Source organism: Streptomyces griseus subsp. griseus, assembly GCF_000720255.1.
Lineage (GTDB): Bacteria > Actinomycetota > Actinomycetes > Streptomycetales > Streptomycetaceae > Streptomyces > Streptomyces griseus_I.
In genome coordinates, this window is sequence record NZ_JOJE01000010.1 from 1 (window position 1) to 55,238 (window position 55,238).

Consider the following 55,238-nt stretch of genomic DNA (forward strand, 5'->3'; position numbering starts at 1 on the left):
GTGGGGGGGTCGGGGCCGCGACGGGGGGTGTCCGTCCTCGGAACGGCGCGGAATCGGTCACTTGAGGACGCACTGGTGTTGACGCGCCAACCGCTGCGGGCGGACACCCCCCGCCCCGTCCCCTCCTCGCCGTCCGCGTGTGCGGGCCGTCCCACCTACCGGCTCCCGCCCCAGCGGCGCGGGTGAGCGAGAACCACCCCACGGCAGGCTGCGCGTACGACCCCGCCGACACCGACGAGGTCGTACGCGCGCGTGCCGTACTCAGCGACCCACAGTCTCCAGAACACGCCCCGAGTCGGCCTCGGCCACAACCTGCGTACCGCGCCGCCGCGAGGGAATCAGCAACGCCGCGACCCCCGCCAGCGCCACCACCCCCGCCCCCGTCACCAGTGCCGGCCGCAGCCCGTCCACGAAGGCCTGGCCGCTCTCGTATCCGCCCTGCGCCGAGAAGATCGACGACATGATCGCGATGCCGAGCGCACCGCCGATCTCTCGCAGCGCGTTGTTCGCTCCGGAGGCGATCCCCTGTTCCTGCGGCCGCACGCTGGACATCACCAGGTTCGACGCGGGCGCGAAGAACAGTGCCATCCCGATGCCGCTCATGATCAGCCCGGGCAACTGCACGGCGTACGACGCGTCGACCGTCACCACGTAGGCCATCCAGCCGAGCCCCGCCGCCTGGAAGAACAGACCCGCCGCGACGACCGGACGGCCGCCGATGCGGTCGGAGAGGATCCCGGCGATCGGCGCGACGAGCATCGGCATACCCGTCCACGGGAGCATCCGGAGCCCCGCCTCGGTGGGCGAGTACCCGAGCACACCCTGCAGGTACTGGCTGAGCAGGAAGATCGACCCGAACATCCCGAGGAACATCAGCAGGCTCGCGGCGTTGATGCCGGAGAAGGCGCGGGAACGGAAGAGCCGCATCGGCAGCATCGGGTTCTTCGCCCGGACGCCGTGGTGGATGAAGCCGGCCAGCAGCGCGGTGCCCGCGAACAGGCCGATCAGTACGAACGGGCTGGTCCAGCCGTCGGCCGGTCCGCGCACCAGGCCGTAGACGATTCCGAAGAGGCCGCCGCTGGCGAGCAGGGTGCCGGGTATGTCGAGTGGCGCGCCCGTGCCGTGCGACTCGGCGAGGCGCAGCCGGGCCAGGGGCAGCAGGGCGAGGCCCAGGGGGACGTTCAGCCAGAAGATCCACTGCCAGGAGATGTGCTCGGTGAGGCTGCCGCCGATGAGCGGTCCGGAGGCGACGGCGAGTCCGTTGACGGCGCCCCAGATGCCGTACGCCATACCGCGCTTGGCGGCGGGCACGGCCGCCGTGAGCAGGGTCAGCGTCAGCGGCATCAGGATGGCCGCGCCGACGCCCTGGATCGCGCGGGCGGCGATCAGGGAGTCGATGCCGGGGGCGAGGGCCGCGGCGGCGGAAGCGCCGGTGAAGACGGTGAGGCCGACGAGGAAGAGCCGGCGGCGGCCGAAGCGGTCACCGAGCGCCGCGCCGAACATGAGCAGGACGGCGAAGGTGAGCGTGTAGGCGCTCACGGTCCATTCCAGGTCGTCCAGCGCTCCGCCGAGGTCCTCGCGGATGGAGGGCAGGGCGGTGGTGACGACGAGGTTGTCCAGGGCCGCCATGAATCCGGCGACGCTGGTGATCACGAGGGCCCAGACGGCTCCCCCGCGGTGTGCTGTCTGCTCTGACATGGTTCCCCCAGAACTCCGTTGGTTAGTTATTGATGACTAACTTTTGCGGTCATGAAAGGGCGGGGTGAAGCCCGCCTCCGTGCACCTAGTGCTCCAGTCGGCCCTTGCTCCGTGCCGCCGGGTACAGCCCCTCCCACACCCGGTGCTCCGGCGGAAATCCCATCGCCACCAGGCAGTTGATCAGCATTCCGTACGCCAGGAAGGTCGTCGTCTCGCCGATGTCGGCACCCAGCGGCAGGTGGACGGTGTCCCACAGCCGCATCCAGCCGGCCCGCACCGCCTCCCCGAAGGCGTGGTCGCCCTCCTGTTCGGCGGCCCCTACGGCGACGTACATCTGCATCTGCATCTGCAGCAGCTCCGGCCGCTCGGCGATGACCTTGGTGTACGCGTTCGCCATGGCATGCAGGGCCTCTTCGCCCTCCAGCCCCTCCGAGGCCTCCCGGAAGGTACGGATGGTCTCCTCGACGCAGCGGTCGGCCGCCGCCAGGAAGATCGCCTTCTTGCCGGGGAAGAGCCGGAAGAGGTACGGCTGCGAGACGCCGACCCGCTTGGCGATCGCCTCGGTCGACGTGCCGTGATAGCCACCGCGGGCGAACTCGGCCATCGCCGCACGAATGACGCTCTCGCGCCTCTCCTCTGCACTCATCCTGGACATGTGCATCAAGTTAGTGCTCAATCACTAACTAAGTCAAGCGGTGTAAGGGGCGTCGGCAATTGCCGACGCCCCTTACACACTGTCTGTGTACTTTCTTGCGCGCTCAGGCCAGCCGTACGACGGCCCGCGACATGCCGAGCACCTTCTGGCCGTCGCTCGTCGCCGTCAGGTCGACCCGCACGGTGTTGTCGTCGAGCTTGGCCGCCACCTTGCCGGTGACCTCGATCACGGCGCCCTTGTCATCGTCGGGGACGACGACCGGGCGGGTGAACCGGCAGCCGTACTCGACGACCGCGCCGGGATCGCCGGTCCAGTCGGTGACCACGCGGATCGCCTCGGCCATCGTGAACATGCCGTGCGCGATGACGTCCGGGAGTCCGACCTCCTTGGCGAACCTCTCGTTCCAGTGGATGGGGTTGAAGTCCCCGGACGCGCCCGCGTACTGGACGAGGGTGGCACGGGTCACAGGGAAGGTCTGGACCGGGAGTTCCGTGCCGACCTCGACGTCGTCGTAAGCGATCTTCGCCGTCATCGCGTCCTCACGCCTCCTCGGCCGCGCGGGCCACCAGCTTGGTCCAAGCGGTCACGACGTGCTCTCCGGCCTCGTCGTGGACCTCACCGCGGACGTCCAGGATGTCGTTGCCCGCGAGGGACTTGATCGCCTCGATGGTCGAGGTGACCGTGAGCCGGTCGCCGGCACGCACCGGGCGGACGTAGGCGAACTTCTGGTCGCCGTGCACCACGCGGCTGTAGTCCAGGCCGAGCTGCGGGTCCGTGATGACCTGCCCCGCGGCCTTGAAGGTGATCGCGAAGACGAAGGTCGGCGGGGCGATCACATCCGGGTGACCGAGCGCCTTGGCGGCCTCCGGGTCCGTGTACGCGGGGTTGTTGTCCCCGACGGCGTCGGCGAACTCGCGGATCTTCTCCCGGCCGACCTCATAGGGATCGGTGGGCGGGTAGGTCCGCCCCACGAAGGACTGGTCGAGCGCCATGGGCTCGGCACCTCCTGGTTGCTCTACTGACCGGTACGGGTCGCTCAACGACGCGAGGCCGCCCCCGATCACTCGGGGACGGCCTCGTGTACGAGCCTGTTTTATCGCGTTTCGCGGTGCGCGGTGTGCGCATTGCAACGCGGGCAGTGCTTCTTCATCTCAAGACGGTCCGGGTTGTTACGCCGGTTCTTCTTGGTGATGTAGTTCCGCTCCTTGCACTCCACGCAGGCCAGCGTGATCTTCGGGCGGACGTCGGTGGCAGCCACGTGAGTGCTCCTTGACGAACGGATTGATTGTATTAACGCAAGAAAGAGTAGCCGATCGAAGGACCGACCCCGCAATCGGCTACTGTGTGTAGCGGTGACCGGACTTGAACCGGTGACACAGCGATTATGAGCCGCTTGCTCTACCGACTGAGCTACACCGCTGCGGATCAATCGGATCCCGCCTCGCGACGGGAACCTCTCTCACCAGAGCCCCAATACGGAATCGAACCGTAGACCTTCTCCTTACCATGGAGACGCTCTGCCGACTGAGCTATTGGGGCGAGCGATGAAGACATTACACGCTCGGCAGCCGTTCACCCAAATCCGTTTCGCGCCGCCTGTCCGGCCCCGTTGAGCGGCTCTCCCAGCGGCCTCGCGGGCCCCTCGGACCCGGCCCACCACACCGGTACGACTATTGCGCTCCTCCCCGCCGGGGGCGAGGTGCCGCCCTAGGCTCGACTCACTCTGCGTGATCTTGAGTGCCTGACCTCGTGTCCCGTGGGCGCCCTCGAGCCCACCCCATGCCGAGCACCTGGAGCCCGATGCCCGACAGCCGGCCGCAGCCGTCCCCGTCGTCGCGCCCGCCGGGCGGCCCCTCCGAGCCCGCCCTCCTGCTGTGCGGAGCACGGCTCACCGACGGCCGGGCCGTGGACGTTCGGCTGGGCGGCGGACGCATCGAGGCGGTCGGCACGGCGGGCAGCCTGGCGGTCGGCCCGACGCTCGGCGCGGGCGCCCGGGTGGACCTCAGCGGCTACCTGCTTCTGCCCGCCCCGGCCGAGGCGCATGCCCACGCCGACACCGCGCTGTCCGCCGACGGCGACGGACCCGTCTCCTACGCCCCCGAGGACGTCCAGCGCCGGGCGGTGGAAGCCGCGCTGCTGCAACTCGGCCACGGGGCGACCGCGCTTCGCGCCCATGTGCGCGTGGGCGCTGTGCAGGGGCTGGGCGCGCTGGCAGCCGTGCTGCGGACCGGGCGTTCGCTGCGCGGACTGGCCGAGGTGGCGACGGTGGCCGTGCCGCGAGTGCTGACCGGGGTGGCCGGAGCCGACGGACTCGCGGTGCTGCGGGACGCGGTGAAGATGGGCGCCTCCGTGGTGGGCGGCTGTCCCGACCTGGACCCCGATCCGACGGGGTACGTCGAGGCCGTCCTGGAGATCGCCTCCGAGTTCGGCTGCCCCGTCGACCTGCACACCGACGCCGAGGACCCGGCCCGCCTCGCCCGTCTCGCGGCGATGGCCGGCGGACTGCGCCCCGGCGTCGCCCTCGGCCCGTGCGGCGGACTCGCCCGCCTGCCCGCCGAGATGGCCTCGCGCACCGCCGACCGGCTCGCGGCGGCCGGCGTGACGGTGGTGTGCCTCCCGCAGGGCGGCTGCGGGGGCGCCGAGGGGCGCGACATGGCCCCGGTCGGTCTGCTGCGCGCCGCCGGGGTGCGGGTCGCGGCGGGCAGCGGCGCCCTTCGGGACGTGTCCAACCCGGTGGGCCGCGGGGACCCGCTGGAGGCCGCCTACCTGCTGTCCTCCCGCCACGGCCTGCGCCCCGAGGACGCCTATGACGCCGTCAGCGCGTCCGCGCGGGCCGCGCTGGGCCTGCCCGAGGTGCGCGTCGAGGCGGGCTTCCCCGCCGAACTCCTCGCGGTCCGCGGGGACCGGCTCGCGGGCGCGCTGTCCCTGGCGTACAGCCGGATCGTGATCCACCGTGGCCGCGTGGTGGCACGGACGAGCGCGGTGCGGGAGTACTGCAACTCGGCGGCGGCAGCGGAGTCCGCGCCGGGATCGGGACCGGAGTTGCCGCGACAGGGGCCGCGACGGGGGCGGGGTGAGCCGTCGTAGGAGCCCCGGGGGAGCCGTCGTAGGAGCCCCGGGGGAGCTGTCGTAGGAGCCCTGGGGGAGCCGTCGTAGGAGCCCCGGGGTTTTGAAGCCCCGGGGGGAGCTGTCGTAGGGCGCTGTCGGGTGGAGGTGCGGGCCCGGGGCGGGAGCGAAGCCATGCGGCGGATGCGGCCGTCCGGGCGTACGGTCGAAGGCATGCGCATTGTCATCGCTGGTGGACATGGTCAGATCGCGCTGCGGCTGGAGCGGCTGCTCGCCGGGCGTGGGGACGAGGTGGCGGGGATCATCCGCAAGCCCGAACAGGGCGAAGACCTGCGGGAGGTCGGCGCCGAACCGGTCGTGCTGGACCTGGAATCGGCGTCGGTCGAGGAGGTCGCGGAGCGGTTGCGGGGCGCGGACGCGGCGGTGTTCGCGGCGGGCGCGGGCCCGGGCAGCGGGACGGCCCGGAAGGAAACCGTGGACAAAGGCGCGGCGGTGCTGTTCGCGGACGCGGCGGTCCGGGCGGGCGTACGGCGCTTCGTCGTCGTGTCCTCCATGGGCGCGGACCCGGACCACCAGGGCGACGAGGTGTTCGACGTGTACCAGCGCGCCAAGGGCGAGGCCGACGCGTACGTGCAGGGCCAGGACGCCCTGGACTGGACGATCCTGCGTCCCGGCGCGCTCACCGACGACCCCGGCACCGGTCTCGTCCGCCTGGAGGCCCGCACGGGCCGCGGTCCGGTCCCACGCGAGGACGTGGCCGCCGTGCTCGCGGAGCTCGTGGACACCCCGGCGACGACCGGTCTGGTCCTGGAGCTGATCAGCGGCTCGACACCGGTGTCGGTGGCAGTGAAGTCGGTGGCGGGGAACTGACCATGACGGTGCCTGCGGCGCGGGAGGCCATGCTGCGTCGCATGTACGAGGCGTTCTCGACCGACGAGCGCGACACCTTCGTGGCGGGATGCCTGGCGCCGGACGTGGACTGGCCCGACGTGCTGGACGGCACCCGGCTGCACGGCCGGGAGGCCGTACGGGCGTACTGGGCACGGCAGTTCGCGGCCGCCCATCCCCTCGTCCGGCTGGAGGGACTACGGCTCGACCAGGACGGCGAGGCGGTGGTGGTGACCGTACGGCAGGGGCTTCGGATCGATGACGAGGACCACTGGGCCGGGACGGTGGAACACGTCTACCGCTTCGGCGGGGACGGGCTGGTGAGTCGAATGGACGTACGGACGGTGCCGTAGGGGCCGCCCGCGCGCCGGGGGCTAGAACAGCGGCAGCTGGCCGGGGAAGTCCGGTAGGACGTGGCCGTCCAACGACGGTTGGACGGCGCCCAGTTGCGCCTGTTGGCGGGAACCCGGGCAGGAGGTCAGTTCGCCGTGCTCCCGTGCGCCGGGTGGGTCGTGGCGGGCGAAGCGCCCCGCGACGACGGCGATCTCCCGACGGCACACGGGGCAGTTCCTGCGGCGGGACGACATACGTCCGTCAACTCCTTCGGTTCATCCGGTCCGCCGGGGCGCGCGGCGGCTGCCCCGGCCTCGCCAGCTTCGCCGGCCTCGCCGGCCTCGCCGGCCGACAACGTTTTCGAGCCAGGACCGGCTTTCGGGCCGGCCGGGGTCGCGCGACAACGACACAACGACTGTTCCACACCGGACTTCGGGGGAGGGACGATATGGGCCCACACCAGGGCGGTGACCGCCGGGCCGCGGCCGTCCCTCTTCCAGCGGTACGGCAGGCCGCGTCGGGTTCTGCCGCGCGCGGGGCCCACGACTCGCCGAGCGAACCGCGCTCGACCCGCGAAAACTCGCCGTACGTACCCCCACCCGACGCGCGAAAACTCGCTCGGTTCCTTAGGATCCGACCACGTGGCACACACTTTCGAGGAACTCGTGGAGAAGCAGCGCACGGCGAACGAGGCGCACGTCAGGGTCGTGCAGCTGCGGGACACGTTCGGGGCCCCCACCGCGGAGCCGTGGACCAAGGAACAGACCGACACCTACGAGACCGCGTGGCGGGCGTGGCGCGACCTGGCACGGGACGTGCAGGCCGCGGTGACCGAGTACGCCAAGGAAGAGGGGAAGCTGCGCCACGACGTCGAGGCGGACGTGAAGAAGGCGGCGCGGGCGGACACGGACGAGCCGTAATCGCCTACCGCCGCGGGTGGAGGTCCGACTACGATCAAGGGCAACATCGCGTGCCGGTCACCGACTGGGTGAGGCATGGAGGTGTCGGGACATGCCCATGGAGGCATCCCTTGTCAGTCGAGTTGAACCACACGATCGTCCACGCCCGTGACAACCGCGAGTCCGCGGAGTTCTTCACGGCCCTGCTGGACCTCGAGACAACCGCCGAGTGGGGACCGTTCATCGCGGTCACCCTCAGCAACGGCGTCACCCTGGACTTCGCCACGATCCCCGCGGACAAGATCACCCCGCAGCACTACGCCTTCCTCGTCTCCGAGGAACAGTTCGACGCCGCGTACACCCGGATCAGGCAGCAGGGCATCGAGCACTACGCCGACCCGCAACGGAAACACCCGGGCACCATCAACCACAACGACGGAGGCCGCGGCGTCTACTTCATGGACCCCGCTGGCCACGCGATGGAACTCATCACCGTCCCGTACGGCGGCTGGCCTTCGTAACCACGGGCCTGCTGCCCCCGTACACAAAGAGACCCCCTCTATTCCGCGTCTCCGCAGAGTAGAGGGGGTCTTCCCCAAAGTGGCGGCGCCAGGATTCGAACCTGGGAAGGCTGAGCCGGCAGATTTACAGTCTGCTCCCTTTGGCCGCTCGGGCACACCGCCGGGGTAGCTGCCCTTCGAACCGCTTTTCGGCGGTGCTCCGTGGCAACGACGTAAACAATACCCGATACGGAGGGGTGCTTCGCCACCCGATTGATCACCGCTCGGCGAGGGCGGGGTGGCTAGGCTTGTCCGGATGCGGACCGGGACTCATGCCGGGCTCGGCGGCGGATCCCCCGTACGCCGATGGGCACCCGAACCGCATCCGATACGCACCCCGATACAAGGAGCCACAGGACATGGCCGACTCCAGTTTCGACATCGTCTCGAAGGTCGAGCGGCAGGAGGTCGACAACGCCCTCAACCAGGCCGCCAAGGAGATCTCGCAGCGCTACGACTTCAAGGGCGTGGGCGCCTCGATCTCTTGGTCCGGGGAGAAGATCCTCATGGAGGCGAACTCGGAGGACCGGGTGACGGCCGTCCTCGACGTCTTCCAGTCCAAGCTGATCAAGCGTGGCATCTCCCTGAAGGCTCTGGACGCGGGCGAGCCGCAGCTCTCGGGCAAGGAGTACAAGATCTTCGCGTCGATCCAGGAGGGCATCTCCCAGGAGAACGCGAAGAAGGTGGCGAAGATCATCCGTGATGAGGGCCCGAAGGGCGTGAAGGCCCAGGTGCAGGGCGAGGAGCTGCGCGTCAGCTCCAAGAGCCGCGACGACCTCCAGGCCATCATCGCCCTCCTGAAGGGCAAGGACTTCGACTTCGCGTTGCAGTTCGTGAACTACAGGTGATCCATCTGTTCCATCGGCTGATACGTCGCTGATACGACGAAGGGGTGGGCGCCGGTGGGTGCCCACCCCTTCTGCTGCCGCCCCCTCGCCGGCTCACCCGTCTCAGTTACGAGAGTTCCCGAACAGCAGGCGGTAGACGACGAGCAGGACGAACGAGCCGCCGATCGCCGCGGCCCATGTGGCCCCGTCGTAGAAGTCCTTGGAGATGGGGTGGTCCAGCCAGCGGGCCGAGATCCAGCCGCCGATGAACGCGCCCGCGATGCCGATGAGGGTCGTGCCGATGAAGCCGCCCGGGTCACGTCCGGGGAGAAGGAACTTGGCGATGGCTCCTGCCAACAGTCCCAGGATGATCCAGCTGATGATGCTCATGCCCTGAACCTGCCCTTCCGCGCTGTGCCCGCACTGTTCCGGCACTGTGTTTTAGATCCCGACGGGCAGTTCTTTGCCGGGCTGTGCCTTGTGAGGTTCCTCACGGCCCCTCGTCGTGCGTGTGCTTGTGCCGTTTGTTCGCGGCGTGTTGATGAAGAGGACGTCACCGCTCCGCCTGTCGGTTGCATCGATCAGTAGGGTGCGCCTCATGACTCAGTCGGGATCCGCGTCCGCCGAGCTGCGGCGCACTCTGGGCGTCCCGGACGCCGTGGTCATCGGGCTCGGCTCGATGGTCGGCGCCGGCATCTTCGCCGCCCTGGGTCCCGCTGCGCACGCGGCCGGGTCCGGGCTGCTGCTCGGGCTGGCCGTGGCGGCGGTGGTCGCCTACTGCAACGCCATGTCGTCGGCGCGGCTGGCCGCGTTGTACCCCGCCTCCGGCGGCACGTACGTGTACGGGCGCGAGCGGCTCGGGCCGTTCTGGGGGTATCTGGCCGGCTGGTCGTTCGTGGTCGGTAAGACGGCCTCCTGTGCGGCGATGGCGCTGACCGTGGGAGCGTACGTCTGGCCGGGGCAGGCGCACGCGGTGGCGGTCGCGGCCGTGGTGGCGCTGACCGCGGTGAACTACGGCGGCATCCAGAAGTCGGCCTGGCTGACGCGGGTGATCGTGGCGGTGGTGCTGGCCGTCCTCGCCGGTGTGGTGGTCGTGTGCCTCGGGTCGGGGGCGTCCGACGCGGGGCGCCTGGACGTCGGGGCCCCGGAGGGCGCGGGCGGAGTGCTGCAGGCCGCTGGTCTGCTGTTCTTCGCGTTCGCCGGGTACGCCCGCATCGCGACCCTCGGCGAGGAGGTCCGGGACCCGGCTCGCACGATTCCCCGCGCCATCCCGCTGGCCCTGGGCATCGCGCTGGTCGTGTACGCGGCGGTGGCCGTCGCCGTCCTGTCCGTGCTGGGGGCTCAGGGGCTCGGGCACGCGGCCGCGCCACTGGCCGACGCGGTGCGGGCGGCCGGGGTGCCCGGGATGGTGCCGGTGGTGCGGGTCGGTGCCGCCGTGGCGGCGCTGGGCTCGCTGCTCGCGCTGATCCTGGGCGTGTCGCGGACGACGCTGGCGATGGCCCGGGACCGGCATCTGCCGGGCGCGCTGGCGGCCGTGCACCCACGCTTCCAGGTGCCGCACCGGGCGGAGCTGGCGGTGGGCGCGGTCGTCGCGGTCCTCGCTGCCACGGTGGACGTGCGGGGCGCGATCGGTTTCTCCTCCTTCGGTGTGCTGGCCTACTACGCGGTCGCCAACGCCTCGGCCTGGACGCTCGATTCGGCTCCGGCGGCCCGGGTGGTGCCGGCCGTGGGGCTTCTCGGCTGCGTGGTGGTGGCGTTCGCGCTGCCGGGGGTCTCGGTGGTGGTGGGCGTCACTGTGCTGGTGGTGGGGGTGGTCGCGTACGGCATACGGCGACGGGTGGCCGCGCGTTGACGGAGTGGCCGTGGGCGCGTCAGCGGAGCGGCCGTTCCGTCAGGTGCCCGCGAACGGCTGGTCCGTGGGCACGATTTCGCGGCCAAGGGGGAGCAGTGAGACCGGGATCAACTTGAAGTTGGCGATGCCGAACGGGATACCGATGATCGTGAGGCACAGCGCGATGCCGGTGGCGATGTGGGTGAGCGCAAGCCACCAGCCGGCGAGGACGAGCCACAGCACGTTGCCGACGCAGGAGGGGGCACCGGCGTCCCGCCGCTCGACGGTGGTGTAGCCGAACGGCCAGAGGGCGTAGACGCCGATGCGGAACGCGGCCACGCCGAACGGGATGCCGATGATCGTGATGCAGAGCAGCAGGCCCGCGGCGAGGTAGCCGAGGAACAGCCAGAAGCCGCTCAGGACGAGCCAAATGACATTGAGGATGGTCTTCATTGGTAACGACCTGCCATCTTCTCGAGCCGCGCGATGCGGTCCGCCATCGGCGGGTGGGTGGAGAACATCTTGGAGACGCCCTGTCCTGGTCGGAACGGGTTCGCGATCATCATGTGGCTCGCGGTCTCGATGCGCGGCTCGGGGGGCAGCGGGAGCTGCTTGGTGCCGGCTTCCAGCTTGCGCAGGGCGCCGGCCAGGGCGAGGGGGTCGCCGGTGAGCTGCGCACCGGAGGCGTCCGCCTCGTACTCCCTGGAGCGGCTGATGGCGAGTTGGATGAGGCTGGCGGCGAGCGGGCCCAGGATCATGATCAGCAGAAAGCCGAGGATGCCGGGGCCGTCGTCGTCGTCCGAGCGGCCCACCGGGATGAGCCACGCGAAGTTGACCAGGAACATGATCACCGAGGCGAGAGCGCCGGCGACCGACGAGATCAAGATGTCCCGGTTGTAGACATGGCTGAGCTCGTGGCCGATGACGCCGCGCAGTTCGCGCTCGTCCAGGATGCGCATGATTCCCTCGGTGCAGCACACGGCGGCGTTGCGCGGGTTGCGGCCGGTAGCGAAGGCGTTGGGGGCCTCCGTCGGAGAGATGTACAGGCGGGGCATGGGCTGACGGGCTTGGGTGGAGAGGTCGCGGACCATCCGGTACAGGGCCGGGGCCTCGAACTCGCTCACCGGGCGGGCTCGCATGGCGCGCAGCGCCAGCTTGTCGCTGTTCCAGTACGCGTACGCGTTGGTCCCGAGGGCGACGACGAGCGCCACGATCAGTCCCGTACGGCCGAAGAAACTGCCGATGAGGATGATGAGTGCGGACAGCCCCCCGAGGAGCACTGCTGTCCTGAGCCCGTTGTGCCGGCGGTGCACGGTACGCCCTCCAAGTCGTGCGGCAGGGGAACCCTTTGCCTGCGGATCTTCTCTGGTGTCTCCGATGCCACTGGTGCCGTGGTGCCACGTCCAGTGGACCCTCCCGTACTGGTCAACGCCAGGCGGGGGCCGCGGGTTCCCTGGTGCGTACGGCGGCGCGCGTGGGCCGTCCGGGTGACGGCGCTGGTGCGGGGCACGCGCGCGTGAGGAACAAGTGCCCCACGCGCGCGTACGGGATGCGTCGGAAGCCTCAGAAGAGTCCGGCGTCGGTGAAGCGCAGGACCAGCTGGGGTGCTCCGGACAGGGCGACGCCGAGGACGGCGGTGAGGGCGATCGCCGCGGTGAGGGGGGCGGGGAGGCGGTGCTTCTCGGGCTCGCCCTCAGGGGCGCGGAACAGCAGGGCGGTCCACTGGAGGTAGTAGAACAGCGCGATCACCACGTTGACGGCCATGACGACGGCCAGCCAGCCCAGGCCCGCGTCGACGGCCGCCGAGAAGACGGTGACCTTCGCGAAGAGGCCGATGATGCCGGGCGGCAGTCCGGCCAGGCAGAGCAGGAAGAAGGCCAGCACGAGGGCGGCGACGGGGTTCGTGGCGTACAGGCCCCGGTAGTCGGTGATGCGGTTCAGGGTTTTCGTACGGCCCACCAGGGCCGCCACCGCGAAGGCGCCGAGGTTCACGGCCGCGTACATGAGGGCGTAGGCGACCGTGGAGCCGATCGAGTGCTCGGGGTCGTCGGACCAGGCGGCCGCGGCGATCGGTACGAGGAGGTAGCCGGCCTGGCCGACCGAGGACCAGGCGAGCAGCCGTACCGCGCTGTACGCGCGCGTGGCCTGCTGGCGCAGGGCGCCGACGTTGCCGACGGTCATGGTGAGGGCGGCCAGCGCGGCGAGCGCGGGGCCCCAGGCGTCGGCGTACGACGGGAAGGCGACGACCGTGACGAGGATGAGGCCGGAGAAGCCGACCGCCTTGCCGACGACCGAGAGGTAGGCGGCGATGGGGAGGGGGGCTCCCACGTAGGTGTCGGGCACCCAGAAGTGGAAGGGGACCGCGGCGGTCTTGAAGGCGAAGCCGACGAGGGTGAGGACGACGCCGGTCTGGGCGAGGGTCTGGAGCTGTCCGTCGACGTGCTGGACGCGGTCGGCGACCTGGGTGAGGTAGAGGGTGCCGGTCGTCGCGTACACGAAGCTGATGCCGAGGAGGCTGACGGCGGTGGCCGTGACGGACGACAGGAAGAACTTCAGGGCCGCTTCGGAGGACCTCTTGTCGCCCTGCCGGATGCCGACGAGGGCGAAGGCGGGCAGGGAGGCGACCTCCAGGGCGACGACGAGGGTGGCGAGGTCGCGGGAGGCGGGCAGCAGGGCGGCTCCGGCGGCGGAGGACAGCAGCAGGAACCAGAACTCCCCTTCGGGGAGTTCCTTGCGCGAGTCCTTCAGGGTGGTGACGGACAGGAGGGCTGCGAGGAGGGCGCCGCCGAGGACCAGGAATTGGATGACGAGGGTGAAGCGGTCGGCCGTGTAGCTGCACACGTCGGCGTCGTCGGTCAGGCAGAAGGTGGAGCGGTCGCCGTCGACGAGGGGCAGCAGCAGGAGCGCGGAGGCCGCGAGGCCGGCCACGGACACCCAGCCGAGCAGGGCCTTCCTGGCGTCGTCGACGAAGAGGTCGGCGACGAGGACGACGAGTCCGACGACCGCGGCGAGGGTGGGCGGCGCGATCGCGAGCCAGTCGACGGACTGGACGAGGGAGCTCATCGGGTGCCTCCTGCCAGGAGTTGCTGCACGGCCGGATCGGTCAGGCCGAGGAGTGCCTTGGGCCACAGGCCGGCGACCACGGTGAGGACGACGAGCGGCGTCCAGGCCGCGAACTCGTACGAGCGGACGTCCGTGAGCTTCGGGGCGTCCTGCGGGAGCGTGCCCATGCACACGCGGCGGACCACGACGAGCAGGTAGGCGGCCGTCAGGAGGGTGCCGAAGGCGGCGATCGCCGTGAAGGTGAGGAAGGCGGGCCTGCTGAGGCCGACGGCGGGGTCGAACGCGCCGAACAGGGCCAGCATCTCGCCCCAGAACCCGGCGAGTCCCGGCAGCCCGAGGGAGGCGACCGCGGCGAAGGCGAGCAGGCCGCCGAGGCGGGGGGCCTTGCCGTAGAGGGCGGCGCCGGTTGCCTGGGCCAGGGTGTCGAGGTCGGAGGTGCCGGTGCGGTCCTTCAGGGCGCCGACCAGGAAGAAGAGCAGGCCGGTGATGAGGCCGTGGGCGATGTTGGCGAACAGGGCGCCGTTCACGCCGGTCGGGGTCATGGTCGCGATGCCGAGCAGGACGAACCCCATGTGGCCGACGGAGGAGTAGGCGATGAGGCGCTTGAGGTCGCCCTTCGCGCCCTGCTTGGCGAGGGCCAGGCAGGCCAGGGATCCGTAGATGATGCCGACGACGGCGAAGGCGGCGAGGTAGGGCGCGAAGGTGCGGAAGCCGTCGGGGGCGATGGGGAGGAGGATCCGCACGAAACCGTAGGTCCCCATCTTCAGCAGGACGCCCGCGAGGAGGACCGAGCCGACGGTCGGCGCGGCGGTGTGGGCGTCCGGCAGCCAGCTGTGCAGCGGCCACAGCGGGGTCTTGACCGCGAGCCCGATCCCGATCGCCAGAACGGCGGTGACCTGCACGGATGTGGTCAGTGACCGGCCGTTGTCAGTGGCGAGTGCCACCATGTCGAACGTGCCCGTCTTGATTCCGATCAGGAGCAGGCCGAGCAGCATGACGACGGAGCCGAGCAGGGTGTAGAGGATGAACTTCCACGCGGCCTGGGTCCGTTGCTCACCGCCCCAGCGGGCGATGAGGAAGTACATCGGGATGAGGACCGTCTCGAAGGCGAGGAAGAACAGCAGCAGGTCGAGGACGGCGAAGGTGGCGAGGGTGCCGGACTCCAGGACGAGCACCAGGGCGACGAAGGCCTTCGGGGACGGGCCCGTGGGCGGCTTGAAGTAGGAGTAGAGCGCGCAGAGGAAGGTCAGCAGCGCGGTCAGGACCAGAAGGGGGAGGGAGATGCCGTCGATGCCGAGGTGGATCCGCACGTCGAGTGCGGGGATCCAGCTGATGTCGGTCGTGGCCTGCATCTTCGAGGGATGGTCGTGGTCGAAGCCGAGCGCGAGGACGATCGCGGCGATGAGGATCACGCCGGTCACGGTCACGCCGTGCCGCAGCACGGCCTGCTCGGGTGACTTCCCCTTCAGACCGGGCGGGGCGGGCAGGAGAGCGGCGACGGCGCCGAGGAGCGGGCCGGCGACGATCAACGCCAGGAGGAACTGCATCACGGACTCGTTGATATCGATCACGCGTGCTCACGCTCCCGTGGCGACGAGAAGGGCGGCGACCGCCAGGACGACGGTGCCGGCGAGCAGCGCGCTCACATAGGTCTGGACGTTGCCGGTCTGGGCGCGCCGTACGGCCGCGCCGAGCAGGCGGGGCAGGGCTCCCGCGCCGCGTACGTAGGTGTCGACGACCTCGCGGTCGAGGAACCGGACGAGACTCGCTCCGGCCTGGACCGGGCGGACGAACAGCGCCCGGTACACGGCGTCGAGGTGGAAACCGACGGCCGCGTGGCGGTGCAGCGGGCCGAGCAGGAGCCGTCCGGGGTCCGCCGGGTCGGGGGCGGAGGCCACGTCCCCGTAGGCGGGCGCGTGGGTCGCGATGGCCTCGGCCTCGACCTGGGCGGCGTCGCCCTCGGGGTGGGCGGCGACCGCTCCCAGGGGCACGCGGGCCGCGACGGCACTGGTGTGCCGCCAGGCGCCGTAGGTGATGACGCCGCCGGCCAGGGCGATGCCCGTGCCGAGCACGGACGTGGTGAGGGCCGGGGTCAGGTCACGGCCGTCGAACCAGTCGGGGAGCACCCGGTAGGCGAACGCGCCGAGGGCGAGGGACGGTGCGGCGAGCACCCACAGCACCACCGTCATCGTCAGCGGCTGCCTGCCGTGGTCGGGGGCCTCGGCGCCCCGGCCGCGGAAGGCGAGCAGCCACAGGCGGGTGGCGTAGGCGGCGGTGAGCAGGGCCGTGACCAGGCCGGCGACGAGGACGATCCAGCCGACGGCGGCGGGGGCGTGCTCGGTGTGGCCGGTGGCGACGTGCTCCGCGGCGCCGAGGACGGACTCCTTGGAGAAGAAGCCGCTGAAGGGCGGGATCGCGGCGAGCGCGAGGAGCGCCACGGTCATCGTCCAGTACGCGTCGGGCACGCGGTCGCGCAGATGGCTCATGCGGGACATGGCAGCCAGCGAGTTGGTGCCGGCGGCGTGGATGATCACGCCGGCCGCGAGGAACAGCAGGGCCTTGAAGGCGCCGTGCGAGAGGAGGTGGAAGACGGCGGCACCGCGGTCGCCGACGGCGAGGGCGCCGGTCATGTAGCCGAGTTGGCCGATCGTCGAGTAGGCGAGGACGCGCTTGATGTCGTCCTGGGCGAGCGCGGCGAGACCGGAGCCGGCCATGGTCACGGCGGCCATCACGGCGAGGACGACCAGCGCGGCCTGGGAGGCCTGGAAGACGGGGAGGAGCCGGGCGACGAAGTAGACACCGGCGGCGACCATCGTCGCGGCGTGGATCAGCGCGGAGACGGGCGTGGGGCCCGCCATCGCGTCGGGGAGCCAGGTGTGCAGCGGGAACTGCGCCGACTTGCCGGCCACGCCCGCGAGGAGCAGCAGGGCGACGACCGTGGGGTGGTCGAGTCCGCCGTGCGCGACCGCGCCGAGGACCTTCGTGATGCGGAAGGAACCGGCGTCGGTGGCGAGGGCGAACAGGCCGATGAGGAAGGGGACGTCACCGAGCTTGGTGACGAGGAAGGCCTTGATGGAGGCGGCGCGGGCCTCCGGGGTCTCCCAGTAGTGGCCGACCAGGAAGTAGGAGCAGATGCCCATGACTTCCCAGCCGACCAGCAGCACGATCAGGTCGCCGGAGTAGACGACCAGGAACATCGCGGAGGTGAACAGGGAGACGAGAGCGGCGTACGAGGGGTATCGCGGGTCCTCACGCAGGTAGCCCGTCGAGTAGATCTGCACGCAGGAGGCGACGACCCCGACCAGGACGGCGACGAGGGCGGCGAAGCCGTCGACGTACAGGGCGAGTTCGATGGGGACGGAGCCGGTGGGCGTGAGCTCGGTGGCGGCGGTCACCGCCTGGTCTCCGCCCTGGCGCACGGCGACGACCGCGGCCAGGACGAGGGAGGCGAGCGTCGGCAGGACCGCGAGCGGGCGTACGAAGCCGGGGGCCGTGCGGCCCAGGAGCAGTCCGGCGACCGCTCCCAGGAAGGGGAGGACGGGGACGAGGACGGCGAGGGTGGTCGTGGTCACGCGGTGGCCTCAGCCTTCTCGGTGCCCGGCTCGGTCTCGGGGGTGTCGGTGCCGTGGCCCTCGGCGGTGTCGCGGAGCTTGTCGATGTCGGCGGTGCCGCGGTTGCGGTGGACGGCGAGGACGATCGCGAGGCCGATGCCGATCTCGGCGGCGGCGATGGCGATGGTGAACAGGGTCAGGGCCTGCCCGGAGTGCAGGGTCTCCTCGGCGGCGCGGCTGAGCCAGACGTCGAAGGCGACGAGGTTGAGGTTGACGGCGTTGAGCATCAACTCGACCGACATCAGGACCAGGATCGCGTTGCGACGGGCGAGGACGCCGTACAGGCCCGTGCAGAAGAGGAGGGCGGAGAGGACGGCGGGATAGGCGAGGTGCATCAGCGGGTGCCTTCCTGCTCGGCCGGGTTCGCGCGGACCTGCGGATCCGAACTTTCTGTGACCGGTCGGGAACTCTTCGTGACGCCCCGGGCGTTCACGGGGGGAGAGCTCGACTCCTCCTTCGCCTTGCGGGACAGGACGATCGCGCCGACCAGGGCGGCGAGGAGGAGGACGGAGAGGGCCTCGAAGGGGAGCACCCAGTTCTGGAAGAGGCTCGCGCCGGTGGCCTCGGTGGAGCCGGCGGCCGGGCCGTCGAGGTCGATCCAGGTGGTGCGGAAGGCGTCGACGACGACCCAGACCAGGGCGGCCGCAGCGGCGACGGCCACGATGAGGGCGGCCCAGCGGTTGCCGGAGTCGGCGTCCGGGGAGCGGCCGATGGGTGCCCTGGTGAGCATCAGACCGAACAGGAGGAGGACGACGACGGAACCGACGTAGATGAGGACCTGCACCCAGGCGATGAACTCGGCGGTGAGCAGGAGGTATTCGACGGCGAGGCCGCCGAGGGTCACCACCAGCCACAGGGCGGCGTGCACCAGCTGCCTGGTGGTGACGGTGACGAGCGCGGCGCCGAAGGTGACGAGGCCGACGAGGAGGAAGGCGATCTCGACGCCGGTCGGGGAGAGGAAACCGTGGGGTGCCTGGGCCAGAGTCACATGCGGTGCCTGAGCGAGAGTCACGTGCGGTGCCTGGGCCAGAGTCACGTGCGGTGCCTGAGCGAATGTCACGACTCGCCTCCGGACGGGTCGGCCGGCTCCGCCTGTGCGGCCGCGAGCTTCTCGGCCGTCTTGCGGGCGGCGGCGATCTCCTTCGGCTCCTCCGCGGCGGGGTCGAGGGCGGGCGGGGCCGGCACGGTCCACATCCACTCGCGGAGCTTGTCGCGTTCGTGGGTGAGGTCGCGGATGTCGGTCTCGGCGTACTCGAACTCCGGGGACCAGAACAGGGCGTCGAAAGGACAGACCTCGATGCAGATACCGCAGTACATGCACAGGGAGAAGTCGATGGCGAAACGGTCGAGGACGTTGCGGCTGCGTTCGCGGCCACCCGGGGTCGCCGCGGGGACCGTCTCCTTGTGGGAGTCGATGTAGATGCACCAGTCGGGGCACTCACGGGCGCACAGCATGCAGACCGTGCAGTTCTCCTCGAACAGGCCGATCACGCCCCGGGTGCGGGGCGGGAGGTCGGGCTGGGCGTCCGGGTACTGCTCGGTGACGGTCTTCCTCGTCATCGTGCGGAGGGTGACGGCCAGGCCCTTGGCGAGGCCGGAGCCGGGGATGGGGGCCACTAGGAGATCACCACCTTGACGATGCCGGTGAGGGCGATCTGGGCGAGGGAGAGGGGGACGAGGAGGGTCCAGGACAGCTTCTGGAGCTGGTCCTCGCGCAGGCGGGGGTAGGTGACGCGGAGCCAGATCACGATGAACGCGAGGACGGCCGTCTTCAGCAGGGTCCAGACCCAGCCGAGGCCGTCGGCGCCCCAGGGGCCGTGCCAGCCGCCCAGGAAGAGGACGGTGGTCAGGCCGCACAGGACGACGATTCCGGCGTACTCGGCGAGGAGGAAAAGGGCGAAGCGCAGGCCGGTGTACTCGGTGTACGCGCCGAAGATGATCTCCGAGTCGGCGACCGGCATGTCGAACGGGGGGCGCTGGAGTTCGGCGAGGCCGGCGACGAAGAAGACGATCGCGCCGACGATCTGCCAGGGCAGCCACCACCACTCGAAGGCGTCGAGGATACCGGGGAGGGAGACGGTGCCGGCCGCCATCGCCACCGAGGCGGCGGTCAGCAGCATGGGCAGTTCGTAGGCGAGGAGCTGGGCGGCGGTGCGGAGGCCGCCGAGGAGGGAGAACTTGTTCGCGGAGGCCCAGCCGGCCATGAGGGACCCGAGGACGCCGACGCCCATCACGGCGAGCACGAAGAACACGCCCGCGTCGACGACCTGGCCGACGGCGCCCTCGCCGGGGCCGATCGGGACGGCGAGGAGGACGAGGAGGTACGGGAGCAGGGCCACGGCCGGGGCGAGCTGGAAGATACGGCGGTCCGCACCGGCGGGGACCACGTCCTCCTTCTGCGCGAACTTCACGCCGTCCGCGATCAGCTGGGCCCAGCCGTGGAAACCGCCGGCGTACATCGGACCGAGGCGGCCCTGCATGTGGGCCATCACCTTGTGCTCGGTCTGGCCGATGATCAGGGGGAAGGTGAGGAACACCCCGAAGACGATCAGGAGTCGCAGGGCGACGTCGAGAGCGTCGTTCACTGCCGGCCTCCTGGGGGGTTCTCGGGTGGGGTACGGGGGCTGTCGGGGGCGGGCGCCGCACCGGCGTCGGCGTCAGCGTCTTGGTTCGCCTCAGGCGCCGGGTGGGGTTCCGGGGCGGGGGCCCGGTCAGGTTTCGGGTCAGGCTCCCGGGCGTGCTCGGCAGCGGGCTTCGGCTCGGGTTCCTGGACGGGCTTCCGCTCGGGTTCCTGCGCGGACTTCGGCTCGGCTGTACGGGCGGGCTTCGGCTCGGGTTCTGGCTCGGCTTCCGGAGCGGGCTTCGGCTCGGGTTCCGGAGCGGACTTCGGCTCAGCTTCCGCAGCGGGCTTCGGCTCGGCTGCCTGGCCGGGCTCCGGCTCGGGTTCCGGAGCGGGCTTCGGCTCGGGTTCCGGAGCGGACTTCGGCTCGGCTTCCTGCGCGAGCTCCGGGGCGGACTCGGGTTCCGGTTCCGCCGTGGGTTTCGGTTCGTCGAAGGCCGGACGGGCGTGGTGCCACGGGGCGTCGGAGCTGCGGGGGGCAGTGGAGGGTTTGGGCTCGTCGGTCGCGGCGGGTTCAGCGGCCGACGTCCGCTGGGAGGCCGAGCCCTCGCTGACGCTGCGCGAGCGACGGTGGCCCGCCGGGGCGGGGGACGTTTCGGCGCCCCCCGCAGGCTGCGCGGCCTCCGCGCCCTCGGCGGCCTCCGCATCTCGAGTGCGCTGGCTTGCCGAGCCCTGCGAAGCGGTGCGTGCCCGTCGAGCCCTGGTCGGCGGAATTTCAGCCGCTGAGGTCGCAGCCTCAGTCGCCGAGGTCGCAACCTCAGCCGCCTGGGTCCCGCCCTCAGCCGCCGAGGTCACAGCCTCAGCCGCCGCAGTCGCGCCCCCAGCCGCCGGAGTCGCAGCCTCGGCCGCCGGAGTCCCGCCCCCAGCCGCCGGAGTCGCAGCCTCGGCCGCCGGAGTCCCGCCCTCAGCCGCCGGAGTCGCAGCCTCAGCCGCCGGAGTCGCGGCCTCGGCAGCCTGGCTGGCCGACCCTTCCGCCGCGGTGCGGGCCCGCCGTACCGGCCGCTCCCCCGCCGCACGCACGGGCCGCTCCCCGGTGGCCCGAGCAGGGCGCTCCCCCGCCGCGCGTCCCGCTCCGCGGGCCGGACGGGCCGGGGCGGGGGGAAGTTGGCCCTTCAGTGGGCCCCACTCGTTGGGGTCGGGGACGCCGGGGGGAAGCATCTGGCGGCGCTTGGGGCCGCCGTGGTCGGACTCGCCCGGTTCCTTCGCGCCGGGCCAGGCCTTGGCGACGCGGGCGGCGAGGACGAAGTCCTTGCGGAGGGGGTGGCCTTCGAAGGTTTCGGGGAGGAGGAGGTGGTCGAGGGCGGGGTGGCCCCGGAAGTCGACGCCGAACATTTCATGGGTCTCGCGCTCGTGCCAGGCCGCGCCCGCGTAGACGTGGACCGCGGACGCGAGGACCGGTGCGTCGTGCGGGACGGTGGTGCGCAGGAGCAGGCGGCGTACCGGGGACAGCGCAGCCACGTGCGCGGCGACGCGGAAGCCCGTGCCCGGCTCGTCGACCGCGCTCAGCCAGTCGAAGTAGGTGCAGCCCAGGCGATCGCGGGCGGTCTCCAGTGCCGCGGTCCAGGCGGAGGGGGGTACGTCCACCGTGAGGACGTCGTAGGACTCCTCGGCCGTGGCCTGCGTACCGAACAGCTCCTCGGCGGAGGCGGGCAGCCAGCCGACAGCGGTCATCGTGCGTCTCCCGAGGCGGGCCCGGATTCAGCACCGGAGGGGGCGGCCCCGCCGGCCGGTGGTTGGACCAAGCCGCTCTGGAGGGCCGCCGGGGTCGGGCGGGGCGGGGTGCCGTAGCGGTCGCCGAGGGACTCGCGGGCGATCTTCTCCTGGAGCTTCAGGATGCCCTGGAGGAGGGCTTCCGGGCGGGGCGGGCAGCCGGGGACGTAGACGTCGACCGGGATGATCTGGTCGACGCCCTTGGTCACGGAGTACGAGTCCCAGTACGGGCCGCCGCAGTTGCTGCACGCGCCGAAGGAGATGACGTACTTCGGCTCGGGCATCTGCTCGTAGAGGCGCTTCACGGCTGGGGCCATCTTGTCCGTCACCGTGCCGGAGACGACCATGAGGTCGGCCTGGCGGGGGCCCGGCGCGAAGGGGATCACGCCGAGGCGGATGAAGTCGTGGCGGGCCATCGACGCGGCGATGAACTCGATCGCGCAGCAGGCGAGGCCGAAGTTGAAGACCCACAGGGAGTAGCGGCGGCCCCAGTTGAGGACCACCTTCATCGGCTCGGGGGCCAGCCGGGCGAGCGCGCCCAGCCGCTTCGGCTCGGGAAGCAGCACGGGCTCAGGGGCGGACGGGGTCACGTCCATGCCAGGACCCCCTTCTTGTATGCGTAGAGCAGGCCGACGGCGAGGAAGCCCAGGAAGATGAACATCTCCACGAGGGTGGCCGCGCCGTAGCCGGGCGCGGCGAACACCGTGGCCCACGGGAAGAGGAAGATCGAGTCGACGGCGAAGATCACGTACAGGAAGGCGTAGACGTAGTAGCGGACCTGGGTGTGGGCCCAGCCCTCGCCGACGGGGTCGACACCGCACTCGTACGTCAGGAGTTTCTCCGGGGTGGGCACGACAGGGCGCAGCAGGCGGCCGGCGCCGAACGCGACGGCCACGAACAGCACGCCGACGAGCGTGAGCAGTCCGACGACCGAGTACGACTGGAAGTAGTCCGCCGCGACGACGACCGTCGGGTCGCTCACCGTTACGCGCAGCGTCTCCGACAACGTCTGCCCCTCGCTCCCTGGCCTCGACAGTGTTCGACGATCTGTACGCACGCGAGTCTAGGGCCTGCTAAAGAGAGCGTAAGCAGCCCGTCACGCCTTGAACGACGGGGGCGGGAACGTGATGGAGCCGCGGTGGTGCCTTGGTGGGGTTTTCCCCCGTCGGGCAAGGGCGGCCGACCTCATGGCGCGGGAGCCCGCGGCGCGGCACGCTACCGCATATGACCGCTTCCAACTCCGCCTCCCGCTGGGGCAGAACGCACGGCATAGCGACACAGGGCGCCGGGCCGCTGGACGACGCGCCGCGGGGCGACGTCCCTCTGCCCCCGCCCCGGTTCGCCCTCGACCCGCAGACGTGGAAGGAGATCACGCATCTCCTGGTGAACCTGCCGATGTCGTTGATCGGCTTCGTTTATGTGATGACGGCGATGTTCACCGGCGCCGGGCTGAGTGTCACCGCGGTCGGCCTGCCGCTGCTCGCGGTGGGGCTGGCGGGCGCCCGGCTGCTGGGCCGGTTCGAGCGGGCCCGGGCGCGGGCGCTGCTCGGGGTGCGGATCGACGAGCCGAGTCCACTGCCCTGGCGCCGGGGCGGGAGTTACCTCCAGCGGATGTGGCTGGCGCTGAAGGACCCGGTGGGCTGGCGATCGGGGCTGTATGAGCTGATCCGGCTGCCGTGGGGTGTCCTCACCTTCACCGTGACGCTGGTCTCGCTGTTCGTGCTGTGGCCGGTGCTGCCGTTCGTGGCGCGGGGGCTCACGAACGTGGACCGGGCGTTGGTGCGGGGGCTGCTGTCGCCGTCCGACGAGTTGGAGCGCCGTATCGCCGAACTGGAGTCCGACCGGGGAGTCGTGGTCGACACGGCTGCCGCCGATCTGCGGCGCATCGAGCGCGATCTGCACGACGGGGCGCAGGCGCGGCTGGTCAACCTGGCGATGGGGCTGGGTCTGGCAAAGGAGAAGTTGCTGGAGGACCCGGACACGGCGGCTTCGATGGTCGAGGAGGCGCACGGCGAGGTGAAGCTGGCGCTGCAGGAGCTGCGCGACCTGGCTCGGGGCATCCATCCCGCCGTCCTCACCGACCGTGGTCTGGACGCGGCGCTGTCGTCGGTCGCCACGCGCTGCACCGTGCCGGTGAAGGTGACGGCCGACCTGGTGTCGAGACCGGCGGCGGCCATCGAGGGCATCGCCTACTTCACGGTGTCGGAGCTGTTGCAGAACATCAGCAAGCACAGCGGGGCGAAGTCCGCGGCGGTGGACGTGTGGCGGACGGACGACCGGTTGATGATCCAGGTCCGGGACGACGGCCGTGGAGGCGCGCGTCCGGACGGCGGTACGGGGATGCGGGGGCTGGCGGAGCGCCTGGGCGCCGTCGACGGGCTGTTCGTCGTGGACTCCCCGCCGGGCGGTCCCACGACCGTGACGGCGGAGCTGCCCTGGCGGGAGCGGTCCTGACGCGAGGCGCCAAGGTTCCGGATGCGGCGGCCGCCGGCACGGCTGCCCGGGGGTGGGGAAAACCCCCCTTCCGAGAGGCCGACGGACTCCATGGTCCACAGGGCCGTCGCCCGGGAGGGTGGAGGTACGACAGCCGACGCGGCACGCCGAGCAGGTATGGCAAGCAGACACGACGAGCAGAACGGGACGGGACCGATGGCCACGCAGTACGGGGAGTACGGACAGGAGTACGGCCTCCAGGAAACCGGTCGGCGGCACCGGCTGCCCGCCGCGCTGCGGGCACCGGTCGAGCCGCGCCACTGGGGCGAGCTCGCCTATGTGCTGCTGAGCCTGCCGATCAGCATCGCGCTCTTCATCTACTCCGTCACGATGGTGTCGCTGGGGGCGGGCCTGCTGGTGACGTTCCTCGGTGTTCCGGTGCTGGCGGGGGCGCTGGCGGGCTGCCGGGGCATCGGCGTGCTGGAGCGGGCGCGGGCACGCGGGCTGCTCGGCCTGGAGGTCGACGACCCGGAGCCGCTGCGGGTACGGAAGAACGGCTTCATGGGGTGGATCGGCGCCGTGCTGAAGAGCGGCACGTCGTGGCGGCACCTGCTGTACTCGGTCCTCCACATGCCGTGGTCGGTGTTCTCCTTCACCGTCTCGGTGGTCTTCTTCTCGTGCGGGTGGACGCTGCTGACGTACCCGCTGTGGTTCTGGGTCTTCCCGATGTACGGCGGTCAGGGCGGTATCCAGCTCTACGGTGACGAGACGCACCGGATCTACCTCGACAACCCGTTCGAGATCACCGTGACCGCGCTGGTGGGGCTCTTGTTCACGATGGTCACGCCGTGGATCGTGCGGGCGCTGACGATGGTGGACCGGCTGCTGGTGCACGGGCTGCTCGGCCCGTCGACGCTGGCCTCGCGGGTGGTGGAGCTGGAGTCCGACCGAGGGGTTGTGGTGGACACGGCGGCGGCGGACCTGCGGCGCATCGAGCGGGATCTGCACGACGGGGCGCAGGCGCGGCTGGTGGCGCTGGCGATGGATCTGGGACTGGCGAAGGAGAAGCTGTCGGAGGATCCCCGGACGGCGGCGCGGATGGTGGACGAGGCGCACGGTGAGGTGAAGACGGCGCTGCAGGAGCTGCGGGACCTGGCCCGGGGCATCCATCCGGCGGTGCTGACGGACCGGGGGCTGGACGCGGCGCTGTCGGCGGTGGCGTCGCGGTGCGCGGTGCCGGTGCGGGTGGAGGTGGATCTGACGGAGCGGCCGGCGCCGGCGATCGAGGGGATCGCGTACTTCACGGTGTCGGAGTTGTTGCAGAACATCAGCAAGCACTCGGGGGCGACGCGGGCGGCGGTCGATGTGTGGCGGGTGGAGAACCGGTTGATGTTGCAGGTGGTGGACAACGGGGTGGGGGGTGCGGATGCCTCCGGCGGGTCGGGGCTGGCCGGGCTTGCGGGGCGGTTGGACGCGGTGGACGGGATTCTGGTGGTGGACTCGCCGGTGGGTGGGCCTACCCGGGTGACGGCGGAGCTGCCCTGGCGGGGGTGAGTCCACAGCGGGCGGCCGGGGCGGGCGGTGAGGGGGCGCCCCCGCCGCCCTCACCCGTCCCGTCCCAGGAGCTGCGCCCTCTCGGCCCCCGATCGGGTCGCCGATGATCGACAACACGCCACCGGTAGTCCAAAACCCGACGTCTGCCCCGCGTCCAGGGAGCACCGCGCCCCCGATGCTGGAATGCTGGGCCCGTTCCGCCGAGTGGGCGAGTCGGGCTGCGGGGGGCCGAAGGACGTGGAGGACAGGGTGCGGGTGGTCATCGCCGAGGACTCGGTGCTGCTGAGGGAGGGCCTGACCCGGTTGCTGACCGACCGCGGGCACGAGGTCGTCGCCGGGGTGGGGGACGCGGAGGCGCTGGTCAAGACGATCGCGGAGCTGGACGCCGAGGGCGCGCTGCCCGACGTGGTGGTGGCCGACGTACGGATGCCGCCGACGCACACCGACGAGGGGGTGCGGGCCGCGGTACAACTGCGCAGGACGCATCCCGGGCTCGGGGTGCTGGTGCTGTCGCAGTACGTGGAGGAGCGCTACGCCACCGAACTGCTGGCCGGTTCCAGCCGTGGGGTCGGCTATCTGCTGAAGGACCGCGTGGCCGAGGTCCGCGAGTTCGTGGACGCGGTGGTGCGGGTCGCCGAGGGCGGTACGGCGCTGGACCCCGAGGTGGTCGCGCAGTTGCTGGGGCGCAGCCGCAAGCAGGACGTGCTGGCGGGGCTGACGCCCAGGGAGCGTGAGGTGCTGGGGCTGATGGCGGAGGGGCGCACGAACTCGGCGATCGCCCGGCAGCTGGTGGTGAGCGACGGGGCGGTGGAGAAGCACGTCAGCAACATCTTCCTGAAGCTCGGGCTGTCCCCGAGCAACGGTGACCATCGACGGGTCCTCGCGGTCCTGACGTACCTGAACTCCTGACGGAACCCGGAAACCGGGCGGCGGACGCGGCGCGTCTACGCGGGCGAACATCATGCGCATGTCCGAGGTAAGGCGACCCTCACAGACGTAGGGTTGATCCTGGGAGGGCCTTCGGGAAGGCCGTTCCCCGACAGCCGCCTCGAGGGAGGTCCAGTTCAGTGACCAGTCAGGTCAGCAGCGCAGCGGAGCAGGCCGACGGAACCGTCGTGGGAGAGCAGCGCAAAGCGAACGGGGTGAAGGATGTACGCCGCCTCGATCGTGTGATCATCAGGTTCGCGGGTGATTCGGGTGACGGTATGCAGCTCACCGGGGACCGTTTCACCTCGGAGACGGCGTCCTTCGGCAACGATCTGTCGACGCTGCCGAACTTCCCCGCCGAGATCAGGGCGCCCGCCGGGACGCTGCCCGGGGTCTCCTCGTTCCAGTTGCACTTCGCCGACCACGACATCCTCACCCCCGGGGACGCGCCGAACGTGCTCGTGGCGATGAACCCGGCCGCGCTGAAGGCGAACATCGGCGACCTGCCGCGCGGTGCGGAGATCATCGTCAACACGGATGAGTTCACCAAACGGGCGATGACGAAGGTCGGCTACGCGGCCAGTCCGCTGGAGGACGGCTCGCTCGACGGCTACCAGCTCCACCCGGTCCCGCTGACCACCCTGACGGTGGAGGCGCTGAAGGAGTTCGACCTCTCCCGCAAGGAGGCCGAGCGCAGCAAGAACATGTTCGCACTGGGCCTGCTGTCGTGGATGTACCACCGGCCGACCGAGGGCACGGAGAAGTTCCTCAGAACGAAGTTCGCCAAGAAGCCCGACATCGCCGAGGCGAACATCGCCGCGTTCCGGGCGGGCTGGAACTTCGGCGAGACCACGGAGGACTTCGCGGTCAGCTACGAGGTGGCACCGGCGGCGAAGGCCTTCCCGGTGGGCACCTACCGCAACATCTCCGGGAACCTGGCGCTGTCCTACGGCCTCGTGGCGGCCTCCCGGCAGGCGGATCTGCCGCTGTTCCTCGGCTCGTACCCGATCACGCCGGCCTCGGACATCCTGCACGAGCTGAGCAAGCACAAGAACTTCGGTGTGCGCACGTTCCAGGCGGAGGACGAGATCGCCGGGATCGGCGCGGCGCTGGGGGCCGCGTTCGGCGGGTCCCTGGCGGTGACGACCACGTCCGGGCCCGGTGTGGCGCTGAAGTCGGAGACGATCGGGCTCGCGGTGTCGCTGGAGCTGCCGCTGCTGATCGTGGACATCCAGCGCGGCGGTCCCTCGACGGGTCTGCCGACCAAGACCGAGCAGGCGGACCTGTTGCAGGCGATGTTCGGGCGCAACGGCGAGGCACCGGTGCCGATCGTCGCCCCCCGTACGCCCGCGGACTGTTTCGACGCCGCTCTGGAGGCGGCCCGGATCGCGCTGACGTACCGCACGCCGGTGTTCCTGCTGTCGGACGGCTACCTCGCCAACGGCTCCGAGCCCTGGCGCATCCCGGAGATCGACGAGCTGCCGGATCTACGGGTGCGGTTCGCGCAGGGGCCCAACCACACCCTCGCCGACGGCACCGAGGTGTTCTGGCCGTACAAGCGCGACCCGCAGACCCTCGCCCGGCCGTGGGCGATCCCGGGCACGCCCGGCCTGGAGCACCGCATCGGCGGCATCGAGAAGCAGGACGGCACGGGCAACATCTCCTACGACCCCGCCAACCACGACTTCATGGTCCGCACCCGGCAGGCCAAGATCGACGGCATCGACGTCCCCGGCATCGAGGTCGACGACCCGCACGAGGCGAACGTCCTGGTCCTCGGCTGGGGCTCGACGTACGGGCCGATCACGGCGGCGGTACGGCGGCTGCGGACGGCCGGGCTGTCCATCGCGCAGGCGCACCTGCGCCACCTCAACCCCTTCCCGAAGAACCTCGGTACGGTTCTGCGGCAGTACGACAAGGTGGTGATCCCCGAGATGAACCTCGGCCAGCTCGCCACTCTGGTCCGGGCGAGGTACCTGGTGGACGCCCACTCGTACAACCAGGTCAACGGCATGCCGTTCAAGGCCGAGCAACTCGCCACGGCTCTCAAGGAGGCCATCGATGGCTGAGACGACCACGGAAGGCACGGACACGATCGAGGCGCTCTCGCTCGTCCCCAAGGCCGAGGCCAGGCAGTCCATGAAGGACTTCAAGTCCGATCAGGAAGTGCGCTGGTGCCCCGGCTGCGGTGACTACGCGATCCTGGCGGCCGTGCAGGGCTTCATGCCCGAGCTGGGGCTGGCCAAGGAGAACATCGTCTTCGTCTCGGGCATCGGCTGCTCCTCGCGCTTCCCGTACTACATGAACACGTACGGCATGCACTCCATCCACGGCCGTGCCCCGGCCATCGCGACGGGGCTCGCCGCCAGCAGGCGTGACCTGAGCGTGTGGGTGGTCACCGGTGACGGGGACGCCCTGTCGATCGGCGGCAACCACCTGATCCACGCCCTGCGCCGCAACGTCAACCTGAAGATCCTGCTCTTCAACAACCGGATCTACGGCCTGACGAAGGGCCAGTACTCGCCGACCTCCGAGGTCGGCAAGATCACCAAGTCGACGCCGATGGGGTCGCTGGACGCCCCCTTCAACCCCGTCTCCCTCGCGCTCGGCGCCGAGGCGTCCTTCGTCGCCAGGACGGTGGACTCCGACCGCAAGCACCTCACCGAGGTGCTGCGCCAGGCATCCGCCCACTCCGGCACGGCGCTGGTGGAGATCTACCAGAACTGCAACATCTTCAACGACGGCGCTTTCGAGGCGCTGAAGGACAAGCAGTCGGCCGAGGAGGCGGTGATCCGGCTGGAGCACGGGCAGCCGATCCGCTTCGGGGCGGACGGTTCGCGGGGGGTCGTCCGGGACCGGGCCACCGGTGATCTGAAAGTGGTCACCGTGACCCCGGAGAACGAGTCGGAGATCCTGGTCCACGACGCCCGCTCGGCGTCCCCCACGACCGCCTTCGCGCTCTCCCGGCTGGCCGACCCGGACACGCTGCACCACACGCCGATCGGTGTGTTCCGGGCGGTGGAGCGGCCGGTGTACGACACGCAGATGACCGAGCAGCTGGACACGGCGATCGAGCAGAAGGGCAAGGGGGACCTGGCGTCGCTGCTGGCCGGCGGGGACACCTGGACCGTGGTCGGCTGAGAGCGACCTCTGTTCACGAGGCCCGGGACCGCTGCTCCCGGGCCTCGTCGTATGCCTGGCGTGCCTTCTCGACCTCGCCCATGCGCTGGTCGGTCCATGCCGCCAGCGCGCGTACCCGCTGGGCGGCCTCGCGGCCCAGGTCGGTGAGGGAGTAGTCGACGCGCGGCGGGATCACGGGCTTGGCGTCACGGTGGACCAGACCGTCACGCTCCAGGGTCTGGAGGGTTTGGGTGAGCATCTTCTCGCTCACCCGCCCGATGGCCCGGCGCAGCTCGCTGAACCGGTACGGGCGCTCCAGGAGCTGGATCAGGACCAGGACGCCCCAGCGGCTGGTGATGTGCTCCAGAACGAGGCGGTGGGGGCACATGCCCTCGCCCTCGACGGCAAACTCACTTACGGCCATGCCAGTACCTTACTTCAAAGTGGGTACTTTCGCAGAGTTAGCGCATCTCCTACGGTTAGTGGAAGCCAGGCACCCCATAAGGAGAGCGCACATCATGAGCATCGTCGTCACCGGAGCCACCGGAAACCTCGGCCGCCACGTCGTGGAGCAGCTGCTGGAGAAGGTTCCCGCCGAGCAGATCACCGCCGTCGTACGGGACGAGACGAAGGGCGCCGCCTACGCGGCCCGGGGCGTGAAGCTCGCGGTCGCCGACTACAACACGCCCGAGTCGTTCGACGGCCTCTTCGCGGCCGGCGACAAGGTGCTGCTGATCTCCGGCAACGAGTTCGACAAGGGCCGCCCGCAGCAGCACAAGGTGGTCATAGACGCGGCCAAGGCGGCCGGCGTGGCCCTGCTCGCGTACACCAGCGCGCCCGGCACTCTGACGGCCGCGCTCGCCGACGACCACCGCGCCACCGAGGAGACCCTCCTCGCCTCCGGTGTCCCGTTCGCCCTGCTGCGCAACGGCTGGTACCACGAGAACTACACCGAGCAGCTCGCCCCGGTCCTGGAGCACAACGCCGTCGTCGCCGCCGCGGGCGAGGGTCGCGTCTCCTCCGCCTCCCGCGCCGACTACGCGGCCGCCGCGGTCGCGGTGCTGACCGGCGAGGGCCACGAGAACAAGACGTACGAGCTGGGCGGCGACGAGGCGTGGAGCTTCGCCGAGTACGCGGCCGAGCTGAGCCGGCAGACCGGCAAGGAGATCGCGTACAACTCCGTCCCGGCCGAGGCGCTCATCGGCATCCTGACCGGCGCCGGCCTGCCCGAGCCGTTCGCCGCCATCCTGGCCGGTGTGGACGCGTCCATCGCCAAGGGCGAGCTCGTCGTCTCCACCGGCGACCTGTCCCGTCTGGCCGGCCGCCCGACCACCCCGATCTCCGAGGCCATCGCGGCCGCGCTCAAGGGCTGACTCCCCCTCTGCCGAGCCCTCGGGTGCCCGACCTCCGCCTGTCATGACCGTATGCCGATACGGGCATGACAGGCGGAGGCGCTCGGCGTTACCGTCGTGGCCTGCGGCAGGTCGTACGAGGGAGGGCCGATGAGCGGGACGTCGAAGGGTGAGCGGCGCGTGGGGCTGCTGAACGGCATCGCGGCCTACGGGATGTGGGGCCTCGTCCCCCTCTTCTGGCCGCTGCTCAAGCCCGCCGGCGCGGTGGAGATCCTCGCCCACCGGATGGTGTGGTCCCTCGTCTTCGTCGCCGTCGCGCTCGTCGTCGTACGGCGCTGGGCCTGGGCCGGTGAGCTGCTGCGGCAGCCGCGCAGGCTGGGGCTGGTCGCCATCGCCGCGGCCGTCATCACCGTCAACTGGGGCGTCTACATCTGGTCCGTGAACAGCGGACACGTCGTCGAGGCCTCACTGGGGTACTTCATCAACCCCCTGGTCACCATCGCGATGGGTGTGCTCCTGCTCAAGGAGCGGCTGCGTCCCGTGCAGTGGGCGGCGGTGGGGGTCGGCCTCGCCGCGGTGCTCGTCCTCACCATCGGCTACGGCCGGCCGCCGTGGATCTCGCTCTGCCTCGCCTTCTCCTTCGCCACCTACGGCCTGGTGAAGAAGAAGGTCAATCTCGGCGGCGTCGAGTCGCTCACCGCCGAGACCGCCATCCAGTTCCTGCCCGCGCTCGGCTACCTGCTGTGGACAGGCGGCCAGGGAGACCTCACCTTCGCGAGCGAGGGGGCGGGCCACGCCGCGCTGCTCGCCTCGACCGGCATCGTCACCGCGCTGCCGCTCGTCTGCTTCGGGGCCGCGGCGATCCGCGTGCCGCTGTCCACGCTGGGGCTGCTGCAGTACCTCGCGCCCGTCTTCCAGTTCCTGCTCGGCGTGCTGTACTTCCACGAGGCCATGCCCGCCGAACGGTGGGCCGGGTTCGCCCTGGTCTGGCTGGCACTGACCCTCCTCACGGCCGACGCGTGGCGCGCGGCACGGCAAGGGCGGGTCGTGGCCCTGGCCGCGGCCGGGACGGGGGGCGCGGTGGACGCGGTGGGCGCGGCCGACGGGGCCGGCGGGGAGGCCGGGGCCGACGGAACTGCGATGCCCACCCCGCCCCGCGTGCAGGCCTGAGTACCGGTCCCGTACAAGCCGCCGTACAAGTCCCTCTACGACACGGCGAGTTCAAGCCCTTCCGGTCGTTGCGTCGGCGGGCGGGCGGCCAGTAGGAATGACCGCATGGTCCGAACACCCGCACCCCTGCACTGGAAGCTCGTCATCGACAGCGGCGACCCGCACGCCCAGGCCGACTTCTGGGCCGCCGCACTCGGCTACGAGGTCGAGGACAACAGCGCCCTCATCGAGAGGCTCATCGACGTCGGTGCCGTACCGGCCGACCTCACGATCGAGTGGCACGGCCGCCGTGCCTTCCGCGACCTGATGGCCGTACGACACCCCGACGACCCGGTGGACGAGGGCAGCGGCACCGGTCTGGGGCGGCGGCTGCTCTTCCAGCGCGTTCCGGAGGCGAAGACGGTCAAGAACCGGCTCCATCTCGACGTGCACGCGGGGGCGGAGCGGCGCGTGGAGGAAGTGGAGCGGCTGCGCGGGCTCGGGGCGACGGTGCTGCGGGAGGTGAAGGAGCCCGGAGGCCAGTGGGTGGTGATGGCGGATCCGGAGGGGAACGAGTTCTGCGTGCAATGAGCGACCAGGGAATCCGGATATGGTCCGCTATGCGAACCCCCTGACCGAATACCGCTCTTGACGGAGAGTTGGCCACAGCTTCACCATCACGGCACCCCATTCAGTGTGGACCACCTGTGCCATCCCATGGGTGTCCCTCGGTCATTCGGAGCCCCCACATGAAGCTCTCCGTTTCCGGGCGGGCGGCGGCGACCGCCGTCGTCGCTGCCGCCTCGCTCCTGGCCGGCGGATCCATAGCCGGCGCCGCACCCGTCCACCAGCCGGCCGCGGCCGCCGCCGCGCCCGACATCCCCGTGGCCAACGTCAAGGCACATCTCACCCAGCTCCAGTCCATAGCCACCGCCAACGGCGGCAACCGCGCGCACGGCCGGGCCGGCTACAAGGCCTCGCTCGACTACGTGAAGGCCAAGCTGGACGCCGCCGGATACACCACGACCATCCAGCAGTTCACCTCGTCCGGGCGCACCGGCTACAACCTGGTCGCCGACTGGCCGGGCGGCGACAGCAACAAGGTTGTCATGGCCGGGTCACACCTGGACAGCGTGTCCGCCGGAGCCGGCATCAACGACAACGGCTCCGGTTCCGCCGCGATCCTCGAGACCGCGCTGGCGGTCGCCCGGGCCGACTACCACCCCACCAAGCACCTGCGTTTCGCCTGGTGGGGCGCGGAGGAACTGGGGATGGTCGGCTCGCGCTACTACGTCAACAACCTCTCCTCCACCAACCGCGCGAAGATCAGCGGCTACCTGAACTTCGACATGATCGGCTCGCCGAACCCCGGCTACTTCGTCTACGACGACGATCCCACGATCGAGAAGACCTTCAAGGACTACTACGCGGGCCTCGGTATCCCGACCGAGATCGAGACCGAGGGCGACGGCCGCTCCGACCATGCGCCCTTCAAGAACGCGGGGGTCCCCGTCGGCGGGCTGTTCAGCGGCGCCGACTACCGCAAGACGGCCGCGCAGGCGGCCAAGTGGGGCGGTACGTCGGGGCAGGCCTTCGACCGCTGCTACCACTCGTCCTGCGACACCACGGCCAACATCAACGACACGGCACTGGACCGCAACAGTGACGCCGTGGCGTACGCGGTGTGGAACCTTTCGGCGTAGGCCGGTGGGGCGCGTGAGTTCGGGTTCCTACTGGACGCCCGCGTTGCGTGCGCGCTCGGCCAGGCGGCCCATGCGGGTGCGGGCCGACTCCAGTTGGCCGAGGTCGTCGGCGGCGGGTCCCCCCTCCGCGACGAGCTCGGTCCACAGGCCGATCAGGTCGTAACCCAGCGACAGGCCCTGCACGGGGTTGCGTACGGCGCGCCAGGCGGAGGCCGCGCTCTGGACGTTGCCGTACGCGGCCTCAGCGTCCCTCGTGCGGCGGTGGACGCGGGCCAGGTCGAGGGAGAGGTGGAAGGAGCGGAGCGGGTCGCCCGCCAGGTAGGCGATGTACGCGGTGAGTTCGCGCAGCCTGAGCACTTCGGGGTGCTCCGGCCCCAGGGTCACCGACGCCTCGGCGACGGTCTGCTCCGCGAGCCCTGCCGCCGTGTCCGTCCGGCCCGACTTCACCGCCTCGTTGATCCGGGCCACCGGCTCGGCGAGGAGAGCGGGGGCGGAGCCGTCGCCGGGCGCGGTGCGGTGATCGTCCCCGAGCACGGCTTCGGCCACCGCGTCGAACCCACGCGCGGGAGTCGGCTTGGGCTCGGCCTCCGGCTCGATGCCGGCGGCGACGCCGAGCAGGGGCAGGGGGGCGGGTTCCGGGGTCACCTCGGGGAGGGACCTGGGCTCAGGCTGGGGGATGAATCCGGCGGAGGGCGCGGGCTCGGGATCAGGCTCGGAGGTCGTCCCGGCGAAGGGCGCGGGCTCGGGCTCGGGGGGTGCCTCGGCGTAGGGCGTTCGCGTGGGCTCGGGGGGCGTCTCGGCGTAGGGCCCCGGCGACGAGGTCGGGGTCGTCTGTGCGGAGGGCGCGCGGTTGGCGTCGGGCCGGAGGGCCATGGTGGGCGGCGGACCGAAGGTGCCGGTGGGGACGGAGACGGTGCCGGGGGCGGCGGGCGTACGGGAAGCCGACGCGGCCTCTGCCGCAGGGGGCGTGCCGGGCGCATCGGTGGGAGCGGAAGCGGCCGTAGGAGAAGTGGCCGTATCGGAAACGGCCGTACCGCCCTCTGCCGCCGACTCCGGCACCGCTCGCAGCGGGAAGGTCGCCGGCTCGGACCGGGCGGCGCTCCCCGCATCCGCCTCCGTCTCCGTCTCCGTCTCGGCAACGGAGCGCAGGGGGAACGTCGGCGTCGCGTCCCTCACCGGCTCCGGCGTTTCCCGCAGCAGATGCGTCGGCTGATCCCGACGGGGGGTCTCCGTAACGCGTGGCTCATCCACCGGGGACGCCGTGGATGCCGTGCATGCCGCGGGTGCAGTGGATGCCGCCGGTGCCGTAGGTGTCGGTTCGGCGGTGAAGTGGGTGGAGCCGTCCGGGTCCATGCGGAGGGGGACGACGTAGCCGATGCGTTCGTCGTGGACGTGGGCGAGGACGGGGTGGCCGGTGGCGAGGGCGATGCGGTGGAGGTGCCCCAGGACGGCGTGCTGAATCTCCTGGCCGTGGGCCGGGACGACCGGGACGCCGCCGATCGACGCACCGCCCGCTCCGGGACCTTCGCCGGGGACGTGGACATCGAGCGGTGCCAGCACGGGCGCCGCCGTCGGCACCGCCCGCTTCTCTTCCCGCTTCTTCTCGCGACTGAGTCGAGACATCGCTTCCTCACTCACCTGTACTTCTCGGCGCCACGGCCCCCGCCGTCCACGTACTGTCGAGTCTCTCCGCTCGCTCCCCGTACTCGCGTCACCACGGCGTCACAGCCTCGTTCCAGGAACCTACCCTGCATCACGGAACCGTCCCTGAGCCACAAGGGTCTGGCTGGTCGAGGGGAACGGCCGGGGTGACGAAGGAGGAACGCGGAAATGGCGACGACGGCGGCGGGCAGGCGGCAGGGTCCCGAGATCTGGCTGCGCGGCCCCGTGCCGCCACCGGAGCAGGACCCGCCCACCTCCTCCCCCGCCGATCGGCACTTCTCGTGGGTCGCCACGCACGGCGGAGCCGGTGCCTCCACCCTCGCCACCGTCTACGGCGGCCACGACAGCGGACGTGACTGGCCCGGCCCCGCCGACCCGCCGTCCGTGCTGCTCGTCGCCCGTACGCACGCCGCCGGACTCGAGTCAGTGCTGCGCACCCTGGAGAGCTTCCGACAGGGTGAGGCACCGCAAGGGCTCGGCCTCGACGCGGTCGTGCTCGTCGCGGACGCGCCGGGCCGCCTGCCGCGCCAGCTCGTACGGCACGTCAAGCTGATCGAGTCGCTCGTCGAGGTGTACCGCGTGCCCTGGGTGCCCGCATGGCGCCTCGGCGACCTGGGCGGGGAGCCGCCCCGGGACACGGCCGCGCTGGCCCGCCTCACGGGAGCGCGGGCACGCTGAGCGTGGACGGCGGGCAGGCGTCGGCCGAGGAGATCGCCGAGGCCGTAGGGTCCCGGCGGCTGACGGCCGTGGACGTGGTGGCCTCGGCGCTGGAGCGGATCGGGCGGGTCGATCCCGAGCTGTGTGCCTTCACCGAGGTGTGGGAGGAGGAGGCGCTGCGGCGGGCCCTCGAAGTGGACGCCCGGGTCGCCGCGGGTGAGCGGCCGCCGCTGGCCGGGGTGCCGGTGGGCGTCAAGGGGCGGCACGGGCTGCGTACGGCGGGCCCGCTGCTGGCGGCCGGATGCGTGCCCGTGGGCGCGACCTCCGTGCCGGGGCCCGGAACTCCCTGGCAGACCTGGGGACTCGGGCGCCACGGCCGTACCGTCAACCCCTGGCGCGCCGACCGTACGCCGGGCGGTTCCTCGGCAGGGTCGGCGGCCGCGGTGGCCGCGGGCCTGGTACCGCTGGCCACCGGCAGCGACGGGGCGGGGTCCGTGCGGATACCGGCGGCCTGGTGCGGTGTCGTCGGCTTGAAGACCACGAACGGCCACCTCCCGACCTCCGACCGCACGGGACTCGCGGCCCCCGGCGTGCTCGCCCGACGGGCGTCGGACGCGGAGGCGTACTGGCGGGTGATGTGTGGGGAGGACGTGCGGCGGTTGACGCCGGGTGGCGCCGGTCCGCCAGGAAGGTGGGGCGAAGCCATACGGCGCGCCGTGTCCGGGGAGACCGTAAGGCGCCCTGCGCCCGGTGAGGCCACCCAGTGGTCGTCCGCCGTCCCCACCGCGGTCTGGTCCGCCGACCTCGGCTTCGCCGACACCGACCCGGAGCCGGCCGCCCTCGCGCACGCGGCGGCTCTGCGCCTCGCCGACTCCGGCGTCATACGGCTCGTGCGGCCGTACACGTCCCTCCGCCTGGAGGATCCCGCGCCCGCCTGGCTCGCCCTGCGCTCCTCCGCAGCAGCCACCCTCCGCTCCCCCGGCGCACCTGATCTCGACGCGGCCCATCGCCTCCGCGCGGTGAACGACCGGCGGCTCAGCGCCCTCTTCGGTGAGGCGGAGTTGCTGCTGACGCCGACGACGCCGAACGCGCCGCACGGTCACGACGGGCCGGGGCACCGGTACTCCACCGCGCTCACCTGGGCGTTCAACCTGAGCGGGCATCCGGCGGTGAGCGTCCCGGCGGGACTGGGCGCCGACGGTTGCCCGGTGGGGCTGCAGTTGGTGGCACCGCACGGGCGGGAGACGCTGTTGCTCGCCGTGGCGGGGGCGGTCTCCTGACGACGTCCCCTGGACCGCTTCCCCTGGACCGCTTCCCCTGGGCTGCTCCCCCTGGACTGCTCCCCCTGGACAGATGAATGCATGTGCAATTAATGTAGGCGCGTGTAATTGTCGTACGCTCACCACTGGGGGATCCATGACCACCCGCCGCTTCCTGTTCGTGCTGGGCAGCAGCCGCGACGACGGCAACACCCGGCTGCTGGCACGCCGGGCGGCCGAGCAACTCCCCCCGGACGTCGAACAGCAGTGGATCGACCTGACCGAGCACCCGCTGCCCGACTTCGTGGACCTGCGGCGCGACAGCGACCATGTCCGCCCCAGCGAGGGCGCCCCGGCGCTGCTGCTCGACGCCACGCTCGCCGCGACGGACATCGTGATCGCGTCGCCGCTGTACTGGTACTCGGTGTCCGCACAGACCAAGCGCTACCTCGACCACTGGTCGGGCTGGCTGCGCACCCCGGGCCTCGACTTCAAGGCGAATCTGGCCGGCCGCACCCTCTGGGGCGTGGCCGCGCTCGCCGACCACGAGTTCTCCGTCGCGGAGCCGCTGATCGGCACCCTGCACAACTCGGCCGCGTACATGGGCATGCGCTTCGGCGGGGTCCTGCTCGGCAACGGCAGCAGGCGGGGTGACGTACTGAACGACGAGGCGGCACTGGTGCACGCGAAGACGTTCTTCGCGGGTGACGCGGCGCTCGCACGCTTCCCCCACGAGACCGCGTCGGAGGCCGCGTGAGCGCTACGCCGTGACGTCCTTCGTCGTGAAGCGCGCCCAGGCCGCCGAGCCGAACACGGCCGCGTACAGGGCCTGGAGTCCGAGGTTCTTCACCAGCTCGTCGTAGTAGACCGGGTCGCGCATCAGGTCGGCGAAGGACAGCCAGTAGTGGGAGAAGAAGTACGGCTGGATCGCGTGGAGCTGGGGGATCTGGTCGAGGATCTGGACGGTGATCAGCAGACCGACCGTCGTCGCCATCGCCGCGATGCCGCTGTTGGTGAGCGTCGACACGAACAGGCCGAGGGCCGCGATCCCGGTCAGGGAAGCGGCGACGACCAGGGCGATCAGCAGGGCGCGCCCCAGGCCGTCGGCGAAGCCGATCCGGGTGCCGGAGATCGTCGTCAGGTCGCCCAGCGGGAAGAGCAGCGCGCCGACCGCCAGGGCCGAGGTCGCGACCACGAGGGTGGCCAGCAGGCAGAACGCCATCGTGGTCGCGTACTTGGTGAGCAGCAGACGGGTGCGGCCGGCGGGGGCGACCAGGAGGTAGCGCAGGGTGCCCGCGTTGGCCTCGCCGGCGATCGCGTCGCCCGCGACCACGCCGACCGCCATGGGCAGGAAGAACGGGAGTGTCGCGGCCAGTGCGGTGAAGACGAGGAACAGCCCGTTGTTGGTGATCTGCGCGATGAACGCCGGACCGCCGCCACCGCCGCCCGAGCCGTGGCCGCCGCCCGGTGAGCCGTCGCTGGTCTCGATCTTCACCGCGATCCCGACCAGGATCGGCACGGCCGCCAGCACCCCCAGCAGCGCGAGGGTGCGCCAGCGCCTCAGGGTGGTCATCAGCTCGTTGCGCAGCAGGCCGAAGGTCCACAAGGGGCTCGGCTTACGGAGGGCCTGTTCCCCGGTCGCGTACGACTGCGGCACGACGTCAGCCCGCGACATCGAATCCCTCCCCCGTGAGTGCCACGAACGCGTCCTCCAGAGAGGCCCGTTCGACGGTGAAACCGCGGACGCGGACGCCCGCTGCCACCAGCGCGGCGTTCACCTCGGCGAGGTCTCGCTCGGGCGGCTCGCCGGTCACCTGGTCCTCGGCGATCACTACGTCCCCGACCCCCTGTTCCTTCAGCACCCGGGCCGCCTCCCCCGGGTCCGGCGTGGTCACCACCAGCCGGCCGCGCGTGCCCGCCGCCAGCTCCGCCACCGGACCCTGGGTGATGAGCCGGCCCTGGGCCATCACGGCCACGTGGGTGCACACCTGCTCGATCTCGTCGAGGAGGTGGGAGGAGAGGAAGACGGTCGTGCCGTCGGAGGCCAGCTCCCTGACCAGGGAGCGGATCTCCCGCATGCCCTGCGGATCCAGGCCGTTGGTCGGCTCGTCGAGGACCAGCAGGCGGCGGGGCTGGAGGAGCGCGGCGGCGAGGCCCAACCGCTGCTTCATGCCGAGGGAGTACGCCTTCGCCTTCTTGCCCGCGGCCGCCGTCAGCCCCACCCGGTCCAGCGCCGCGGCGACGCGGGTACGCCGGGTGCGCGGATCGGCGACCGGGTCGGCGGCGTCGTAGCGCAGCAGGTTGTCGCGGCCGGAGAGGAAGCCGTACAGGGCGGGCCCCTCGATGAGCGCGCCGACGTGCGGGAGCACGGCGCGCGCGGCCCGCGGCATGGGGTGCCCCAGGACGCGGGCCGCGCCGGAGGTCGGTTCGATGAGCCCCATCAGCATGCGGATGGTGGTCGTCTTGCCCGAGCCGTTCGGGCCGAGGAAGCCGAAGACGCTGCCCGTCGGGACGGTCAGGTCAAGGCCGTCGACGGCGAGCTGTCCGCCCCGGTAGCGCTTGGTGAGCGCGCGGGTTGCGATGACGCCGTCCCGCGCGTCCACCGGCTCCGGGTCCGGGGTCGGCTCCGGGCCCGGGGCTGGCTCCGGGTCCGGAGCCCGTTCCGGCTCCGTGGCGGACGACTCGTCCATGCGCTCCCTCGATTCGTCCTACGCCCCTGCCGCGGGCGCACGGTGCCTACTTGGCGGTGTTCGCCGCCTTCACCAGCGCGTCCTTGGTGACGGCGCCGACGTAGACCTTGCCGTCGTCGGTGATCAACGCGTTGACCAGGCGGGTGGAGAACACCGTGCCCTTGCCGAACTTGCCGCTGACCTGGTCGCCGAGGGAGCCGAGGAACCCACCGAGGTCACCGCCGGCCCCGGCGCCCGAGGGCACGCCCTCGCCGCCGGTGTCGAAGGTGGCGATGGAGTTCCAGCCCTCGCCGATGGTCTTCAGGCCGTCGAGCTCCTTGCCGAGGTCCCCCTCGGACTTCGGGCTCCGCTGCCCGTGCTCGGGCTCGGGCTTGAGCTCGGGCTTGAGCTCGGGCTCGGGCTTGGGCTCGGCGCCAGACTTTTTGTCCTCGGTGACCTTCGCGCCCTTCGGCGGAGTGAAGTCGAACGTCGAGGCGGCCGGCTTGGCGAAGCTGACCTGCGTGAAGCCGGCGTCGACCACGGCCGCGCCGCCCCTCGCCGGGGTCAGCGTGAACTTCAGCGGCAGCCCGGTCTTCGCATCCACGGCCACGCTGATCGCGCCGACCGTGGTACCGGACTGCTTCGGCTTGATGAGCAGCTTGTAGGCGTCCCGGCCGGCGACCTGGACGGTGCCGTCGACTGTGACGGAGGTGGTGGCGTCGACCGACTTCAGAGCCTCTTCGGTGAGGTCCTTGGGGGTGGCGGGGAGGTCTCGCTCGTCCTTCTCCCGCGTCTTGTCCGCGCCCTCGGGGGACGTGCCGTGGTAGACCTCGTTGGACTTGCTGTCGTACCCCCAGACGTCCTTGCCGTTGTGGATCAGGCTGTACTCGGCGGCGTTCTCCAGCAGCGACAGCTTCTGCCGGTCCGGGCCGTCGGCGGCGACGCGCACGGTGTGCGTACCGGAGGCCAGTTCGGTGAGCTTGGTGGAGGGGTCGGCCGACGAGCCGTCGTCTCCACCCTTCCCGGCGGCGCCGGACAGGAGGCCGCTCTGCAGCCCGCCGAGGTCGGGCAGGCCCAGGTCCGTGCTGATCTTCACGGTGCCGGACAGTTGCTGTACGTCCGACTGCGCGATCTTCTCGATGAGTTGCTGCGCGCTGATCTTGGGCAGGTCGGGGTCGCCGGAGTCGGCGAGTGCCGGGACGAGCCCGATGGTCGCCGCGGCCACCCCCATGACCGTGACCGGAACGACGTACCGCGCCGCCTTGCGCCGTCCGGAGCGCAGGTCGTCGGCCTCCCCGGCGGTCGTGCTGTCATCGGATGCGTACGGTGCCATGTGTGCCTTACCTCCGTCGTCGGCGGCGGCTGCCCATCTCGCGTGTCCGTGTCCCACCCCGAGCAGCCATTCTCACCCGAATCGGTGAGGAGTGGTGTTTTCCGTGGTCTCCATCTGACCAAATCCGTCAGGGGGATTCGTCAACCCGCGGACTCAACTCCGCGTACGCCTGCGGTATGACACGAGGAGGCGGCGCCTCCCCCGACCCGTAGGGGTCGTGCGCGGTGACACCACCGAAGTCAGCCCAGCGGCGTGACGCACATCACGCATCCTCGGATACCGCGGAAGAACCGGGCACTCCGGAAAGGCCGAGCACTTCGAAAGAAGTGGGCGATCCGGAAGAACCGGATATTCCGAAAGAACCGGACACCCCGGAGGGACTGGATACTCCGATAGGACCGGGAAAGAAGCCGACGGCGGACGGGCCCGAGGGGTGTCCCCCTAGCCGGCCCGGTGGACCACCGCGTCACACAGCTCCATGAGCGCGACCTTCGCGTCGCACTCCTTCAGCGGCGCCAGCGCGGCCCGCGCCTCCTTGGCGTACCGGACCGTGTCCTGGCGCGCCTGCTCCAGCGCGGGGTGTGCCCGCAGGGCCGCCAGCGCCTCGGCGTGCCGGGCGTCGTCGGTCAGGTCGGAGTCCAGCAGCTCGCACAGGGCGATGTCCTCCGGCAGCCCGAGCCGGGCCGCCCGCTCGCGCAGCCGCAACACCGGAAGAGTGGGGATGCCCTCGCGCAGGTCCGTACCCGGCGTCTTGCCGGACTCGTGCGAGTCGGAGGCGATGTCGAGCACGTCGTCCGCGAGCTGGAAGGCGACCCCGAGCCGCTCGCCGTACTGCGTCAGGACGTCGACCACCGTCTCGTCGGCGCCGGACATCATCGCCCCGAACCGGCAGGAGACAGCGACCAGCGAGCCGGTCTTGCCACCGAGCACGTCCAGGTAGTGCTCGACCGGGTCCCGCCCGTCCGTGGGGCCCGCCGTCTCCAGGATCTGGCCCGTGACCAGCCGCTCGAACGCCTCCGCCTGGACCCGGACCGCCTCCGGTCCCAGGTCGGCCAGTATGTGCGAGGCCCGCGCGAACAGGAAGTCGCCGGTGAGGACCGCGACGGAGTTGCCCCAGCGCGTGTTCGCGCTGTCCACCCCGCGCCGCACCTCGGCCTCGTCCATCACGTCGTCGTGGTACAGCGTGGCGAGGTGGGTGAGCTCCACCACCACCGCGGACGGCACGATCCCCGGCGCGTACGGGTCACCGAACTGCGCCGCGAGCATCACGAGAAGTGGCCGAAAACGCTTCCCACCGGCTCGCACGAGATGCTGGGCGGCCTCCGTGATGAAGGGGACCTCGCTCTTGGTGGCTTCGAGCAAACCCTCCTCGACGGCCGCCATTCCGGCCTGGACATCGGCTTCCAGAGCCTGGTCCCGCACGCTCAGCCCGAACGGCCCGACGACGGTCACGAGGGGTCTCCTGTCTGCTGGTGTCTACCGGCGCTTACGTGGTTGTCGATAGGTCGCTGCCATCACTCAAGTCAGCGTATCCGGTCACCTTTCGATCACTGATGCCCCCCGCCCCTCCTACCGGCGACGTCGCCCGAGCGGGAGGCGTTCACGATTTACGTACCGTCCGGCCGGTACGTAAACGAGCGGTGTGCCTTTGATCATCCGATACGACCAGTCACCCCTCACCTTGCCCGCGAGCAGCCATTCATGCCCCGCCATTTCTCGGCCACCCGACCGTGAACCCAATGTGCCCGATTTGCCGCGATTGCTTTCTCAATTCCCCTTAGTGGCAAATGGGCTGGAGATATGCGGACAGTGAGTTGGGTCACGTGCGGGCTTATTCGGACACGCCACTCTCTGCCGTCTCACCCCTTTGCCCATCACCGAGTTGAGCCTTGGCAACAGCAAAGGATCAAGCGCCCCATACATCTCAGACCAAGGTCAATCGGGCGAGATATGAATCCGCCCCTTGTTCCCGACATGTGCTCTCGCATACGTTCCCGGCCTGTCGGGCGGACGCCGAATCCTGCCGCCGCCCGCGACCCATCGACGAACTCACTCGCGCACGGCAGGAGCGGGGGACCCAGGCAAGTCGCCGGGCCGGGCATCGCACCGGGCCGGCTCGGGGTGAAGCCGCGTCGCTCCACGGCGGCCGGCCGGGCACCTCCCAGCCCGAACCCGACAGCTCACCTCGCAGGCGCCGGAGAGGAACTCGCCATGCCCGCTGCCGGCCTGCCCCGCCGCCCCCGCACTTCCCGACTCGTCCGCACCCTCGTCGTCGCCGGTACCGGCGCCGCCGTGCTCGCCCTGCCGCTCCTCGGCGCGGGCAGCGCCTCCGCCGCCACCCCGTCCCTGACGACCGCCGCGGTCCTGGGCTACCCCAACAACCTCGACGGCTGGATCCGGGCGTCGCTCGCCATCATGGCCGAGCGGAACATCCCCGGCTCCTACGACGGGATCTACCGCAACATCATGCGTGAGTCCTCGGGCAATCCCAACGCCATCAACCTGTGGGACTCCAACGCGGCCGCCGGCACCCCGTCCAAGGGCCTGCTCCAGGTCATCGACCCCACGTTCCAGGCCTACCACGTGCCCGGCACGTCCTTCGACCCCTACGACCCGATCGCGAACATCACGGCCGCCTGCAACTACGCCGCGGCGCGTTACGGTTCGATCGACAACGTCTTCGGGGCGTACTAGGGCCTGCCGTTCGGGTCAGGCCGCAGGGAATCTCCGGTGCCACGGTGCCTCGTCGGTGCCGGTGAGCGGGGCCTCGGGCGTGCAGCTGCAAGGCCCCGCGTCTGCGGCGTGATCCAAACGACAGGCCTGGGGCACGCGGGTTCCGCGCGGAGGCCGCCCATCAGCCCTGGGGAAACAGTCGTTCGAGGACGATGGCGATGCCGTCGTCCTCGTTCGATTTGGTGATCTCGTCGGCGACGGCCTTGATTTCGGGATGCGCGTTGGCCATCGCGACGCCACGGGCCGCCCAGTCGAACATCGGGATGTCGTTGGGCATGTCCCCGAAGGCGATCGTGTCCGCCGGGCTCAGGCCCAGGTGCTCGGCGGCCAGGGCCAGACCGGTCGCCTTGGTGATGCCGCACGGCTGGAGTTCCACGGTGCCCGGCCCCGACATGGTGACCGTCGCCAGCGAGCCGACCACTCCCCGCGCCGTGGCCGCCAACTCGTCGTCGGACAGGTCGGGATGGCGCAGCAGTACCTTGCTGATCGGCTCGCACCACAGATCGGCGCGCCGGTCGACCCGCACGGCGGGCAGGGTCGGGTGGGGCATCAGATACCCGGGCTCGATGAGCGTCAGGCCGTCGACGCCGTCCTGGTCGACCGCGGCGTACACCTGCCCCACCTCGGCCTCGACCTTCTCGAGCGCGGTCTCGGCCAGCTCCCGGTCCAGAGTGATCGACCACAGCAGACGGTCCGCGCCGGCGTCGTAGACCTGCGCGCCCTGCCCGCACACCGCGAGCCCCGTGCTGCCGAGGTCGTCGAGGAGCGGGCGCACCCGGGGTGCCGGCCGTCCCGTCACGACGAGGTGCTGGGCACCCGCCCGTGCCACCCGCGCCAGCGCGGCGAAGGACCGGTCGGAGACGGTGTCGTCGCCGCGCAGCAGCGTTCCGTCCAGGTCGGTGGCGATGAGTGAGTACGTGGTGCGCTCGTTTGATGCGGTGGGTGCGGCCATGATCAGAGAATACGGACAGGACACCTCCCTCGACTCAGCGCGAACCGGACCGCGGGGGCGCCCGCCGCCGTCCCGCCGCGCCTTTCAACTCCACCGTGGCGATCGGCTTTTCACTCCCAGGTGGTGCCCACGGGCTCCTTGAGGGTGGTGTCATCGCTTCCGCCGGCTTCAGCCCGGCCCGCTCGGCGTCGTCGAAGAAGGGGGCCTCGCGCCAGGCGGCGACGGACGAGATGCGGTCCTCGCTCGCGCCGGCCTTGCGCAGGTTGTGCGTGTGGCCGTGGACGCACAACCTGCACCCGTTGATCTGGCTGACGCGCAGCCCCACGATCTCGGCGACGTCCTGGGGCAGACCGCCCTCCCCGACGGTCTCCAACATGTTGCCGATGCCCTTCACGGCACCGGGGAGGACGAAGGCCGGGTTCCTGGCCCGCAGGGTGCTCGGACCGGCCTGGGCCGGGAGGTGACGGCAGGGCTGTGAACTGACGGCGCGTGGGACAGCGTTCGCTTCATGCCGGAATTGCCCCATCCAACAACCCCAATTCGGACATTGCCAACCTTTTAGGCCCTGCCCAAGACCGGGAACTCGGCCGTAACGTGTGGCGCGACCACATGGAATCCCGCCGGAGCACCTCGGGATCACCCGTGGGATCCATCGCACGCATGGCCCGGATGAGAGTGAGGCAGCCACCCCATGCCCCCCTTCGACGTCCCCGAGGGCGACCCCTTCGGCCCGCACAACCTTCCCTACGGCGTCTTCTCCCCCGCCGGTTCCGACGCGGCCGGCCGCAGGGTCGGCGTCCGTCTCGGCGACCACGTCCTCGACGCGGGCGCGGCCGCCCGCGCGCTCGGCTCGCCGTACGCCGCCCTCCTCGCGCAGTCCTCGCTGAACCCGCTCCTCGCCGCGGGCCGCACCGCCTGGTCCGACGTGCGGCGGGCGCTCACCGCCTGGGTGACGGTGCCCTCGCACCGGGACGCCATCGAACCGCTCTTCCACCCCCTGTCCTCGGTGACCCTGCACCTGCCCTTCGAGGTCGCGGACTACGTCGACTTCTACGCCTCCGAGAACCACGCCCGGAACGTGGGCCGGATCTTCCGCCCGGACGCGGAGGACTCCCTGACCCCGAACTGGAAGCACCTGCCCATCGGTTACCACGGCCGCTCGGGCACGGTGGTGGTCTCCGGCACGGACGTCGTCCGGCCATCGGGCCAGCGCAAGGCTCCCTCGGACCCGGCGCCGGTCTTCGGCCCGTCGGTCCGCCTGGACATCGAGGCGGAGGTCGGCTTCGTCGTCGGGGTGCCCTCGGGGCGGGGGAAGCCGGTGGGGCTGTCCGCCTTCCGCGAGCACGTCTTCGGGCTGTCCCTCCTCAACGACTGGTCCGCCCGGGACGTGCAGGCCTGGGAGTACGTCCCTCTCGGTCCGTTCCTCGGCAAGTCCTTCGCCACGTCGGTGTCCGCGTGGATCACCCCGCTCGACGCCCTGGAGGAAGCACGGGTGGCGCCCCCGAAGCGCACCCACCCGCTGCTGCCCTATCTGGACGACAGCGAGGAAGAGCCCGGCGGCTACGACCTGCGGATCTCCGTCGCCGTCAACGGCCATGTCGTCTCCGAGCCGCCCTTCTCCACCATGTACTGGACGGCCGCCCAGCAACTCGCCCACATGACCGTCAACGGCGCCTCCCTGCGCACCGGCGACCTCTTCGGCTCGGGCACGGTGAGCGGTCCCACCGAACGCGAGCGCGGCTCCCTGCTGGAACTGACGTGGAACGGACGCGACCCCCTGGAACTCCCCGACGGCAAGCGCACCTTCCTGGAGGACGGCGACGTGGTCACCCTGTCGGCCTGGGCCCCCGGCCCGGGCGGTGTCCGGGTGGGTCTGGGTGAGGTCACCGGGCGGATTCTGCCCGGGTGACTCCGGCCGATCCTCGGACCGCCCATCGGGCTGACTCCACCGGCTCACGCCGTCATACTGGCGACGGGAGCCCCTGGATGAGGCCGCCCACCGTGCGGTGAGGCGCGCTTGCCGCACAACCGAGCCAGACCCCCGCGCGGGGAGCCGCGCTCGCCGCACACAGCTGGACCCGCGTGCGGTGGGCCGCCCTCGCCGCACAACCGAGCCACACCCCCGTGCGATGAGCCGCCCTCGCCGCACACAGCCCCAGCCCCGTACTCCGCACTGCCCCCACTCCTTCCGCCTCCCGACCAGGACCGGAGCCCGTGGCATGACCGTCTGCCTGCTCCTGCTGAGCGCCGTCGCTCTGGCGGCCGCCGTGCCGGTCCCGCGTGCGCTGACCCGGGCGGTGTGGCCGGAGCGGGAACCGGTGGTGGGGCTGTGGGCGTGGCAGTGCCTGGTCGCCACCGTGCTGCTGTGCTGCCTGACCGCCCTGCTCCTGGGCGCGGCCGCCGTCTTCCACACCGTCCGCACCCATGTGTTCGCGCCCGCGCCGACGGCGGTGGCCGAGGCGTACGACCTCTCGGCCGCGCCCCTCTGGGCGGCCGCACTCACCCTGCTGCTGGCCTGTGGCGCCGCCTGGACCACCGCCATGCTCGGCCGTGAACTGGTCGAGGCGCGCCGCCGCCGCGGCAGGACCCGCGCCCACCTGCGTGAACGCGCCCCCGACCTGCCCGCCGGCCTGGGCTCGGCCCGCGGTCCGCTGCTGGTGCTGGAGGACGAGTACCCCGACGCCTGGTGGATGCCCGGCCATCCGCCCCAGCTGATCGTCACCACCGGCGCCCTGCACCGCCTCACCGCCCACCAGCTCGATGCCGTCCTCACCCATGAGCGCGGCCACGCCCGCGCCCACCACGACTGGCTCCTGCACCTCTCCACTGCCCTGGCCACCGGCTTCCCCCGTATCCCTCTCTTCTCCCACTTCTGCGACCAGACGCACCGCCTGGTCGAACTCGCCGCCGACGACACGGCCTCCCGCCGCTGCGGTCATCTGACGACGGCCCTGGCCCTGATCGAGCTGAACCAGCACCGCGGCGTCCTGTCCTGCGCCTCCAGCCACCGCCTCCTGGGCGAACGCGTGGACCGTCTCCTCGAACCGCCGCCCCGCCTGGGCCGCAGGCACCGCGCCCTGACGTCGACGGTGGCCGCGCTGGTGCCGTTGCTGCCGCTGCTCATCACGTTCGCGCCCGGGCTGACCGCACTGACGTAACCGGGCAACCGCGGCACGGCGAGCAGGTGGGGCCCTGGCAGGCAAAAGTGGCAGATCTTGCTCGCCCTGCGAAGAAACAGCAGGTCAGCTCGTTATCTGACGCTTCGAAGACTGGCGCAACACTTCCGCAACACCACTATCCCTACCGGGTAGATATGGTTCCGCCATGTCCACCGACCGCATCCGAGACCACGCCGGCCAGGGCGCGACCACCGTCGCCGCCCACCGTGCGCGGCGTCGGCTGCGCGCCGATCAGGCCCGGCAGCTCGCCGACCTCCTCCGCCACCAGATCCTCACCGGCGGCTTCACGGCCGGCACCCTGCCGCACGAGACCACCCTCGCCACCGACTACGGCGCCTCCCGCAACACCGTGCGCCAGGCCCTCGATCTCCTCCGTGCGGAGGGGCTCGTGGAACGCCAGCCCGGTGTCGGCACGGTGGTCGTGGCCCAGAAGTACCCCCATGGACTCGACCGCCTGATGGGCCTCGCGGAAACCCTGCGCGAGCACGGCACCGTCACCAACGAGGTCCGCACCATGGCCCCCGTCCCCGCGCCCGCACCCGTGGCCGACCGCCTCCGGGTCCCGGCCGGTACCGACGTCCTCTACATCGAACGTCTGCGCCGCCTCAACGGCCTCCCCCTCTCACTCGACCTGACGTACATCCCCCTCGACATCGGCACCGCGCTCCTCGACTGCGACCTGGAGAACACCGATGTCTTCCGCCTCCTGGAATCGATCACCGGCCTGCCCCTCGGCCACGCCGAGATCACCCTGGAGGCGGTGAACGCGGACGCCAACTCCGCCGCCGTACTCGAGGCCCCGCGCGGTGCGGCGGTCCTGATGCTGGAACGCCTCACCCACCTCGCCGACGGCCGCCCCGTCGACCTGGAGTTCATCCGCTTCCGCGGCGACCGCATCACCATGAGCGGCCTGCTGCACCGCTCCCTCTGACATCCCCCATCCCCGCTCCGACCCGCCCCTTCACCCCTTCATCGTTCGGCACGGCCTCATCGGTTCGCTGTCGCGCGGGGAATCTCAGGAAATCTCTGGAGACAGCCATGCCCTTGGTGCCCCAGCGGGCCGACGTGCCCGTGACCATCGACGAGTCGAAGTGCATCGAGGGCTGCACGCTCTGCGTGGAGATGTGTCCCCTGGACTCCCTCGCCATCGACGAGAGCAACGGCAAGGCGTACATGCACGTCGACGAGTGCTGGTACTGCGGCCCGTGCGCGGCCCGCTGTCCCACCGGAGCCGTCACGGTCAACATGCCCTATCTGCTCCGGTGAGAGGTCCGAACCCCATGAAGAACAAAGCACTCCTCGCCGCCTCGCTCCTGCTCCTGCCCCTCACCGCCTGCGGCGGCAACGCGGCGGCCGGAGACGACGGCTCCACGGTCACGGTGACCGTCGGCTACCAGTCCAAGACCATCAACACGGTCACCGCCGGGACGCTGCTCCGCTCCCTCGGCTACTTCGAAAAGCAGCTCAACGCCCTCCACGACGGCCACACGTACAAGGTCGCCTGGCAGGACTACGCCACCGGCGCCCCGATCACCGCCCAGATGACCGCCGGGAAGATCGACATCGGTTCGATGGGCGACTTCCCGCTGCTCATCAACGCGGCCCGGGGCAAGCAGCTCGGCAGCCCCACCCACCTGGTCTCGGTCACCGGTTACAACCTGCGCGGCGGCCTCAACACCATCGTCACCGCCCCCGGCTCCAAGCTCACCTCCCTGAAGGACCTCAAGGGCAAGAAGGTCTCGACGAGCATCGGCTCCGCCGCCGACGGCACCCTCGTGCGTGCCCTCCAGCGCGCCGGCATCGACCCCGAGAAGGGCATCGAGAAGCTCAACCAGCAGCCCGCGGTGGGCGCCTCGGCCCTCACGGCGGGCAGCGCGGACGCGCTCTCCCAGTTCGTCGCCTGGCCCGGTCTGCTGGCCTACCAGGGCAAGGCCAAGGCCCTCTACGACGGTGCCCAGCTCGACCTGCCGACCTTCCACGGGGTCACCGCGCGCGAGGACTTCGCGAAGAAGCGCCCGGCCGTGCTGGAGGCGTTCCTCAAGGCCCAGGCCGAGGCGACCGACTACCTCAACGACCACCCGGTCGACGCCGCCGAGAAGGTCGCGAAGGCCACCGGCCTGCCCGCCGAGGTCGTCTACCTCTACAACGGCGCCCACGGCATCTCCACCTTCGACCCGGCCGTCAAGCCGCAGCTCGTCTCCGCCCTCAAGGACGACGTGTCGGTGCTGAAGGCGGCGAAGCTCACCGGTGACGTGGACGTGGACTCCTTCGTCGACGACCAGTACGTGAAGAAGGCCCTCGGCTCGTCGTACGCCAAGCGCCTCGCCTCCGCGCCGCCGCCCGCGGCGAGCGAGGTGTGGCCGAAGGGCGCCACCCGGACGCAGACTTTCAAGACGCCCGCCGAACTGCTCGGCTACGTCGCCAAGCACCGCGACGGCATCCGCGCGGCCTACGTTCCCGACACCACCACCGGCACCCTCTGGTTCGCCGACAAGGCGGTCTGGGTGGCCGACGGCGACCAGGTGCTGCCCTTCGTCGCCCCGGAGACCGCCCAGGCGTACATCACCGCCCACGGCGGGGCGCGCGTCATCACGTACGACGACGCGCTGGGGCGTGCCGCATGACCGCCGCGCCCCTGCACCGCAGGCCGGTCGGCCGGTACGCGCTGCGGGTGGTCGCCCTCGCGGTCGCCCTCGGCCTCTGGCAGCTGTTGACCAGCCTGAACGTCGACCTGTGGCTGCGTTTCTCGCAGTTCCCCACGGTCGCCGACGTGGCCCGGGCCTTCGCCGACCGCCTGTCGGGGCCCGACTACTGGACGGACCTGACGGACAGCCTGACCCGCATCGTCACCGGCTTCCTGCTCGCGGCGGTGCTGGGCGTGGCCACGGGCGTGCTCGTGGCCCGCTCTCGGCTCGCCGAGGACCTGATCGGGCCGATCCTGGAGGTCGTCCGCCCGATCCCGGCGATCGCCCTGGTCCCCGTTGCGATCCTGCTCTTCCCCTCCAACGAGCAGGGCATCGTCTTCATCACCTTCACCGCCGCCTTCTTCCCCGTGCTGGTCTCCACCCGGCACGCGGTCCGCGCACTGGCCCCGGTCTGGGAAGAGGCGGTGCGCACCATGGGCGGCGGCCGGTGGCGGATCCTCGGCTCGGTGATCCTGCCGGGCGCGCTGCCCGGCATCTTCGGCGGCCTGTCGGTCGGCATCGGCGTCTCGTGGATCTGTGTGATCTCCGCCGAGATGATTTCCGGCCAGTACGGCGTCGGCTACCGCACCTGGCAGGACTACACGATCGTCAACTACCCCGGCGTGTTCGTCGGCATGGTCACCATCGGCGTCCTCGGCTGGCTCACCTCCACGGCCGTGGAACTCCTGGGCCGCCGCCTGACCCGCTGGCTGCCGCGCACCTCGTACGTGCCCGGAGCCCGGGTCCGAGCCGTCCGGCCCGCCCAGCCGCAGCCCAGTCCGAAGACCGCACCCGAGGCCGAGGAGGCGCGCGATGAGCACCTCGTCTGAGACCGCGACGAGCACCACGTCAGGCGGCCTCTCCAAGAAGCAGACGCTCCCTGCCCAGGAGGGGGGTGCGCCCGCGCGCGGCACCCGCCTCACGCTCCGCGCCGCCTCCCTGGGCCGCCCGGACGCTCCGGTACTGGACGACGTCGACCTGGACGTCGCCCCCGGCGAGATCCTCACCGTCGTCGGCCCGTCCGGCTGCGGCAAGTCCACCCTCCTGCGCACCCTGGCCGGCCTGCTGTCACCGCTCGGCGGGGAGATCGCCCAGGACGGGCGCCCGCTGGCGGGCCCGTCCGCCGACCGCGCCCTGGTCTTCCAGGAGGACGCCCTCCTCCCCTGGCGCACCCTGCGCGCCAACGTCGAACTCCCGCTGGCCATCCGCGGTGTGGCGCGCTCCGACCGGCGTGCGCAGGCCGAGGCGTGGCTGGCCCGGGTCGGACTCGCCGAGCACGCCCGCCAGTTGCCGCACCGCGTCTCCGGCGGCCAGCGCCAACGCGCCCAGCTGGCCCGCGCCCTGGCCGGCAGCCCCCGCGCCGTCCTCATGGACGAGCCGTTCGGCGCGCTCGACGCACAGACCCGCGCCGGCATGCAGGACCTGCTGGTGGAGGTGCTGCGCGGCACGGGCGCGACCGTCGTCTTCGTCACCCACGACGTGGACGAGGCACTGTTCCTCGGCGACCGCGTGGCCCTCCTCGGCGCCGGCGGCCTCCTCGCCGTACGGGACGTACCGCGCCCGCGTGACCGCTCGGCGCACGACGACCCCGCGCGCGTGGCCCTGCGACGCGACGTCCTGACCTCCTTCGGTACGTGACTCGGCACGTGACCCGGTACGTGAAAGGCATCCCGGTGGCTCCCACGGACACCCCCCTGCAGATCCCCGCACTCGCCGACGCCGAGGAACTGACCTGCGACGTCCTCGTCATCGGCGGTGGCACCGCCGGCACCATGGCGGCCCTCACCGCCGCCGAACACGGCGCCGACGTGCTGCTGCTGGAGAAGGCCCACGTCCGCCACTCCGGCGCGCTCGCCATGGGCATGGACGGCGTCAACAACGCGGTCATCCCGGGCCGCGCCGAGCCCGACGACTACGTCGCCGAGATCACCCGCGCCAACGACGGCATCGTCGACCAGTCCACCGTCCGCCAGACCGCCACCCGCGGCTTCGCCATGGTGCAGCGGCTGGAGTCGTACGGCGTGAAGTTCGAGAAGGACGAGCACGGCGAGTACGCGGTCCGCCAGGTCCACCGCTCCGGCTCCTACGTCCTGCCGATGCCGGAGGGCAAGGACGTCAAGAAGGTCCTGTACCGCCAGCTGCGGCGGCGCGAGATGCGGGAGCGGATCCGGATCGAGAACCGGGTGATGCCGGTCCGCGTGCTGACCGCGGGCGAGGGCGCGGAGCGTCGGGCCGTGGGGGCGGCCGGCTTCAACACCCGCACGGGGCAATTCGTCACCGTTCGCGCCGGCGCGGTGATCCTCGCCACCGGCGCCTGCGGCCGCCTCGGCCTGCCCGCTTCCGGCTACCTCTACGGCACGTACGAGAACCCCACCAACGCGGGCGACGGCTACGCCATGGCGTACCACGCGGGCGCCGAGCTCACCGGCATCGAATGCTTCCAGATCAACCCGCTGATCAAGGACTACAACGGTCCGGCCTGCGCCTATGTCGCCAACCCCTTCGGCGGCTACCAGGTCAACCGGCACGGCGAACGCTTCGTCGACTCCGACTACTGGTCGGGCCAGATGATGGCCGAGTTCGCGGCGGAGGTCGCCTCGGACCGCGGCCCGGTCTACCTGAAGCTCAGCCACCTGCCCGAGGAGTCGGTCTCGGCGCTGGAGTCGATCCTGCACTCCACCGAGCGCCCCACCCGCGGCACGTTCCACTCCGGCCGGGGCCACGACTACCGCACCCATGACGTCGAGATGCACATCTCCGAGATCGGCCTGTGCGGCGGCCACTCGGCCTCCGGCGTACGCGTCGACGACCACGCCCGTACGACCGTGCCCGGGCTGTACGCCGCCGGTGACCTCGCCTGCGTCCCGCACAACTACATGATCGGCGCGTTCGTGTTCGGGGACCTGGCGGGCGCGGACGCCTCCCAGTACGCGGCTTACGCCGGGGAGCTTCCCCTTGACCAGCTCCAGGAGGCGCACGAGCTGATCTACCGCCCGCTGCGCAATCCCGACGGGCCGCCGCAGACCCAGGTCGAGTACAAGCTGCGCCGCTTCGTCAACGACTACGTCGCCCCGCCGAAGTCGGGTGCGCGGCTCTCCCTGGCCCTGGAGTCCTTCGAGCGGATGCGGGAGGACATCGCCGCGATGGGGGCGGCCACCCCGCACGAGCTGATGCGCTGTGCGGAGGTGACCTTCATCCGTGACTGCGCGGAGATGGCCGCGCGTGCCTCCCTGGCCCGCACGGAGTCCCGCTGGGGCCTCTACCACGACCGGCTCGATCACCCCCAGCGCGACGACGCGTCCTGGTTCCACCATCTCGACCTGCACAAGTCCCCCTCCGGTGCGATGGAGTTCACGGCCCGTCCCGTGGCCCCCTATCTGGTTCCGATCGACGAGTTCACCCCGGTCGGCGGGCCCTCCCGGCACCTCGGCGAGGTCCACGCGGAGCAGGTGGCCACGGCGGGCGCGCGCGAGGTGGCTCCGGTGGCGAAGGGTCAGGTCGCCGCTGTGCCCACCGGAGCCGCTCACCCCGAAGCCGACGCGGAGGTGCCGACCTCACCCCGCCTCGTCGCTCTCCTCGCCCTCGCGGAGGAGGAGCCCGAGCTCTCCGCCCTCGCCTCCTACCTGGCCGACTCCGAGCCCGCGGTCCGCCGCACGGCCGTCGCCGTCCTGACGGAGACGGTGCCGCCGGGAACCGGCCCGGCGCTCGCCGCAGCGCTCTCCGACAGCGACGCCGGCGTCCGCGCCGCCGCGGCGGCCTCGCTGCGCGAGCTGGTCGAGACGCTGCCGCCCGAGCCGGCCCTGCGCGAACTCCTCGCCGATGCGGTGTCCGGCGGCGCCGACCCCGTCGTCCGTGCCGCGGCCCTGGACGTCCTGCGCGCCCTGCGCCTGGGCGACGCTGCCCTCTTCACCATCGCCCTCGCCGATCCCGACCCCGCCGTCCGCATCGAGGCCGTCCGCGCCCTCGTCTCGGTCGACGCGGTCATCCCCCTCGCCGAGGCAGCCACCACGGACCCGTCCCGCGAGGTCCGGGTGACCTTCGCGAAGGCCTTGGGCACGCTGGCCGCGGGGACGAGCGACTCGGGCAGGGCTGCGGCGGGGCCCGACAGTGA

General features: G+C 71.2%; 55 protein-coding genes and 3 tRNA genes (1 of these 58 running past the window's edge). 28 read left to right on the forward strand and 30 right to left on the reverse strand.

All coding sequences use genetic code 11. From position 1 onward, the window contains the following. Window positions 1–261 precede the first annotated feature (261 nt). The 7 genes from IG99_RS15540 to IG99_RS15570 all read right to left on the reverse strand — a co-directional run bounded on the left by IG99_RS15540 (window position 262) and on the right by IG99_RS15570 (window position 3,892). Window positions 262–1,698 (reverse strand): DHA2 family efflux MFS transporter permease subunit, encoded by a 1,437-nt coding sequence (locus tag IG99_RS15540; protein ID WP_037674313.1) that lies wholly within the window; start codon window positions 1,696–1,698, stop codon window positions 262–264. A gap of 85 nt (window positions 1,699–1,783) precedes the next feature. Beyond that, window positions 1,784–2,353, reverse strand: a complete 570-nt coding sequence (locus IG99_RS15545) for a TetR/AcrR family transcriptional regulator (RefSeq protein WP_199815528.1) — start codon at window positions 2,351–2,353, stop codon at window positions 1,784–1,786. 103 nt (window positions 2,354–2,456) lie between these two features. After that, window positions 2,457–2,885: a MaoC family dehydratase gene (locus IG99_RS15550; protein WP_037674315.1), complete on the reverse strand. Its 429-nt coding sequence runs from the start codon at window positions 2,883–2,885 to the stop codon at window positions 2,457–2,459. Between the two features lie 7 nt (window positions 2,886–2,892). Next, complete coding sequence (locus IG99_RS15555; RefSeq protein ID WP_037674316.1) at window positions 2,893–3,345, reverse strand: MaoC family dehydratase N-terminal domain-containing protein; 453 nt, start codon at window positions 3,343–3,345, stop codon at window positions 2,893–2,895. Window positions 3,346–3,446: 101 nt separating this feature from the next. Beyond that, entirely contained in the window at window positions 3,447–3,611 is a 165-nt protein-coding gene (rpmG, locus tag IG99_RS15560; protein ID WP_003948671.1) for a 50S ribosomal protein L33, read from the reverse strand. 89 nt (window positions 3,612–3,700) lie between these two features. Next, window positions 3,701–3,773 (reverse strand) — tRNA-Met (locus tag IG99_RS15565). A 46-nt stretch (window positions 3,774–3,819) separates the two neighbouring features. Further along, window positions 3,820–3,892, reverse strand: a tRNA-Thr gene (locus IG99_RS15570). A 261-nt stretch (window positions 3,893–4,153) separates the two neighbouring features. On the opposite strand from IG99_RS15570, the gene IG99_RS15575 reads away from it, so the two are divergent. The 3 genes from IG99_RS15575 to IG99_RS15585 all read left to right on the forward strand — a co-directional run bounded on the left by IG99_RS15575 (window position 4,154) and on the right by IG99_RS15585 (window position 6,660). Then, a complete protein-coding gene (locus IG99_RS15575) occupies window positions 4,154–5,440 on the forward strand; it encodes an amidohydrolase family protein (protein ID WP_037674318.1) in 1,287 nt (428 codons plus the stop codon). 192 nt (window positions 5,441–5,632) lie between these two features. After that, window positions 5,633–6,289, forward strand: a complete 657-nt coding sequence (locus IG99_RS15580; RefSeq protein ID WP_037674618.1) for an SDR family oxidoreductase — start codon at window positions 5,633–5,635, stop codon at window positions 6,287–6,289. Between the two features lie 2 nt (window positions 6,290–6,291). Beyond that, entirely contained in the window at window positions 6,292–6,660 is a 369-nt protein-coding gene (locus IG99_RS15585) for a nuclear transport factor 2 family protein (RefSeq protein WP_037674320.1), read from the forward strand. Window positions 6,661–6,681: 21 nt separating this feature from the next. Here the strand turns inward: IG99_RS15585 and IG99_RS15590 are convergent, their stop codons facing one another. Next, window positions 6,682–6,894, reverse strand: coding sequence for a hypothetical protein (locus IG99_RS15590; protein WP_037674322.1), 213 nt, complete (start codon window positions 6,892–6,894; stop codon window positions 6,682–6,684). Between the two features lie 387 nt (window positions 6,895–7,281). Between IG99_RS15590 and IG99_RS15595 the strand changes: the two genes are divergently transcribed. Beyond that, entirely contained in the window at window positions 7,282–7,560 is a 279-nt protein-coding gene (locus tag IG99_RS15595; protein WP_037674323.1) for a hypothetical protein, read from the forward strand. Window positions 7,561–7,670: 110 nt separating this feature from the next. Beyond that, window positions 7,671–8,060, forward strand: coding sequence for a VOC family protein (locus IG99_RS15600; RefSeq protein ID WP_037674325.1), 390 nt, complete (start codon window positions 7,671–7,673; stop codon window positions 8,058–8,060). Between the two features lie 80 nt (window positions 8,061–8,140). On the opposite strand, the gene IG99_RS15605 is transcribed toward IG99_RS15600, so the two are convergent. Continuing rightward, window positions 8,141–8,222 (reverse strand) — tRNA-Tyr (locus IG99_RS15605). 236 nt (window positions 8,223–8,458) lie between these two features. Here IG99_RS15605 and IG99_RS15610 point away from each other — a divergent pair. Beyond that, on the forward strand, window positions 8,459–8,947 hold the full coding sequence (locus IG99_RS15610) for a YajQ family cyclic di-GMP-binding protein (protein WP_037674326.1): 489 nt from the start codon (window positions 8,459–8,461) through the stop codon (window positions 8,945–8,947). 102 nt (window positions 8,948–9,049) lie between these two features. On the opposite strand, the gene IG99_RS15615 is transcribed toward IG99_RS15610, so the two are convergent. Further along, window positions 9,050–9,316: a GlsB/YeaQ/YmgE family stress response membrane protein gene (locus IG99_RS15615; protein ID WP_037674327.1), complete on the reverse strand. Its 267-nt coding sequence runs from the start codon at window positions 9,314–9,316 to the stop codon at window positions 9,050–9,052. A gap of 208 nt (window positions 9,317–9,524) precedes the next feature. Here IG99_RS15615 and IG99_RS15620 point away from each other — a divergent pair, with 208 nt between their 5' ends. Continuing rightward, window positions 9,525–10,778: an APC family permease gene (locus IG99_RS15620; protein ID WP_037674330.1), complete on the forward strand. Its 1,254-nt coding sequence runs from the start codon at window positions 9,525–9,527 to the stop codon at window positions 10,776–10,778. A gap of 39 nt (window positions 10,779–10,817) precedes the next feature. Here the strand turns inward: IG99_RS15620 and IG99_RS15625 are convergent, their stop codons facing one another. The 12 genes from IG99_RS15625 to IG99_RS15680 all read right to left on the reverse strand — a co-directional run bounded on the left by IG99_RS15625 (window position 10,818) and on the right by IG99_RS15680 (window position 22,743). Continuing rightward, on the reverse strand, window positions 10,818–11,210 hold the full coding sequence (locus IG99_RS15625; RefSeq protein ID WP_037674332.1) for a YccF domain-containing protein: 393 nt from the start codon (window positions 11,208–11,210) through the stop codon (window positions 10,818–10,820). Continuing rightward, window positions 11,207–12,070, reverse strand: coding sequence for a zinc metalloprotease HtpX (gene htpX, locus IG99_RS15630; protein ID WP_037674335.1), 864 nt, complete (start codon window positions 12,068–12,070; stop codon window positions 11,207–11,209). Before htpX ends, IG99_RS15625 begins: the two co-directional genes overlap by 4 nt. Before the next feature lie 250 nt (window positions 12,071–12,320). Further along, window positions 12,321–13,820: an NADH-quinone oxidoreductase subunit N gene (locus IG99_RS15635; protein ID WP_037674336.1), complete on the reverse strand. Its 1,500-nt coding sequence runs from the start codon at window positions 13,818–13,820 to the stop codon at window positions 12,321–12,323. Next, window positions 13,817–15,391, reverse strand: coding sequence for a complex I subunit 4 family protein (locus IG99_RS15640; RefSeq protein ID WP_037674337.1), 1,575 nt, complete (start codon window positions 15,389–15,391; stop codon window positions 13,817–13,819). Before IG99_RS15640 ends, IG99_RS15635 begins: the two co-directional genes overlap by 4 nt. 6 nt (window positions 15,392–15,397) lie before the next feature. Then, window positions 15,398–17,392 carry an NADH-quinone oxidoreductase subunit 5 family protein gene (locus IG99_RS15645; protein WP_037674338.1) on the reverse strand — a complete coding sequence of 665 codons (1,995 nt, stop codon included), beginning with the start codon at window positions 17,390–17,392 and terminating at the stop codon, window positions 15,398–15,400. Then, entirely contained in the window at window positions 17,389–17,766 is a 378-nt protein-coding gene (gene nuoK / locus IG99_RS15650; RefSeq protein ID WP_037674341.1) for an NADH-quinone oxidoreductase subunit NuoK, read from the reverse strand. Before nuoK ends, IG99_RS15645 begins: the two co-directional genes overlap by 4 nt. Continuing rightward, the gene (locus tag IG99_RS15655; protein ID WP_037674620.1) at window positions 17,766–18,419 is read right to left on the reverse strand and encodes an NADH-quinone oxidoreductase subunit J family protein; all 654 of its coding nucleotides are present in this window, start codon (window positions 18,417–18,419) and stop codon (window positions 17,766–17,768) included. Before IG99_RS15655 ends, nuoK begins: the two co-directional genes overlap by 1 nt. 68 nt (window positions 18,420–18,487) lie before the next feature. Beyond that, complete coding sequence (locus tag IG99_RS15660; RefSeq protein WP_037674343.1) at window positions 18,488–19,048, reverse strand: NuoI/complex I 23 kDa subunit family protein; 561 nt, start codon at window positions 19,046–19,048, stop codon at window positions 18,488–18,490. Further along, entirely contained in the window at window positions 19,048–20,016 is a 969-nt protein-coding gene (locus IG99_RS15665; protein ID WP_037674346.1) for a complex I subunit 1/NuoH family protein, read from the reverse strand. Before IG99_RS15665 ends, IG99_RS15660 begins: the two co-directional genes overlap by 1 nt. After that, a complete protein-coding gene (locus IG99_RS15670) occupies window positions 20,013–21,722 on the reverse strand; it encodes an NADH-quinone oxidoreductase subunit C (protein ID WP_037674347.1) in 1,710 nt (569 codons plus the stop codon). The genes IG99_RS15665 and IG99_RS15670 overlap by 4 nt, the downstream gene beginning before the upstream one ends. Next, complete coding sequence (locus IG99_RS15675) at window positions 21,719–22,357, reverse strand: NADH-quinone oxidoreductase subunit B (RefSeq protein ID WP_037674348.1); 639 nt, start codon at window positions 22,355–22,357, stop codon at window positions 21,719–21,721. Before IG99_RS15675 ends, IG99_RS15670 begins: the two co-directional genes overlap by 4 nt. Then, complete coding sequence (locus IG99_RS15680) at window positions 22,348–22,743, reverse strand: NADH-quinone oxidoreductase subunit A (RefSeq protein ID WP_199815529.1); 396 nt, start codon at window positions 22,741–22,743, stop codon at window positions 22,348–22,350. Before IG99_RS15680 ends, IG99_RS15675 begins: the two co-directional genes overlap by 10 nt. Before the next feature lie 242 nt (window positions 22,744–22,985). Here IG99_RS15680 and IG99_RS15685 point away from each other — a divergent pair, with 242 nt between their 5' ends. The 5 genes from IG99_RS15685 to IG99_RS15705 all read left to right on the forward strand — a co-directional run bounded on the left by IG99_RS15685 (window position 22,986) and on the right by IG99_RS15705 (window position 29,816). Next, a complete protein-coding gene (locus tag IG99_RS15685) occupies window positions 22,986–24,215 on the forward strand; it encodes a sensor histidine kinase (RefSeq protein WP_078947735.1) in 1,230 nt (409 codons plus the stop codon). Between the two features lie 195 nt (window positions 24,216–24,410). Then, window positions 24,411–25,748, forward strand: a complete 1,338-nt coding sequence (locus IG99_RS15690) for a sensor histidine kinase (RefSeq protein WP_037674352.1) — start codon at window positions 24,411–24,413, stop codon at window positions 25,746–25,748. Window positions 25,749–25,985: 237 nt separating this feature from the next. Continuing rightward, entirely contained in the window at window positions 25,986–26,657 is a 672-nt protein-coding gene (locus tag IG99_RS15695; protein WP_107055945.1) for a LuxR C-terminal-related transcriptional regulator, read from the forward strand. A gap of 158 nt (window positions 26,658–26,815) precedes the next feature. Further along, on the forward strand, window positions 26,816–28,744 hold the full coding sequence (locus IG99_RS15700) for a 2-oxoacid:acceptor oxidoreductase subunit alpha (protein WP_037674354.1): 1,929 nt from the start codon (window positions 26,816–26,818) through the stop codon (window positions 28,742–28,744). Next, the gene (locus IG99_RS15705) at window positions 28,737–29,816 is read left to right on the forward strand and encodes a 2-oxoacid:ferredoxin oxidoreductase subunit beta (RefSeq protein WP_037674356.1); all 1,080 of its coding nucleotides are present in this window, start codon (window positions 28,737–28,739) and stop codon (window positions 29,814–29,816) included. Before IG99_RS15700 ends, IG99_RS15705 begins: the two co-directional genes overlap by 8 nt. A gap of 13 nt (window positions 29,817–29,829) precedes the next feature. On the opposite strand, the gene IG99_RS15710 is transcribed toward IG99_RS15705, so the two are convergent. Then, the gene (locus IG99_RS15710; protein WP_037674358.1) at window positions 29,830–30,219 is read right to left on the reverse strand and encodes a winged helix-turn-helix transcriptional regulator; all 390 of its coding nucleotides are present in this window, start codon (window positions 30,217–30,219) and stop codon (window positions 29,830–29,832) included. A 94-nt stretch (window positions 30,220–30,313) separates the two neighbouring features. Here IG99_RS15710 and IG99_RS15715 point away from each other — a divergent pair, with 94 nt between their 5' ends. From IG99_RS15715 to IG99_RS15730, 4 genes are all read left to right on the forward strand, one after another. After that, window positions 30,314–31,168 (forward strand): SDR family oxidoreductase, encoded by an 855-nt coding sequence (locus tag IG99_RS15715; protein WP_037674360.1) that lies wholly within the window; start codon window positions 30,314–30,316, stop codon window positions 31,166–31,168. 129 nt (window positions 31,169–31,297) lie between these two features. Beyond that, entirely contained in the window at window positions 31,298–32,317 is a 1,020-nt protein-coding gene (gene rarD / locus IG99_RS15720; RefSeq protein WP_078947736.1) for an EamA family transporter RarD, read from the forward strand. Window positions 32,318–32,422: 105 nt separating this feature from the next. Further along, on the forward strand, window positions 32,423–32,887 hold the full coding sequence (locus IG99_RS15725) for a VOC family protein (RefSeq protein ID WP_037674363.1): 465 nt from the start codon (window positions 32,423–32,425) through the stop codon (window positions 32,885–32,887). A 158-nt stretch (window positions 32,888–33,045) separates the two neighbouring features. Then, window positions 33,046–33,999: a M28 family metallopeptidase gene (locus tag IG99_RS15730; protein WP_037674365.1), complete on the forward strand. Its 954-nt coding sequence runs from the start codon at window positions 33,046–33,048 to the stop codon at window positions 33,997–33,999. Between the two features lie 27 nt (window positions 34,000–34,026). On the opposite strand, the gene IG99_RS15735 is transcribed toward IG99_RS15730, so the two are convergent. Continuing rightward, a complete protein-coding gene (locus IG99_RS15735) occupies window positions 34,027–35,622 on the reverse strand; it encodes a hypothetical protein (protein WP_037674368.1) in 1,596 nt (531 codons plus the stop codon). A gap of 207 nt (window positions 35,623–35,829) precedes the next feature. On the opposite strand from IG99_RS15735, the gene IG99_RS15740 reads away from it, so the two are divergent. The 3 genes from IG99_RS15740 (at window position 35,830) to IG99_RS15750 (ending at window position 38,334) form a co-directional block, all read left to right on the forward strand. Further along, window positions 35,830–36,339 (forward strand): DUF6668 family protein, encoded by a 510-nt coding sequence (locus tag IG99_RS15740; RefSeq protein WP_037674370.1) that lies wholly within the window; start codon window positions 35,830–35,832, stop codon window positions 36,337–36,339. Then, window positions 36,336–37,598 carry an amidase gene (locus tag IG99_RS15745; RefSeq protein ID WP_037674634.1) on the forward strand — a complete coding sequence of 421 codons (1,263 nt, stop codon included), beginning with the start codon at window positions 36,336–36,338 and terminating at the stop codon, window positions 37,596–37,598. The genes IG99_RS15740 and IG99_RS15745 overlap by 4 nt, the downstream gene beginning before the upstream one ends. A gap of 136 nt (window positions 37,599–37,734) precedes the next feature. Next, entirely contained in the window at window positions 37,735–38,334 is a 600-nt protein-coding gene (locus IG99_RS15750) for a flavodoxin family protein (RefSeq protein ID WP_037674373.1), read from the forward strand. 3 nt (window positions 38,335–38,337) lie between these two features. Here IG99_RS15750 and IG99_RS15755 read toward each other — a convergent pair whose 3' ends face one another. The 4 genes from IG99_RS15755 to IG99_RS15770 all read right to left on the reverse strand — a co-directional run bounded on the left by IG99_RS15755 (window position 38,338) and on the right by IG99_RS15770 (window position 43,031). Further along, window positions 38,338–39,252 (reverse strand): ABC transporter permease, encoded by a 915-nt coding sequence (locus IG99_RS15755; RefSeq protein WP_037674375.1) that lies wholly within the window; start codon window positions 39,250–39,252, stop codon window positions 38,338–38,340. Further along, a complete protein-coding gene (locus IG99_RS15760; protein ID WP_037674378.1) occupies window positions 39,239–40,267 on the reverse strand; it encodes an ABC transporter ATP-binding protein in 1,029 nt (342 codons plus the stop codon). The genes IG99_RS15755 and IG99_RS15760 overlap by 14 nt, the downstream gene beginning before the upstream one ends. A gap of 46 nt (window positions 40,268–40,313) precedes the next feature. After that, window positions 40,314–41,579 (reverse strand): DUF2092 domain-containing protein, encoded by a 1,266-nt coding sequence (locus IG99_RS15765; protein ID WP_037674381.1) that lies wholly within the window; start codon window positions 41,577–41,579, stop codon window positions 40,314–40,316. A 441-nt stretch (window positions 41,580–42,020) separates the two neighbouring features. Beyond that, a complete protein-coding gene (locus IG99_RS15770; protein ID WP_037674382.1) occupies window positions 42,021–43,031 on the reverse strand; it encodes a polyprenyl synthetase family protein in 1,011 nt (336 codons plus the stop codon). Window positions 43,032–43,790: 759 nt separating this feature from the next. On the opposite strand from IG99_RS15770, the gene IG99_RS15775 reads away from it, so the two are divergent. After that, window positions 43,791–44,273, forward strand: coding sequence for a transglycosylase SLT domain-containing protein (locus IG99_RS15775; RefSeq protein ID WP_037674384.1), 483 nt, complete (start codon window positions 43,791–43,793; stop codon window positions 44,271–44,273). Between the two features lie 160 nt (window positions 44,274–44,433). Here IG99_RS15775 and IG99_RS15780 read toward each other — a convergent pair whose 3' ends face one another. Next, window positions 44,434–45,264 (reverse strand): Cof-type HAD-IIB family hydrolase, encoded by an 831-nt coding sequence (locus IG99_RS15780; protein ID WP_037674386.1) that lies wholly within the window; start codon window positions 45,262–45,264, stop codon window positions 44,434–44,436. A gap of 34 nt (window positions 45,265–45,298) precedes the next feature. Beyond that, window positions 45,299–45,640, reverse strand: a complete 342-nt coding sequence (locus IG99_RS45445; RefSeq protein WP_234311861.1) for a carboxymuconolactone decarboxylase family protein — start codon at window positions 45,638–45,640, stop codon at window positions 45,299–45,301. Window positions 45,641–45,955: 315 nt separating this feature from the next. Here IG99_RS45445 and fahA point away from each other — a divergent pair, with 315 nt between their 5' ends. The 8 genes from fahA to IG99_RS15825 form a co-directional block, all read left to right on the forward strand. Beyond that, window positions 45,956–47,173, forward strand: a complete 1,218-nt coding sequence (gene fahA / locus IG99_RS15790) for a fumarylacetoacetase (protein WP_037674388.1) — start codon at window positions 45,956–45,958, stop codon at window positions 47,171–47,173. A gap of 310 nt (window positions 47,174–47,483) precedes the next feature. Then, complete coding sequence (locus IG99_RS15795; RefSeq protein WP_037674392.1) at window positions 47,484–48,422, forward strand: M56 family metallopeptidase; 939 nt, start codon at window positions 47,484–47,486, stop codon at window positions 48,420–48,422. 166 nt (window positions 48,423–48,588) lie between these two features. Next, on the forward strand, window positions 48,589–49,374 hold the full coding sequence (locus IG99_RS15800; RefSeq protein WP_037674395.1) for a GntR family transcriptional regulator: 786 nt from the start codon (window positions 48,589–48,591) through the stop codon (window positions 49,372–49,374). A 107-nt stretch (window positions 49,375–49,481) separates the two neighbouring features. Further along, window positions 49,482–49,709: a 4Fe-4S dicluster domain-containing protein gene (locus IG99_RS15805; RefSeq protein ID WP_037674398.1), complete on the forward strand. Its 228-nt coding sequence runs from the start codon at window positions 49,482–49,484 to the stop codon at window positions 49,707–49,709. 14 nt (window positions 49,710–49,723) lie between these two features. Next, entirely contained in the window at window positions 49,724–51,067 is a 1,344-nt protein-coding gene (locus IG99_RS15810; protein WP_037674400.1) for an ABC transporter substrate-binding protein, read from the forward strand. After that, window positions 51,064–51,957 carry an ABC transporter permease gene (locus tag IG99_RS15815; protein WP_037674403.1) on the forward strand — a complete coding sequence of 298 codons (894 nt, stop codon included), beginning with the start codon at window positions 51,064–51,066 and terminating at the stop codon, window positions 51,955–51,957. The genes IG99_RS15810 and IG99_RS15815 overlap by 4 nt, the downstream gene beginning before the upstream one ends. Next, on the forward strand, window positions 51,941–52,765 hold the full coding sequence (locus tag IG99_RS15820) for an ABC transporter ATP-binding protein (protein ID WP_037674405.1): 825 nt from the start codon (window positions 51,941–51,943) through the stop codon (window positions 52,763–52,765). Before IG99_RS15815 ends, IG99_RS15820 begins: the two co-directional genes overlap by 17 nt. Window positions 52,766–52,773: 8 nt before the next feature. Next, window positions 52,774–55,238: the 5' portion of a fumarate reductase/succinate dehydrogenase flavoprotein subunit gene (locus tag IG99_RS15825; RefSeq protein ID WP_394298023.1), read on the forward strand. The gene runs 364 nt beyond the window's last position; only the first 2,465 of its 2,829 coding nucleotides appear in the window; the start codon lies at window positions 52,774–52,776; the stop codon falls past the right edge of the window.

Bases quoted from the DNA above. Each gene is read 5' to 3' on its own strand.
- IG99_RS15540 (WP_037674313.1), bottom strand. From the start codon at position 1,698: ATGTCAGAGCAGACAGCACACCGCGGGGGAGCCGTCTGGGCCCTCGTG.
- IG99_RS15545 (WP_199815528.1), bottom strand. From the start codon at position 2,353: ATGTCCAGGATGAGTGCAGAGGAGAGGCGCGAGAGCGTCATTCGTGCG.
- IG99_RS15550 (WP_037674315.1), bottom strand. From the start codon at position 2,885: ATGACGGCGAAGATCGCTTACGACGACGTCGAGGTCGGCACGGAACTC.
- IG99_RS15555 (WP_037674316.1), bottom strand. From the start codon at position 3,345: ATGGCGCTCGACCAGTCCTTCGTGGGGCGGACCTACCCGCCCACCGAT.
- IG99_RS15575 (WP_037674318.1), top strand. From the start codon at position 4,154: ATGCCCGACAGCCGGCCGCAGCCGTCCCCGTCGTCGCGCCCGCCGGGC.
- IG99_RS15580 (WP_037674618.1), top strand. From the start codon at position 5,633: ATGCGCATTGTCATCGCTGGTGGACATGGTCAGATCGCGCTGCGGCTG.
- IG99_RS15585 (WP_037674320.1), top strand. From the start codon at position 6,292: ATGACGGTGCCTGCGGCGCGGGAGGCCATGCTGCGTCGCATGTACGAG.
- IG99_RS15590 (WP_037674322.1), bottom strand. From the start codon at position 6,894: ATGTCGTCCCGCCGCAGGAACTGCCCCGTGTGCCGTCGGGAGATCGCC.
- IG99_RS15610 (WP_037674326.1), top strand. From the start codon at position 8,459: ATGGCCGACTCCAGTTTCGACATCGTCTCGAAGGTCGAGCGGCAGGAG.
- IG99_RS15615 (WP_037674327.1), bottom strand. From the start codon at position 9,316: ATGAGCATCATCAGCTGGATCATCCTGGGACTGTTGGCAGGAGCCATC.
- IG99_RS15620 (WP_037674330.1), top strand. From the start codon at position 9,525: ATGACTCAGTCGGGATCCGCGTCCGCCGAGCTGCGGCGCACTCTGGGC.
- IG99_RS15625 (WP_037674332.1), bottom strand. From the start codon at position 11,210: ATGAAGACCATCCTCAATGTCATTTGGCTCGTCCTGAGCGGCTTCTGG.
- IG99_RS15635 (WP_037674336.1), bottom strand. From the start codon at position 13,820: ATGAGCTCCCTCGTCCAGTCCGTCGACTGGCTCGCGATCGCGCCGCCC.
- nuoK (WP_037674341.1), bottom strand. From the start codon at position 17,766: ATGCACCTCGCCTATCCCGCCGTCCTCTCCGCCCTCCTCTTCTGCACG.
- IG99_RS15670 (WP_037674347.1), bottom strand. From the start codon at position 21,722: ATGACCGCTGTCGGCTGGCTGCCCGCCTCCGCCGAGGAGCTGTTCGGT.
- IG99_RS15675 (WP_037674348.1), bottom strand. From the start codon at position 22,357: ATGGACGTGACCCCGTCCGCCCCTGAGCCCGTGCTGCTTCCCGAGCCG.
- IG99_RS15685 (WP_078947735.1), top strand. From the start codon at position 22,986: ATGACCGCTTCCAACTCCGCCTCCCGCTGGGGCAGAACGCACGGCATA.
- IG99_RS15690 (WP_037674352.1), top strand. From the start codon at position 24,411: ATGGCCACGCAGTACGGGGAGTACGGACAGGAGTACGGCCTCCAGGAA.
- IG99_RS15705 (WP_037674356.1), top strand. From the start codon at position 28,737: ATGGCTGAGACGACCACGGAAGGCACGGACACGATCGAGGCGCTCTCG.
- IG99_RS15710 (WP_037674358.1), bottom strand. From the start codon at position 30,219: ATGGCCGTAAGTGAGTTTGCCGTCGAGGGCGAGGGCATGTGCCCCCAC.
- IG99_RS15715 (WP_037674360.1), top strand. From the start codon at position 30,314: ATGAGCATCGTCGTCACCGGAGCCACCGGAAACCTCGGCCGCCACGTC.
- rarD (WP_078947736.1), top strand. From the start codon at position 31,298: ATGAGCGGGACGTCGAAGGGTGAGCGGCGCGTGGGGCTGCTGAACGGC.
- IG99_RS15725 (WP_037674363.1), top strand. From the start codon at position 32,423: ATGGTCCGAACACCCGCACCCCTGCACTGGAAGCTCGTCATCGACAGC.
- IG99_RS15730 (WP_037674365.1), top strand. From the start codon at position 33,046: ATGAAGCTCTCCGTTTCCGGGCGGGCGGCGGCGACCGCCGTCGTCGCT.
- IG99_RS15735 (WP_037674368.1), bottom strand. From the start codon at position 35,622: ATGTCTCGACTCAGTCGCGAGAAGAAGCGGGAAGAGAAGCGGGCGGTG.
- IG99_RS15740 (WP_037674370.1), top strand. From the start codon at position 35,830: ATGGCGACGACGGCGGCGGGCAGGCGGCAGGGTCCCGAGATCTGGCTG.
- IG99_RS15750 (WP_037674373.1), top strand. From the start codon at position 37,735: ATGACCACCCGCCGCTTCCTGTTCGTGCTGGGCAGCAGCCGCGACGAC.
- IG99_RS15755 (WP_037674375.1), bottom strand. From the start codon at position 39,252: ATGTCGCGGGCTGACGTCGTGCCGCAGTCGTACGCGACCGGGGAACAG.
- IG99_RS15760 (WP_037674378.1), bottom strand. From the start codon at position 40,267: ATGGACGAGTCGTCCGCCACGGAGCCGGAACGGGCTCCGGACCCGGAG.
- IG99_RS15765 (WP_037674381.1), bottom strand. From the start codon at position 41,579: ATGGCACCGTACGCATCCGATGACAGCACGACCGCCGGGGAGGCCGAC.
- IG99_RS15775 (WP_037674384.1), top strand. From the start codon at position 43,791: ATGCCCGCTGCCGGCCTGCCCCGCCGCCCCCGCACTTCCCGACTCGTC.
- IG99_RS15780 (WP_037674386.1), bottom strand. From the start codon at position 45,264: ATGGCCGCACCCACCGCATCAAACGAGCGCACCACGTACTCACTCATC.
- IG99_RS45445 (WP_234311861.1), bottom strand. From the start codon at position 45,640: ATGTTGGAGACCGTCGGGGAGGGCGGTCTGCCCCAGGACGTCGCCGAG.
- fahA (WP_037674388.1), top strand. From the start codon at position 45,956: ATGCCCCCCTTCGACGTCCCCGAGGGCGACCCCTTCGGCCCGCACAAC.
- IG99_RS15795 (WP_037674392.1), top strand. From the start codon at position 47,484: ATGACCGTCTGCCTGCTCCTGCTGAGCGCCGTCGCTCTGGCGGCCGCC.
- IG99_RS15800 (WP_037674395.1), top strand. From the start codon at position 48,589: ATGTCCACCGACCGCATCCGAGACCACGCCGGCCAGGGCGCGACCACC.
- IG99_RS15805 (WP_037674398.1), top strand. From the start codon at position 49,482: ATGCCCTTGGTGCCCCAGCGGGCCGACGTGCCCGTGACCATCGACGAG.
- IG99_RS15810 (WP_037674400.1), top strand. From the start codon at position 49,724: ATGAAGAACAAAGCACTCCTCGCCGCCTCGCTCCTGCTCCTGCCCCTC.
- IG99_RS15815 (WP_037674403.1), top strand. From the start codon at position 51,064: ATGACCGCCGCGCCCCTGCACCGCAGGCCGGTCGGCCGGTACGCGCTG.
- IG99_RS15820 (WP_037674405.1), top strand. From the start codon at position 51,941: ATGAGCACCTCGTCTGAGACCGCGACGAGCACCACGTCAGGCGGCCTC.